Below are 50,458 nucleotides of genomic sequence, written 5' to 3'. Positions count from 1 at the left end.
TCACTGCCACCAGCATTGTCGTTAGCACCATTGCTGTCTCCAAGAAATACAGCTTATCTGCTAGCTACGGTTCATCTAGTTCTGCTGCCGGCTAAATATGCCTTAGTACTATAGTGTACTACAGTGCATTTTAGGTAGAAAAATTGCTGAAAGTTTTTGATAACTTTCAGCAATACATTTGTTTTTCAAAGAGAGCTTTTTTATGGAACGATTAAGAATTTCCGATCTCAGTTTTTGTGAAGATAAAGTTCCCGAGCTTAGTCAAGTACAAGGGGGAGTTGCATCTGCTTACGCACTTAGTTATTCTGGTGCTAACAAGAGCAGTTATAAAGTAGGCAACGGTACTATTAAAGGTACTATTGAAGGTGCTCTTGCTGGTGCTCTTGCTGGCGTTATTACTGATGGTAATAAGGCTATTGCATCTGCCAATACATCGGCAACAGTTTCCTAAAGCTGGCATAACCAAATTGTAGGAAGCTTTTATGGGCAATGTCCATAAAAGCTTATTAGGAATATTTCTATACCTCTATTTTATACCACATATAGTAGTATAAGACAGCAGGTAAAAACGATACTTCAACGTCGCTCGCTGACCATGCTAGCTAACTTTTGTTTTGCTAATGAACTTAACTCAATGGCAAGACTTACCGTGGAAAACAAGCATGGTCTTCTATCTCTCGGTTTTATAACAACTATAAAAAGGGTACTCTGGGTTTAAAACTATATCCACAGTATCTTGGTATCAGTTCCGTACTTGAGTTGAATATTTTGGGAAAATTTTTCTAAGTTATGGTTGCGTTAAACCCATAACATACAAGCCAGAAATGCTCATAGTTGCAGTGAAATTGTCAAGATTACACTATCCACTAGAATACACGTTTGTAAGTGTGTTTGTGTAATTAATAAAGGCGAAAACGCAGCTAGAAAGTGCGATTCATTCAGTCGAAACCAAATAATCGGGGGATGACTGGTTTCTACAGGGTAATCGATGAGGATTAAGTTCGCACTTTAATCCTTTGGAGATGACAAATTCATTGTTATAGCTTCTTTAATGCTTCCCTATCAGGGTGCAAAATCACAAAATCATTTGTATACCTAATGACTTGGGGTTTCCATAAATGCCATTTCCCTTTAATTTTTATTTTCAGGGAAGACTTTTTTATAGCAGTTCTCGTTTATGTGAGTTACACCCGTAGTGGTATGGCAAGCCATACCCCTACACTTGTGATATAAAGTTGTGTAACGCATCTGGATGGGAACCGCTATATTATGGTTTCTAGACTGTGCAGAGCGACATTAACCAAAAATACAGAGAATAGAATAGTTTTGGTCTGGCTTATCAGTCTCTTTTACCCAGTTCACTTTTACGATGGATTAATGTGACTTTGCTTTCGCTATCCATCACCTGAACTTTCCTCAGTGCAAACATACTAAACAGACCTTAAATCCTTATTAACCAACAACGCAGCCTAAGAAGCTCTTTTACGCTTACGCATCGAGGCAGCAGCAAACATAGTGCAACTAAACAGCGAACCTAGAATTGTTGAGGGTTCTGGGACAGTATAGACACTCACCTGATTACTCTTAGATTCTATTAAAGTTAAACGAGTTGACTTATCGAAAGTACGGGAATATTTACCCTTAAAGCTAGTCGAAGCATATTCCTGTGTTCCGCCAAAAGATTTATTAATAGAAGTCTGACTTGAATCAAGAGTTATGCTACTACTCGGTTCAAATACAAAAGCATCATTGTTACCTATAGTTGATAAATTTCCAGAAATCTTGAAAGAGTCCAAAAGATTACCAGTATCGCTGTCGTATAACTCATATAAGAACTCTCCACGAGCATTTGCACGTTCAGTCAGTGCATCATCAATGGATGTTTTAAGGTTAAATAAGCCACTGAAATCAAAAGAAAACTCTTTGTCTATTATAAAATCATAACCGATAATCGCAGCCAAGCTTTCTGCCGACCCTGTATAGCCATCACCCTGACCTTGAGCTTGGCTGAAGGACAAATTAGAGGCAGAGTTGTTTGCATCGATATTAAACTTAGCCTCAGCGTTAGCATCAGCAGTTACTTGACCACCTGTGCTAATTGCTGTAGTCACAGTATTAGTCAAAGTTCTAACATCTAAAGGGTTGCTACTAAAGTTGTTGATGTTGAATTTTGACTCAGAATATGCAATGGTAGCAGCTTGGCTCGGTAAGGTAGCCAATATCGAAGTAGCGATCGCTGGAGTAGCTAGTGTCAAAAAACGCTTTACAACTTTGATGTATTCTTTCATACAATTACTCTTTTTTACTTTTATCATGTTAGGATTGTAAATTTTTCATGCTTACTGACTCCTTGCTAATGAGCAGGAGTAAAATATAGGCAAGCATGATGGACAACTTGGAAAATTCTCAAGCCGTTTTTGTCTTATGCAGAAGAAATCTTCTATTTTAAGAACAAATTTTATTTACCATTTATGCACCGTCAATTCAGTAATAACCACATCAGTGATTTAGTTGTAAATCAGGTGCACTCGGTAATTCGTTACATACTTATACTAACCGTGATCGATTTGTTTCTTGTAAAGTTTGAGTGAAACGGAGAGTTTTTTTATTGGTATTTACGTAAGGATTCAGGTAGGGAGGAGTTGACATAAGTGATGTTGTTGCCAAAGCATCCTTTGATGAGCAAGGAAGTCACTGTAAAATCAAGCGATGATCGTCTGTACCAATTGTCGAAGTCAAAATTAGTAGCAATACGGTTCGGTTAAAGTGCATAGTCTAAAGATCACCTTTAGTGCCTCTTAAAAAGCTACGGTGTACGCACAAGTCCTAAAAACCTAGCTTGATAAGACTTTTCTCGTTCCCAGTCCGAAACTAGATACCGAGTTGCGTTCAAAAATATTAGTTTTGGCGGGCAGGGGGAGTAGGGGAAGCAGGGGAGGCAGGGGGAGAAATACTACATATGATTGCAAATTGGTATGAGAATGCATTTATTGAGTCTATGACTTAATATTTGACTGGAGGCACAAGGTATTCATTGGTGTCAACTTAAGCTAAAACCCTTTTCAAACCTCGTTTCCAGCCTTTGGCTGGAAATGCACTTGATTGCGGCTCTGCCGCAAGTCTGAGGCGGAGCCTCTAGGACGGCATTCCCAGTCGGAAACTGGGAACGAGACAACGAGACAATATCTAAAATCTGGTTCTAGGCTAGCTTTCACGTTAAGTTGACACCAATGCAAGGTCTTGCCGAACTACGTTCGCGGAGCATCCAGCAGGGATAGGATATTTTTTTACTGGAAGCCCTTTAGGGGTTGGGTTAGGTCTGGTTAGGTCTATATTAAATTTCCAGAGAAGTAAAAAAGGTGATTTAATGCCTAATTCAGAGGGTTATAGTCTGAGAGTAGATGATCTAAAAGCTTACGTTCGTAAGGATTTAAATATGAGGCCGATGTTCCGAATTCCTGTAGTTTATGGTAGATAAAATCACGTTCAAATGTTTCGATACGTTCTTCTAAGTCTCCATAGAGTTCCTGAAAGGTGAACTCAGTTGCTAAAGCTAAGGCAATTTGTTCTCGGTCTTTACCAATTGACCGACCCTTGAATTGATAATCACTTTGAGAATGTTGGGATAGTAGCCCAAGAGCGATCGCTAACAGCAGAGTTTGATAAGCTAGTTTTAATTCTCTACCAGAACCAATTTCCTCTGGAATTAAATCAAAAACGTTTTCGTCTGACTCGATTTGTTCGCTTTGAGTCCGTTCATAGCAATCTCGATAATACTCAATTTGACTGAGAAAATAAGCCGGAAAGCCCAACGAACGAGTCAAAATACACAACCGCTGCTCATCTTCAGCTACCAAGGCGGTTAAACTACGACTAAAGCGACTGTAAAACGCAAAAACTTGTTCTTTATCTTTTGCTCCCACCCAGAGGGTAATCTCCCGTTGAGAAGTTGGGTTTAAGTTAGTGTCGATATCTTGAATTCGCAGCAACAGATTAGCGCTATCATAAAGCTGATTCAAACGCAGAGTAGCTGTATTGGTGGCAATTAAATCTGATTGCTTTAAAACTTCACCAATAGACAAATTACTCAATTGCTCGAACTGCTGGCGAGCAAAGGGCATAAGTTGATTCTGAAATTCTTCAGCAGAAATTTTCCACGACTGAGAACGGCTAACCTGCTCCTGAGTAAACTTCTCTGTTGGTAGTGTGGAAAGAAAACTTTGGTAATAAGCATCAATATCCGCATCAGTCAGAACTGTGAGCCGAATTTCGGAGAACTTCGTGGTAGCTTGATCGCGTTGAGCAACTAAATTATTGTATATCTCAGAGAAATCGGCCAAAGTTTGACGTAAGGTTTCAGTTCTTTGTTTAGCTGTTTTAATCAAATAATTTAACGCCTCGACACGGAGATTTTGGGCGTATAAATCGTACTCTAACTTTAATTGTTCATTATAACTGCGGCGTAATTCGACGGCGGTTGCTTTAATAGTGCTTTCTAGGCGTTTAATTTGTTTCTGAACCTTCTGAATGCGATCGCGAATATTAGCACTGTACTTGAGCCAAACAACCCCTAAGTAAGTCAAAATTATTACCGCAGTCCAAAGCAGATAACTAACTAAATTAGCCCAAAACTTTTGCAATAGTAGCCATAGTGTTGATTGACTGAAAATTCCGGTCAGAATCAGCAAGGCTAATAAAGCACCAGTAACCAAGGTAGGATAAACGATTAGATACTGTGAGCGAAAACGGTTTTCTTCTGTTAGTAGTTCATCTAATTTATCTGTAGCTGTTTCAATTTGATTTTCAATGGCCGTCAAGTGGTTCTGAGCTACAATGATCGCGGCTTCGGCTTGTTCACGAGCGCGAGCGATCGCCGTAAAGCGAATTTGTCGAGCTTGTTCGATTTCGGCATTTAACGCTTGGCGATACTCAGCGATTGCCGTTTCTAACTGTTTCTGAGTTGTTTGTAGCTCTTGCAGTTGTTCTTCAGACTTTCTTTCAGCTAAAGTATCTTGTAATTGTTGCTGCCGCAATTTTAAGGACACAATTTGGTTGAGTAGCTTTTGAGTAGCTTCTTTATCAATTGTTACCTGCAATCTTGAGTCGAGAAATGCTTCAGCCGCACGCAGTTCTGTAACAAGATTCTGGGATTGATCGCCTATGGCATCCGTTTGCAGTTCCAAATACAAAAAGGTCAATATGTTTAATAGCCTAGTTGCTTCATGCAAGCCTCTAGGTGTAGCATCAGCATAGCGATTAATGGTGCGGTCTAAGAAGGCGGTTAGTGTTGCCTGTAATTGTTTGCAACAATTTTCTAGCGTGCGCTTATAGGAAAGTAGCTCTTTATTTTCAAATTGCCGATAAGCACGCTGCAATTCCATCCTATATTCCTGAGCCTGTCCAGCACGCATCTCAAGGCGCGGATTAAAATCTTGCCAAACTGGTTTGCCGTTATCTCGTTCTAATCCGAGAAAAGCATTACTGAAATCATCGCTGAGTATAAATCCTTTGGCATCTAACAGGCATTTGCGAATTGCCTCTGGAGTAAATTCTGCCTTCGGTAAAAACTGCTCCATGAGCATATCGGCAGCAAAGGCAGCACTCAAACGGTTAATAGTTGTTTCTCCTGCGAAAAACAATTCTCCATAACCAAATGAACTGTAAGCGGGTATTTTCCCCCGTACTTTTTGGGCGCCAATCAATAAGCCATTGGTTTCCGGTTCTACGGTGAGAAAACCTGCCAAAGCATCAGCATAGCTAGGCAAATTATCCCTTAGTCCGCCAATTCGCTCGTCCATTAGCCAGCAATTATCAAAAGGTGGTACTTTTTGAGTACCTGTAATTACAACGCCATTGGTCATTTTGTAATCTAACTCTTTTAGGAGCGTGTAAGCAGCGCCGTAATCAGCAGTTGTGGCTTGGGTAAATAACCCTGGCAGTAGCAATAAAGCTTCTAAGCCGTGAGGAACATCTATAAAGTACTTAGAAAATAGCCAACGAATTAAGCGTACTATGTCAAAAACTACTGCCCTAGCAAATTGATTGCTAACTGATAGCATGAGATATATTCGATGATTGCTGCTGATTTTTACTCCTTGGCGTTTCGCAGCGATCGCTTCTTTTGATTGACTAGCCGTTTTCAATAATTCAATCAGTGCAGTTTGTAGTTCGCCAGTCGCTTCGCTGAACTGGGTACGAATTTTGGAGACATAAGCTTGTTTACTATGAGTTTGAGCGAGATCAAAACTCGTGTCAGCAAACTGATCTAACTCGCTACTAAAACTAAAAGTTTGACCATCCCAAGTTAAGGTATAAGTTTGAATTAAACAGCTTTCGGCGGCTGGAAATTCTTGCAGTTGCCGTTTAATGGCTGCACAAAAAGCGGCACTGTGAGGATCGAGTGCAAGTAAAATAGTTGGTTTTGGCATGGGGACACTCTCAGAGTGCAAACTATGGGGCTAAATAATCACATCTAAATCTTCCAGGTAAGCTTCAATTTCCTGGATTTCCATTTCTACCTGTTCTTGAATTTGGGAATCAACCTTGCCTCCCTTTAAAACCTGATTGAGGTGATTGATGTAGTTTTGCAAAGTAAATTTGGCTTTGTCTTGGTCGTCGTGGGTAATACGCTCAACTTTGTGAGCAATTTCCTTGACTAAAGGTAAATTACTTTTGAAAGCTTTAAATGCTGACTTGCGATCGCCTCCCAAAGGCAAAACTCCGCCTTCTAATCTTTTCGCTTGTTCTGTAGAAACGAAATATTTCTTACTCTGATTGATAATTAATTTATATGGATCGGGTGCCAAGGCTAAAGCAAACCAACGCAACGCCCCACCGTCGTCTTCTGGTGGAATTAAATTTGCTAAGTTTGTCCAATTGCGATGTAAGTGCTTAAAGACTTTATTCGGATCTAGGTAAGCTAACTCCATATCCCTCATTCCGTTGAAGGCAAATAAGGGGACGCCGACTTCCACTCGAAACAGCATCACCTTATGTGGTTCGCCTGTCGGTACAAAAGAAGGATTATTATTTCCTCTAGGCAAGCGACTAGAAAGAGGCGGATTGCTAAAAACTGTGTTGTTACTCTCTACTCCGTAGTAATAAAATTCTGTGATTAGGTGCTGCTGTTGAATGGGAATTTCCGATACTTCATACTGCCACAGAGGAACTGCAAGTTTGCCAAGTTGTTGCAAATCTTGCCCTGCATCTTCGGGATTGCTATCTGTTAAAACCTCCTCAACAGTCATACTGGTGAGCGGATAGTAAGCTTCATCGACAAATTTCAGAATTTCGTTCTTGACATCTTCAGCTTTTTTATCAGACCAATTCGTTAAAGTTTGAGACTGTTCTCGATACCAACGGATAAAATCTTCGCCAGTGACTTTGGGGCGTTTCGATTGGAGATTGATGCGCTGAATAGTATGAATAAAAGGATTATCGTTACTTCCTTGACGGTTGACCTCGTGATAACTCTGTTCTAAATCTCGATAAACTTTATCTAAGTTGCTATGTAAACGTTGGCATTTTTCCTGGATTTCTTCTACCTTAGTCCGCAATACACCATAGAGTTCAGCCGCTTTATCACACCGTTTCCAATGTAAATAAGTCTTCCACTTTTGGTCAGCCCGTTCTTTGTATCTCTGGCAAGCAGCTTGAATAGTGTTTTTATTTGGGAACCAAGTTTCTGCGGCTTCTTTAATTTTTTCTTCTTGTGGTTCTAATTTCAAAGCATTGAAACTGGATTGCGCCTCTTGTGACTTGCGCTGCACGTTTTGCTGTAATTCGTCTAATTGTTGAGAAAGTTTGCTTAAAAAGTCCAAAACATAAGCTAGTCCATTGGGACGGTTAAGACCGCGTTCCCAGAAAGTTGCGATCACAGCAGTTGTAGTCTGTTGTAAGCGATGAAAATTCAATCCTAATTCTTGAGCCGTCCGTTGTTCAAATTGATCTAACTGCCGTTTATAGAGTTCTTTGATGGTTGGTAAAGCTGTGCGATCGTGACGGATTTCGCCAATTCTAAATTCGGGTTTCATTTGTCCGCCGCGATCGCTTTCAGTCAACGCATTTATGACAGTAGTCGCTTCTGCTAACTTGCAATCTTCTAAAAACCGGGTGATGTCGCTTTCTAAATCGAGTGTTCGGGTAGATGCCATCAACTCATTCTTCAGCAAGCTTTGAGCATCCTCTAATTTCATTCGCTCGTATTGCTGTACTGGCAGAGTCAAAGTAGCAAAGCCAAAACTACAGTAATTTATATTGCGTCCTCGAACTTTTTCACCAGTTGCCAGATAAGCGCGAATGTTATCAGCAACGTTCGCAGCGTCTAGACCAATTTGAGAACCAATCTGGATGTACAAGCCATCTGCAACTAAATTTTGTAAATCGTCTGGACGACCGACTACAGTTCCATTTTTGTTAACGCCGTCAATTAAAAATACAGCATCAAAGGGAGGGCGATCGGCTTTGACTTTTGTGATCCCATAATCAATCTCAATGGTATTAGATGGTGATAATCCCCAAAAGTGTTCGATTTCTTTGAGAGCGCCATAGGCATTAGACTTTACCAAGTGAGTTTGGGGAATATTGGCAAACACTCTGGGTAAAACAAATACCCCTGTAATATTAGAAAAATTATTGAGATGTCCTCGTGTTAAAAAAGCCGTATCTAAGAATGTGCCACTGCCCGTCCCACCAGCCAAACTGCCAACAATAAAAACTTCCACACCATCTCGATTTGAAACTTGAAAGTTATCTGTAAATGTTTGTTTGCTAGTGCGAATTTCGCGGACAGCATTAATTGCTTGAGCAATTAAAGCGTCAATATCACCTACTTTCGCAAATAAAGCGAGCCGTCCCCTGGCCCGAATCTGTCCGGCACCACTGATCAGGCTGGCTGCTGAAATGTCTCTAGGCCACCATTCAGCAATGTGGTCATTACGTGTTAGCGGTAGGGGATTTGCAACAGAGATTGCATAAAGTTCATTAGGTTCTAAGAAAACCTTAGTGCCATCAGGTGATTTTTCTCGTTCTTGAATATTTTCGGTAGTATCAATTGAAATAAAACGAATAACTTCTGGTACTGAGCCGTAAACATCTATGAATCGCTTTTTAAGTTTGAGTACGACTTCATAACCCGTTCCTCCTAGCCCGATAACAACAGTAGGACGAAAAACAACCGTGGGACGCACAACCGTGGGACTTAACATTCACTTTCCTATGATTTTATTCAAAAGTTTGTCTGCCCACTGCTTGGCTCAGAGGGTCTTTGGTGTTCAATCCAGTTAAATTGCAATTTAACGTTGTCAATTTCAATGATGTCCTCATCGTAGAGTTCATCTGTATTTATCTTTTTAGTATTGACAAAAATTACACCTTTCAAACATCGCAAATCTATATTTTTTTTGCCTGCTCGCCAAACTGTGACTAACTCGGCATCAGAATTTGTTACAGCAATAGCTGGTATCAAATCACTCAGGCATACTCTGCCTTTTTGTAGGTGAGTGAGACTAATCTCTTCGTCTTGCGATGATTGTGGCAGTGGTTCCAGCACTACCAATGCTCCTTCTAAGCGGTTACGGTTGCGGAAATCTTCGACTAATTCCAAGGGCGTTTTGCGTTGAATCAGACAAATTACTATCAGAGCAATTAACAACACCAGCAGCCCCAAAAGCAACCAAATAACTATCTTTCGTCCCAATGGCATCAAAATATGCAGATGAACTTTCGCACTGACAGGGCTAGCAATTGAGTTATCTGGGGTCAGGACTAGGGTGAAAGTGCGATCGCCTTCAAAATTGCTATCAGCAACCTGCAACTGCACAGGAATACTAGTTTCTTTTGGTTGTAAGGATATAGCTGCTGAAGGTTCTGCTACAGAAATCTCTCTGGAATTGCCTTGCAACTGTAAGCTGGCTGTTCCAGATATATTGGTGCGAACTATAAAAATTTGGGTTTGAGTGGTTTTGCCTGCTTCTATTGAGCCAAAATCTATCTTTGTAGGTTCTATTTGCAGTTGTGACTTAATGGTTACAGGTAGGTCAATTTTAATTGGTGCGATCGCTTGGTCTGCGCTCGTTAACACCAAGCGCAAGTTATTAGCGCCCCCCTTTGCCTCTGCTGGTATCTGTAAACGTACAGGAATCACTGTTGCTTGATTCGCAACTAAAAGGATTAAATATTGTTCTAATAATTAACCAGTAATTAAATACTGAACAATTACTAAAATTTTTTATTTTGTTAATATTTGCAAATATAATTAATAGAAAACTTTGGTAAAATTTGCCCAGTTAATTATTTTTATTCAGAATTACAATTAATAATAGTGCTAATCAGTGTTTTATCAAGTTATATGTTAACTACTATTTAAAAAAATGTCACGTATTTTTCAGATATTCAAGTTATCAAAAGCTACTTGTTTAATTCTTTATGGACTCAGTAAATATATACAAAATAGTTGAGATAATTGCCAATATAATTTTATATTTACGTTTAATTAGCCTTGACAGTGGCAAAGATAAATTGTTAAAGCTTGTAGTTATAGCAGTTCTCGTACAAGCAAGGTAATACCAATTCAAAATTCAAAATTCATGCATTAAGAAAGCCAGACATAATAAAGGTATGTCCGTATGTATCTGTCGCATTTTTTTAATTAGTATAATTATTTACAGTACATCTGCACTAACTTTCTCTGTGGGAATGCGAAGTGCATCTGCTTTTAAATTTCAATCCTAAATTCACCACGATTTTACGCAAAGCTGTGCTAGGAATCATGAACAGCTAACGGCAACAACAAGCGACTGACTACCCGATTATCTGGTAACTGATAGAAATTCAACTCTCCTCTTAGTTCTTGCATGAGGTTTTGGCAGATCGCCAGATGTAAAGCTGGTGGTTGGTCAAGATTGGAAGGAGCAAGCACATCTTTAGGTGTATTATCATGTAGTTCTGTTAATAACTGTGGTTCGATCGCACCGTTATATGTGATTGATAATTCTAGCGATGTCTGATGTTCAGCTCCTCCACTTGTAGAAGAATGCTTTGTATCTGAGGGTTTTGACGCATCTAAACGGCGACACCAAATATCAATTCTGCTGCCGATTTGAGAACGGTTACAGGCAGTAATTAATAATTCATGGATAACTAATTCAATTTTGACAATATCACCAGCGATCGCCATTGCAGATTGAGCGCTGGAGGTAGGAACGCCTCTAACTAATAAAGAATTTTTGGGCGCTTCTTGCTCGTCAATTGATTGTCCCAAACCATGTACACCAATCCACAGCTTTTGTTGTTTGAGTAAATTTTCAATCCGTTCGAGCGATCGCTTCAGTAAACTGGCTATGGGCATAGTTTCCCAACTGATATGTAGCTGCCAGTTCTCAAGTTTTAGCATTCCACTCATAGAGGTGGCCGTATAATCTAACTGCCGCAGCAATAGCTGGTAGCGCATTTGAGTCAGTTCATTTGCAGGAATGCCCAAATCATGTATTTGTTTAAGGGAGTGCGCCGTTATTCTTTGAATTTCCTCTAGGCGACGATGTTTGTACCAGTTAAGTTGTCGTAATTCTTGTGTTGTGGATTCCAAAAGTCGGATAATTTGCTTTTCACGACGCCACCAGGCTAATTGAGAAATCAGAGTTGCTGTTGCACTGAGGTTTTGTTCTGACCAACGACGCTGTTGATAGTCTACTAGCAACACTACACCAGTGGTTTCATAATCAGCAGTTGTACGTAATGCCATTACCAAAATTTGACTTTTGTCTGGAACATTCAACCATTTCCGGGTTTCTGGAGGTAAATTATCTACCTTCAAAGTCAGGTAAGTCTCTGTAGCAAGTGCCCACTGAATTAAGGCTTCAGCCTGGATAGAAATAGATGTATCAGAAAAAATCCCAAATTGACTATTGTCAATCACTCCAGGAATAATTTCTGCCCAAGTTTCACCAGGTACCCAGGATAGCATTAGCGCTAAGGGACAACCCAAAATTGATGCTATTTGTTCGAGAGATGCAGCTTCTAAATACTTTTTTTCGACCTCAATGCTGTTCTGGGATTGTGTCAAGATGCGTAAGCATTGCTCAAACGCCTGGGAAGTTTTTTGCTGCTGGGTGGTGTGATGATGTAATTGCCACTGACGAACAATTACACCAATCTGTTGACTGACCGCCCACAGCAATTCCTTTTCTAGAGTTGTCCAAGAACGATGGCTTTCATGAGTAATCACCAAAAGTGCTGCTGGTATATGTTCGTGAGTGCATTTACAAACAAGTAGCGATCGCACATTATTCTCTAATAACGAGGGTCGCCAGTTAAAAAAGCGTAAATCTTCATCTAAGTTCTCAATTTCCACCGCTTGAGTTGAACTTTCCAAAAGCTGCCCATCTAATTCTTTGAGAGTATGCAGGGTAAATGTCAACGGGCGACGATTATGGGGCTGACTTTGGTAAGTAAATTGATAATTCTTCTGCTCAGAGTCATACTGTAACAGTAAAAAGCGCGTAGCACCTAATCGAGCTAAAACTCTTTTAGCACAACTGTGTAAAGTTACCTGAAGGTCATGTTCGCTATAGATACCTTGGGCAACTTGGCTAGTCAGTTGGGCATCCTCTTGAATCTGTTTAATAGTGCTTTCCATGCTTTCGGTAGGTGTAACTAGGGAGATTAAACCAGCAACACCCTGGACAAAATTTTTGTCTGTGTCCGTCCAGATGCGAGGTTCATTGCTTTCCACCGCCAGAAAACCGACTAAGTTCTTTTGCCAGATAATCGGAGCTGCTAGGAGCGATCGCACCTTCAAGCGTTGCAGCAATTTTGCCGTAAAATGGCTTTTTAAAGAACTGCGGGCATCACCAATCGAGACTATTTGGTTAACTGCTAAAGCATAATAAAAATCGCTCAAGTCCTGTACAGTCATTCCCGCTGCTTGTTGACTGCTAGAATTGCGATCCATTTTGACTAGCTGATTACTCATTCGACACCAAAAGTAGCGCCCTTCCCGCTCAAACCAGTAAACATTTGTCCGGTTGGGGGAGACAAATTTATGAGTTGCTTGCACCGCTACTTCAAGTCTTTGATTCAGGTTACTGAGGGTGCGTAAATTTTCTAGCAATTCTAATAATGGCTCGTCGGTTCGCCTGGTTTGCTTTTGGTGCTTATACATTTCATTTTGATAAAGCACTGCCCCTAGTTCACCTAAAACCATCATCAAACGTGCTTTTGTTTCTCCTGTCAGTAGGTAGCCCCAGCGTTCTGAACCCAGTAATACCAAACCCAAGCAACGGTCTTTGTAGCGAATTGGTAAAATAATCGTTCCTTGGATGTGGAATTTTTCGGCAATTTTTCGCCATTCGGCGGCACGGATTTCAGTTTGCAAATCAGCTACGCCTAAAGGACGATGTTCAATTACTACTTGTTCTAATAAATCCCCAGGACTAAGAACAACTCTTTGGCGTAAAAAGCTCATGTCACGATCGGGTGTGATACCTCCTTTGCCAAATAATATGTGATTCAGGCAATCGTAAAGAGCAATCCAAATCAGTTTGTAGTCAAACTCTTCTTTGAGATAAGAAATAGTAGTTTCAATCAGAACGTCAACATCATCTTCTTCTCTAAGGCTCTGGAGGACGCGCCCCAAAGAGAGGATTTGCTGTTCGGCGGCTATAGGTTTTTGCGGCTGCCCCATCTGATTTCTTGGTTAACATAACTTGTAATATATAAGATGCCCAGAAAAGCACCCTGAGTAATATTGCCACAGGTGTTTGCTAAAAGTTGTAGGTAACAGGTTCGTTAAAGTTAGATTATAGAGTGCTAGGAAAATGGGCGAAACTACATCTGATGCTCAAGAGGAGCAAAGACAAGTCTCAGAGGAAAAGCGAGAGTCTGCTGAAAATACCAGGCTCTCACAAGAGGAGCAGCGACAGATTGCTGAAGATACCAGGCTCTCGCAAGAGGAGCAGCGACAGATTGCTGAAGAAATGAGAGATTCTGCCGAAGAAATACGGCAGATTGCTGAAGAAATGAGAAATTCTGCTGAAGAAACTCGGCAGATTGCTGAAAAAGTGCGGGTAGATAAAGAAGAACTCCGACAAGCTAAAGAAGAACTCCGACAAGCTAAAGAGGAAGCGCGGCACTCTAGCGAATTCGCGTAGTGTTAAGGATTGAAATGGATATTTATCAACTTGCTATTCGTCCGCTTTTGTTCAATGTAGTAAAAACTGATTCAGAGTGGTTACACCAGCAGACGATTCGCAGTTTGAATTGGCTATCGCAAACTCCTGCTAGTTGGGTAAACCAACGCTTAAAGCAGTCCTTATGTCTGTACGATTCCCGCCTAGAACAAAATTTGTTTGGGCTAAACTTTCCGAATCCTGTAGGGTTAGCAGCTGGCTTCGATAAGGATGGAGTAGCTGCTGGCATTTGGTCTAACCTGGGTTTTGGCTTTGCAGAAGTAGGAACTGTAACTTTTCATGCACAGCCAGGAAATCCCCGTCCCCGTTTGTTTCGCCTACCGTTGGATAAAGCTGCTCTCAATCGGATGGGCTTTAATAATAGTGGTGCAGTAGCAATGGCGGCACGTTTAGCACAAGAAAAGCATGAGTTAACCCGATCAATACCCATAGGGATAAATTTGGGTAAATCTAAGGTAACTCCCCTAGAAGCAGCCGCAAAAGATTATCTCGATAGTTTTCGTTTACTCAAAGATTTGGGAGACTATTTTGTTGTTAATGTCTCTTCTCCCAATACACCAGGGTTGCGATCGCTCCAAGATGCTTCTATGCTCAGTGCCATCTTGAATTTATTACAACAAGAAAATAATACACAAAAACCAATTTTTGTCAAGATAGCACCAGATTTATCATGGTCAGCGATCGCTGACATCATAACTCTTGCTAAAACCTACCAACTGGCGGGAATTATCGCCACTAACACCACTATCCGCCGTGATGGACTGAAAACCCAAGTGATTGACCAAACTGGGAAATCACCCCAGGATGAAGCTGGCGGAATTAGTGGTGAACCATTACGCGATCGCTCCACTGAGGTAATTCGTTTTATTTGGCAGCAAACTCAAGGACAAATCCCGATTATTGGTGTGGGTGGAATTTTTTCTGGTGAAGATGCTTGGGAAAAAATTACTGCTGGTGCTAGCTTAATCCAAGTTTATACAGGCTGGATTTACGAAGGGCCGCTGATGGTACGCCGAATTTTAGCAGGTTTACTTTCCCAGCTAGAACAAAGCGGATTAAATTCCATCAACGAAGCTGTAGGTTTAGAATTCAAAAACCAACGAAGGCAGGAGGCAGAGGGCAGGAGGCAGGAGTAATACCAATTCTCTAAAATAAGGCAACAGATGTAAGCAGGGATTGCCTTGCTGCATCTAAATTTTTCAATTGCGAATTGCGTTAGCGCAGCGTAAAGCCTTCTCCTAAAGGAGACGCTAACGCGAACGGCATGGCTTCTCTACGAGACGCTACGCGAACGCTTAGAGCGAGTCTGTGTTCGCTTTTAGCGTCTCGTAGAGAGCGTCATTGCGAATTGGTATAAGACTGCCCGTACTTTATAATTGCTGCGATCAGAGGAAGCAAGGGTTTAAGACAACAACACTGAACTTTCGTTCAGGGCTACCAAATCATTCTAGGTCGAATCAAGCGATGATTTTCCCCTCCTGCCTCCTTCAACCTTCTTCTTCCAGTGGGAAAAACTCTTTAGCTTTTTCCGAGTATGACCAGGCAATTCCATCAGGGTCTCTGCTGCGACTCCACTCAGGAAACTCTGGATCGTTGCGCCGTTTATAAACCGTGCTGGAATAGACATTGAGCCGTTTCGCAAGTTCAGATTGAATCAGAGAGCCAAAAACTAATTGTTTTTCCAGCGATAGTTTAGCTTCCTCATGTGTTTGCTGTGGGAGTGATTCGGTTTCTGGTTCTTCCTCCTGTGTAGTTGGTGGTGCTAATAGCGAACGCGCTGTTTTAGTAACTGGTTGAGCCGGAAGTTCTTTAACTGGCTCACTACTATCAAGAATATTGCCAAGAATGCTGGCAGTTATAAAGTAATAAGACTGCCCTGCCTCTTCAGAGTTAACTATACTGGCACCAAATTCCGAGGCTTTAGTATCCAAGTAGCGTTTTGCTGTTGTTCCAGGAAAATTGCCCCTGATTGCCAAGTCCATTGGCGTAAGTCTGCCCTGATTTTCACGAACCAATTGATGAAAAATTGGGTTAACTCGATGAGTCCACTGTTGCCATTGATATTCCTGCCAAAGCTTGAAGGCAATTACCAGCAAAATTACCGCCAGTAAAATTCTCCAAGTGGCAACTAGGAAAATAATCAAAAACGAGATGGGCAAAAGTAAAACGAGAAAAGCCTTACCGTTATCTTCTATGGGTTTCTCACTCATGCCGATTTTTGCCAAGTGAATTTTGGGAAATAATATTATTATATTGGCAAAAATTGGGACACTTTTTTGTATCTTTTGGCAAAGTTGCGGCAAATTTGTCGGCAAAATCTTTACTCAGTAGGTGTTATAGGTTTATTAACCTTCTGCTTATCTAACATTGGTTTGCGATCGCGCAAAAGTTTTTTACCAGAGAAAATAAGGGGGTTGTGATGAGAGCGATGGCAATACATCTCAGATAATATCCCTCGAAATTCTAAGCGGCGGCTTACTTATACCGCTCAGACTTTTCTTTGCAAAGCAATAATTCTAAATTAGCTTGCCAGACCCTTGACAAAATATAATACATGCACTACATTAATAATACAAGTCAACTTTCACTAGAAAGTTAGCTTTCACCAGTAGCGAATAGCTCAAATGGCAGAGCGCCCACTTTGCCCGAAAGGGCCGACATATCGAGGGTTATCGCATATAACTAAAACACCCCCGATCAAACTTCTGGAGGTGTAGGTAAAAATCCTACTTCGTTACAGCAAATTTAATGCTGAGTTTTGAATTTATATGTGGTGGGTAGCTCAGTGGATAGAGCGCCTAAATATCCTTATTCACACCTTGCCTGAAAAGGCCGATGAATTGAGGGTTATCGCCTGTCAAGCGGGAGGTCGCGGGTTCAATTCCCGCTCCACTACACCAATTAATTTTAGATTTTGGATTGAATTTAAATTCAAAATTTTCATGTGGCGGGTAGCTCAGTTTGGTAGAGCGCTAAACATCCTTGTTCACCCCTTGCTTGTAAAGGCCGACGAATTAGGGTTATCGATTAGGGTTCGAGAGGTCGCGGGTTCAAATCCCGCTCCGCCACCTTTCATTTTTGCCCGCAAGGGCCGGGAGATGAAGCGATGAATTACAATTTTTTCACTAAAAAGAAAACTACAACACCACAAAATCAGCCTATCCCCGGCCGAGAAGCTGAGATGATCAAAGGACGTTCCGGTGGCTGGATGTTTGATGCTGGCATTTGGAAAATGCTGCGTCGCTGTCTGTTGGTTGGCACAGCAAAAAGCACTTACTATGCTGAAAAACAGGAATTAACTGAGGATTTTGTGACAGTTGTCAGACAAGCTGTTGCCGAAAATCCTGGCCGGGTAGCAGAAGAAATTCTTTATGCTAGCGATGGACGCGCCATCAACAACAGTGCGCCTATCTTGGCTTTAGTATTGCTATCAATGGGTGAAGCATCAGAAGCAAAACAGGCGTTTGGTGAAATTTTCCCGCAAGTTGTCCGCACTGGTAGCCACTTCTACGAATGGCTGAACTACACCAAATCTCTGCGGGGATTTGGCAAAGTTGTACGGGAAGCTGGTAAAACTTGGCTCTCAAGGGAAGATGTCAAAGGTTTAGCTTATCAGTTGTTGAAATATCAACAGCGTCAAGGTTTCTCCCACCGAGATGCGTTGCGGTTATTCCATGTTAAACCGCCTACAGAAAATCACCGTCAACTATTTGAGTGGGTAGTTAGAGGCTGGGAAGAATTGCCAGCAGATATCCCCTCAGAAGCATTGGCGCAGATTTGGTGGTACGAGTGGCTGAAACGGAATCCAACCCAAACCCATGAAGCTATTTCTCAAGGACGTTTAACTCACGAAATGGCTGCACCAGTGGGCAAAATGGATAAGCTTGCTTGGCAGCTACTATTTCAGGAAATGCCAATAGCTGCAATGTTGCGTAACTTGGGTTCTTTAACTGAACTGGGTGTGTTGCGAACAGATGAAAGTGTCAACTTGCTGCGAGTAGAAGCAGTTCTTAACAACAAAGAACATCTGCGTAAAGGTCGCATCCATCCAATTGATGTTTTGAAAGCACTCAAAACTTATCAATCTGGTGGCAGATTAGGACGCAGTAAGAAAACTTGGAACCCAGTTCCTCGGATTGTAGACATTTTAGAAAAGGCGGTTGAACTGTCTTTTGATGTTGTGCAACCCACAGGTAAAGTATTCATGCACGCCGTAGACGTTTCTGGTTCTATGGGTAGTATGGTTGCAGATATGGGACTGACTTGCTGTGAAATTGCCACGACAATGGCACTGGTGACAGCAAAAGCAGAGAAAAACTACATGATTCGTGGTTTTGCTACCGAATTCCGAGAATTGGGTATCACTGCCAAAGATAGTTTTAGTTCTGCGGTTCGCAAAGCTAGCAATCAAAACTTCGGTGGAACGGATGCGTCTGTAGCTTATGACTGGATGATTAAGAATAAGTTCAAAGCAGATGTAGTCTGCTTTTGGACTGACTCGGAAAGCTGGGCTGGGTATAAGCATCCAAGTCAAGCACTGAAGGAGTACCGCAAAAAGGTAAATCCCAATGTCAAGGCGGTGTATGTCACCTTAACACCTTACCAAATTACTTTGGTAGATCCTGAAGATTCGCTGTCTTGGGATTTGGCAGGGTTCGACCCAGGTACACCTCGGATCATCCAGATGCTGGCTACGGGTGAATTGTAGATATTGCTGAAGGGTAAAGGATGAAAAACTTTATCCTTCATACTTCATGGCGGGTTATCCTTGTTCGCAACTTGCCTTTCGGGGCCGAAGAATTTAGGATTATCGGTTACGTCTCCACCATTGTGGGGATTAGCGGGTTCAATCCCCGCACCCGCCTTTGTTTTTGATTTTTACCTCACGCAAAGAAGAAAGCGATTTAATTTTTGAATGGTCGTTTTTCTATTTCAGCGATGGGTAAGAGTAGGGTGTCTTCGATATGCGTAGGCGCAGCCCGTCGTAGACATCGGACTTGATTCAGAAGCACAATGTATTATTCTGACTCAGGAATTGCTGAATTCTTCATCAAGTTTTACTTGGAAAAAATCAATAATCTTTTGGATGAGCAACTTTCGTAACTGTGATTAGCGAAGCTTCTTCCTGTATTTGATAAACAATACGATATTTATCAAAAATAACTAAATACAAATTTCCTTCAGATTCGAGATTTTTTACTCCTTGTGGAAGTGGATTTAATGCCAATTCTTCTAACTTCGCGATCGCTTGCTGCTGCACTTGCGAATTCAGTTGTTTGATTTGCTGCACAGCTGTATTTACAATTTCTACTCTATAACTCACTCTCCCATCTCCCTTTTGAGATTTTCAAGAGATATTGTACCGATTTGTGATGCTTTTTCTAATGCTACGTGAGCATCTCTGACATCGGCTTTGTCGCGTTTTGCTTCAATTAATTGATGCAACTGTTCCATTGAGGTAATTTCAATTCCTGGTTCTTCTTTAAGCTTATCGACTAATGTAGAAAAAGCCTCCTGTTCGTCTCGGTGTTCCAGCACATAAGCTCTTAATTCTTGCTTAGTCATCGCTTGAAAATTCGGCTTGTTCATAAGTATCTCACTTTCCCATTTGGAAATATTTCTAGTTGAGTGTCTTCTCCCGCAAGTATGTAAATACGGTTAGTTGTTTCATTTATTCTCACTATGTGAATTGAGCAATACATATTGGTCAATTGGTAGCAAACCCTAAAAAGCTCTTTTGCTTGCTCTACCGTCGGCTCTTACATAATTTATTTAGTGCTACCACTCCCGTTCTGTAAAAAAATAAACAAGAAATCAATTCGCTTTAAAATAGCTAGCCGCCGAATTGGTGAGAAATGGAACTATTGTCTTCGCTCTTACCATACAAATGTACTATATATTGCTCTATAGGTGCTAAATTTGGCAGAATTAACGTAATTCATCCTCCTGTTGGGTAAACCTGATGCTAATAGGCGAAATTCTCCGAAATCGCTACAAAATTATCAACCTCTTAGGAAGCGGAGGGTTTGGTGACACATACCTGGCATAAGACTTAGACTTACCTAACCATCCCAAGTGTGTAGTCAAACACCTCAAACCCAACTCCGACCCAACAATATTACAAATCTTTAGAAAATTATTTGATAGCGAAGCCCAAGTTTTATACTGCTTAGGAAATGATAGCGACCAGATACCGCGATTATTTGCCCACTTTGAAGAACAGGGTGAATTTTATTTAGTCCAATGACACCACAACAACCGCAACGACCACAACCACCGTCACCGCCTGCACCGAAACCCCAACCCCCAGCAGACCTGTCACGTCGTCGGGTGATTCAAAATGTGGGGTGGACAGTTGCGGGGTTCAGTTTGGCAATTGTAGGAGAGCGTCTATTTTCTTCTTTACAAAGAATAAATTTACAAACCTTTCCATTTGAAACAGTGGCGGTGAATGCACAAGGAAAAATCACCAACCGCAGCAACCGAGAAGCGAAATATTTTGTTGAAGACTTGGGGAATGGTGTCACCTTGGAAATGGTGCAGATACTACAGGGAACCTTTACGATGGGTTCACCAGAAGGAGAAGCCGAACGAGAATCAAATGAAAGTCCACAGCATCAAGTAAAAGTACCTGGGTTTTTCATGGGTAAATATGAAGTCACTCAAGCACAGTATCAAGCAATTATGGGAACGAATCCTTCCTATTTCAAAGGTGAGAAACGACCTGTAGAAAGGGTGAGTTGGGATGATGCAGTAGAATTTTGTAAAAGGTTGAGCCAGAAGACAGGAAAAACCTACAGATTGCCCAGCGAAGCCGAATGGGAATATGCTTGTCGCGTTGGGACGACTACCCCGTTTTATTTTGGCGAAACAATTACCACAGATTTAGTCAACTATAACGGTAACTTTCCCTATGGCTCTGCACGCAAAGGTGAATATCGTAGAGAAACAACAGATGTCGGAAAATTTCGGGCGAACTCTTTCGGTTTATATGATATGTATGGTAATGTATGGGAATGGTGTCAAGATGTATACAACAATAATTACTTAGACGCACCGAGAGATGGGAGTGCGTGGATAAATGATAAAAATAATATCATAAAGTTGCTCCGTGGCGGTTCGTTCACTTCCTATGCTCGGAACTCTCGGTCTGCCAGACGTGACTCCGGCTCGCGCGATTTTCGCAGCTTTGACTTTCGCGGCTCCGTCCTTAGTGGCTATGAGGGTTATGAGGTAGTTGCAGATGTGGGTTTTCGGTTGGTTGCGGTAGCTGTGGCATGAGTACTCCTCAAAGTCAGAGTCGGTAAATGGGAATTTATAGAGCGTACATTAAGGAGTCCAGACCTGAACCAGCGAGGAAGGTGACGACCTCCGAATATCAAACCGAGTTAGATAGCTTGGTAGGTTGCAAAACCAAAGACTTATCCAACTCAATTAGATAATAATTTATAACATTTCCTGTTCTAGCGAGGTACGAGGTAGGGGCGCAAAGCTTTGCGCCCCTACAAATTTCTGTACTTCATTTGATTGGGAACCGCTATAGTAAGTAGTAGGACACAATTAATTACACAATGTCATTGCGAATCGAGCGAAGCAAAATGAAGTAATCGCAAGGGCTGAGATTGCTTTGCTTCGCTCGCAATGACTGTAAATATTTTTGTCCATCTACTGAGTACATATAGTAGATGTATGTTGGGTTTCACTTCATTCAACCCAACCTACAAAATCCTGATTAAAAAAGCTAACAAGTTTCTATTCGCTAACTCTAGAACTCACCATGACTCAAAAAACCCATCAACTCCCCTTAACCTTCGAGCAAATTATTAATCTTGTCCTACAACTTCCCGCACAAGAACAAGAACAACTTATTCAATAAATAAAGAAAACCTCTCCAAAAAATCTGGTTGTGAATAAACCAAAAGGGATTTTGACATTAGAAGTGGTGGAAGCAGATTAGTATTAATTCGTAGCTACGAACTCAATTATCAACCTTCTTCCTCCCAGTTTTTCTATAATTATTTTAGTCTTAGGTGAGATTGTAACTGAAGATTAGGCTGTTATTTATATGCTTTGGATCAGAAGTGCGATCGCCTACGCTCGGCTGGAAGCGATCGCAATTTTTTACAAGTACAACGCAAAAATTTGAATGCTGATCAATTATGCAACTACCGAATGGTTAATTAAAGAATTTCCCGAAGGAATTGATAATTGGTTTCCAAAAGATACCAGTTAACACATAAGGAGCGTATTGTAAAAGTGGTAGGTTTAGCTGCTTCGATGGCTTCAGGGGTAAACACTCTAAGAGAAAAGGCACTATACAAGTAAGCCCATAAGCAGTTGCTAAGGCTGTTTTCCATTCAGGATCATTGCCTGCAATTGGGCTAAAATAAATACCCAGCATAATGAAAGAGATCATAAAAAACTGCTCCCATAAAAACCAGGATTTGGGTGGTAGAAAATAAACTAACTGGAGAAAGCTGTTGTTGTCTATTTTTTGTCGCATTCCCAAAAGTACAGCCCAAGTTGCAGCCCCAACAATACCATCATCTTTCAGCCCATAAGTTCTTTGAAAGCGTTTAACGCCTCTTTCAATTTCACGACTAAAATACCCGTCAGGTTCTTTTTTCAAAAATCCTTCTTCATTGAGAATAGTTTGCAGTTCCTTAACTGCATCCTGTAATTTTGGAGACATACTTTTTTGATTGCGGTAAAGCCTTGGGTAGAAAAGGCAAGCCCAACTCAGTGGCCCAAATATTCCATCTACCTGAAGATTATTGGCTTTCTGAAATTTGATTACAGCCTCTTCTGTTTCTATGTCAAATTTACCACTAATAGTTGAGAGAAAACCCTGAGATTGAAGTTGCTCTTGCAGTTCATTGATTGATTCCTGTACAGAGTTTGGCGAAAACCCTTGGTATAATATGGGACGTTTATTGAATACACAGACTTGTTTTTCTTCTGGAAAATAACGCCGGGATTGTTTTAGTCCAAACAAGAGGTTTAAAAAGCTAAGCGTTTTATTTTTCATAGTTTTGTTGAGTAATTTGTGAAAAAATTATCTGGTAAAGTTTTAGAGGTTAGAAGTCGGTATGGTCGGCAGTCTCCTCTATTTACTAAAGGCAAAGATGGATTTATAAATCAGCTTATCGGTTAAATTTAAGACGTGAATTAACATTGTTTAAAAAATGTTAGTAATTTGTCAAACTTTTATTCGTTAAAATGTTGCTAATGCCACACTAATGATAAATTTATCGGGTGATATTTATGTCAAATCAGTCAGAAGATTGGAATTTACCTAAAAGTTGGAATCGCAAGATTTTGCGGGACTGGGAGATAGACCGACTACTGACTAACTTGGAGATTACGGTTCAAAAACGTTACAGACAAAGTACTAAGAAAGACCTGTTACTTGGGTTACTCTGTGGGTACAGCTTAAAAAAGATTAGTAAAGATTTGGAAAAAAAAACGAAACTGTCAGAGCAGAGTTAAGCCATATCTATCGGGATATTGAGACTTTGACAGGAGAAGCAAATAAAAGTGTCAAATCCAGTAATCTTGTCTATGTTCTGGAAAAACATGGTTATCGTAGAGGTTCTGTTATATCTGCTATCCAACGCCGTGACATCCCTCACAATTTGCCAGCACCGACATACACGCAATTTATTGGTCGCGAGGCAGATATGAATAACCTACTAAAACGCCTTTCGCCGGATCATGGTGTTCACATAATCACGGTGCATGGTATTGGTGGTGTAGGTAAAACGGCGCTAGTGTTAGCAGCTGCTTACCTGTGCTTAAAAGCCACTAACGAAAACTCTTCTGACGCCCCCAAATTTGATGCGATTATTTTTACTTCAGCCAAACAACAAGAACTTATTCCTACCAATAGTATATTGTGGCGGCAACAGGGACAGCGTAACCTGCGCGATATCTTTCGGGAAATTGCCAATGCTTTACAGGAGCCGACAATTCTTCAATCTCCTCCTAATGACCAATTTGATCGTGTACGCCAAAGTCTCTCAAAACGGAGAACACTATTGATTGTGGATAATATGGAGACTATAGAGGACAGAGATGAGGTTATTGAGTTTTTATATAATCTACCCATTTGCGTAAAAGTAGTAATTACTAGCCGCAAGCAAATGGACTGGCTGCCGATCCGTCTGCTAAATTTACCTCTTGATGATGGTTTGCAGTTGATTGGACAACAAGCCGAAGAAAAAGGTATAAGCATCAACGATGAGGACTCTAAGCAGCTATACGATTGCACTGGCGGAATCCCTCTGGCGATTGTATATGCGATCGGTCAAGTATCGAGTGGCTATTCCTTAAACTCAGTATTGGCTCGATTAACCTTGGCTACAGGTGATGTAGCTCGTTTTTGTTTTGAGGAATCAGTGCAAGGAGTGCAGGGAATTAAAGAACAACCACCCCACAAGTTACTCATGTCACTGGCGATTTTTCCTGACTCTGCCATACTCACTGCTGTGGCTGAGGTTGCTGGACTAACAGCCGCTCCTGATGCTGTAAATAATGGCTTGGCACATTTGCAGCAACTTTCTTTAGTGAATCTCAATCCAGAGACTAAGCGGTTTGAGATGCTCTCTCTAACTCGTGAGTACGCCTTAGCAGAATTAGCTGCTTACCCAGATTTTGAGAGGGAAGCACGGAGGCGCTGGGTGACATGGTATCTAGATTTTGCCCACGATTATGCCGGAGAAGATTGGGAAAAGTGGATACACTACAATAAGTTAAAACCAGAGGAAGGAAATCTCCGAGCAGTACTTTATTGGTGTAAAGACCAAGACCGCTATGAGGCAGTTAGAGATTTATGGTTGCTCTTGAACCACTACGCCAATCTTTATGCTTATTGGAATGATCGCCTCTATTGGTTGCAATGGCTTATAGAACAATCAGAACTACGCGGTGAATGGTCATCTTTAGTCAAATTCATGATCCGCAAAACCTGGCTGCTAATTCGGGAGTGTTCGCCTGAAGGTCTGAAAAAAGCAGACGAAATCTTACAACAGGCGTGGGTTTTACGCGACCATGCAGATTCATGCGTTCAGGCTGACTTAGCCGAAAGTATAGCTAGGCTGCAAATCAGACAGAATGATTATCAAGATGCACACTACTGGCTAAATGTAGAAGAAAAATTGGTGATCGAGGCGAAGTTAGAGGAGCGAAAGCACATCCGCTATTTTATTCCCGTTCTTTACCATCGGGCTGAAATTTTTTATTTAGAAGGTGAATGTGTTTTAGCCAAACAACTATTTCAAGAGGTGATGACAAGTGCAGAACAAATTAGTTGGCATCGGGTGATTAATTCTGCTCAAAATTGGCTAGCTGATATTGCAATAATAGAACAACGCGATGGCGATGAAGCTCAAAAGCTATTAATTCAAGGCTTAAAAGTTGCTAAAAGCACTAATAATAAACGGCGTTTGGCTCGCTATCAACGTTCTCTTGCTCGTTGGGAGAGAAAGTGGGGAAGTGCAGAGAAAACCCGCCAATTATCAATTCAGGCTATTAATAGTTTTATGCAGTTGGGAATGACACGGGATGCACAGGAGATGCAAATTTTCTTTGATTCACTGTAATCATTTGCAAACAACGTATTTCCAGTTGTTTTCTAGTATGGCTGCTGCCAAAATTAAACAATGGGTTACACCTTGTCGCCAGCGATCGCACTTTTAAATATGGCAGTCGAAGTATAGGCTAAGACTATGTTGGTTGCTGAAACCTTTGATAATACTGAGTTTCTACTCAGCACTTAGCACGGGCTAAACGCCCCGCTTCCGCTAACAGCACTTTGCTATACTGCGTAGACAAGATGCGTTATTTGTCAAAAAAATGTAATATAAGTTAGTAACAATTGGGCGATCGCTGTTCCTTTTCAATCTAATACTATTAATGCAGCAATATCCTACATATCAGCCTGGTTTCATCCCAAATTGTCCACCCAAAGACAGTAGATGAAGTTTTGTCTGACTAACTATAAGGGATGAAATAGCTCTGCTTTCCAAACAGTAAAAAAGGAACAGATTTTTATGACATTTGATTACGACCTGTTTGTCATTGGTGCTGGACCTGGGGGATTGGCAGCAGCTAAAAAAGCAGCTAGTTATGGTGTACGTGTTGCTGTTGCCGAAGAAGAAGCCATTGGTGGAACCTGTGTAAATCGCGGCTGCGTTCCAAAAAAGCTGATTGTCTACGCTGCTGACTTCGCCCTGCAAAATCAAATAGCACACAGTTATGGGTGGAGTGACTGTCAAACATACTTTGACTGGACATTATTTATTAAGTCAGTACATCAGCATATTGACAGCGTTAACCAATCCTATTTTCAGCAATTGCAAAAAGCTGGAATTGAATTAATATCTCAACGTGCCACTTTCATTGATGCCCATACTATCAATATTGATGGACGCAAAGTTACAGCCGATAAAATTTTAATTGCTGTGGGAGGGCAACCCCTTAAGCCCAAAATCCCAGGTATAGAATACGCCATCACATCCCGCGAGATGTTTCAGCTACCCTATCTGCCAAAACGTTTAGCAATTATTGGCGGCGGCTACATTGGCGTAGAATTTGCCAGCATGATGCACGCTTTTGGCTGTAAGGTGACGGTAATTGAAAAAGATGAGATGATTTTATCGGGGTTTGATGATGACATTCGCTCTGCTGTACAACAGGGGTTGATTAAACGCAAAATTAAGTTTTTCACGAACAGCACTGTTCAAGAAATCAAATACTCAGATGAGAGTTTGTTGCTAACTATTACTGGTAAGAAGCGAGAAATAATTACAGCAGATACTATCTTAGTTGCCATAGGCTACGCTCCAAATACCAAGAATCTTGGTTTAGAAAATGCCCATGTTGAACTAGGCGAAGATGGTGCAATCAAAGTAGATGAATACAGCCGCACCAGCCAAAACAATATTTTTGCTGTGGGTGACTGCACCAGCCGCGTGCAATTGACTCCAGTGGCTAAGGCAGAAGGTATTGCCTTTGCCAATACAGTTTTTGGGAACAAGCCGCAAAAACTAAATTATGATTATGTGCCTACTGCTGTTTTTTGTCGTCCAGAAGCGGCTAGTGTGGGGATGACGGAGGCGAAAGCACGAGAAAAATTTGGTGAATTTGTAGAATGCTACCGTACCCAATTCCAACCACTTTTGTATCAGATGATCGAACAAAATGAGTCAACCACTATGAAGTTAGTGCTTAATGCTGATTCTGGACAAGTTTTGGGCGCTCATATGGTGGGTGAACACGCAGCAGATATCATTCAAAGCCTTGGCGTGGCAATTCGCAAAGGCATTACCAAGCAAGATTTCGATCAAACCATAGCCATTCATCCCACAACAGGAGAAGAATTTCTGTCGTTATAGTTATAGCAGGAGGCAGAGGGCAGGAGGCAGGAGGTAAAACTATTGCTAACTCTAGCATTCACCCCATCCTTATGTCCTAACCTGTGTGACTACGGCTATAAATTAAAATCATGTGCAGGGCTGAGTGAAAAAGCCACAAACAGAGAAGGGGGAAATCCTTCTTCTCATCTCCCTATTTTCGTGCCTAATTATACTTTGGTATAGCAATCGAAGTATAGGTTAGGACGTTAAACGAATAGCTGTATCAACTCTCTCCCGAAAGTCTTCGATAGTGCCTTCTGATTTTCTAACTCGATTTTTTATGGGAAACCAATAATGCTCAATATCGTTAAAATCAGGAGAGTAGGGTGGCAAATACTCAATTTCACAGCCAGATGATTCAATTAATTCACGAATTCTCTGAGATTTGTGGAAACTGGCATTATCTAAAATAACTGTCTGTCCTGATTGAAGTTCAGGTAATAGTTTTTCTTCGAGCCATTTCTCAAAAATTAACCGATTACAAGAACCTTCAAACGTCAATGGGGCAACTAGCTTTCCTTGACATAAACCACTCATAATACTAACTCTAATGTTTCTTTTTCCTGATTTTAAATCGTGAAATCTTTTGCCTTTGGGATTCCATCCATAACCATAATCTTCTCGATTATCCATTCCTGATTCATCAACGTAGACTAGCTCTGTTGCTTGTTTTTGGCTGATTTTGGCTTGAAATTCCCGCATGAATGTCTTCATCCCTTTCTCGATACCCGTAAGTTTTTTTTTCGGGTATAACCAATTTTTTTTAAGGCTTTTCCTATAGTGCGTTAGCAAAGCTCGCCGCAGGCATCGCTAATATCTTCTGGCCAAGCTTCTGCCATTTCTTGTTGAGTTTTGCTACCATTTAACTCAACGAATTGCTGAAATTCCCCTAAATCGGTAATTTTGGAGTTGTATCCTTGTTGATATCCTATTTTTGCCTGATAATCTCCTGAATATTTTCTTTTCTTTAACCACGTGTCTATTGTATTCCGACTAATTTGAAAGATGCGACTCGCTTGAGTTTTTCCCATTCCTCCATCAATCGCATTAATCACTTTAGTTCTTAAATCGTAACTATAAGAGGCTGGCATTTGCTTTTTCAGCTTATTTATTTCTATTATGTCCTAAGCTATGCTTCGACTGCTATAACTCCAAAAATTAAATTATCCAAATTATTGTATTCAGGTTTAAATCCCCAACTCAAAATGTCTTGAATTTTGAATTTTGAATTTTGAATCGTTAATTGGAAGTCTCTTGTCCTTCTGAGCAAGATTTTGTGGTAATGCTTAAATCGTCTAAAGTATTCATTAATAAGTCATCTTGTGGGAGATAATGTCTGTGTTGGAAATTTACCAAATCGTCAACAGCTTTAAGAGCTTCAAGATCCTTAAGAGCCTCTGATGCAGACTGATATCGCTGTTTGAAGTCATCCAGCACCATTTTACTAAGAATCTTAGCTAGGGAGTAACTTACCTGAGTGCGATCGCTCCATTTGATCTCCCCGTTAGCATCTCTATCTAGCTCACGGGGTGCTATACCAGTTAAGGCTTTAATCCCAACCATGCCAACTGCATAGATATCACTACTGTAATGTGGACGCCCAAAACATTGTTCGCTTGGTGCGTAACCCTGAGTACCAATTCCAATGGTGAAAGGAGTTGACTCTGGACGATCAAGCTGTTTGATACCGACTTCTTTGACGGCTCCAAAGTCAATCAACACCAGTTTTCCGTCTGAGTGTCGCCGGATGATATTACTGGGTTTAATATCCCGATGAATCACGTGGTTTTCATGGACAAATGTTAATGTTTGCAATAAGTCCCTGATAATTTTGATCGCGGCAATTTCTTCAATTGCTCTACCTGCTAAAAATTCTTGATTTAAAGGATGACCGATTATCTCTTCTTGCACTAAATAAAATTCTTCATCTTCTTCAAAATAGGCCAAAAGTTGAGGAATTTGAGGGTGCCTTCCCAATTTTTCTAGTGTTTGTGCCTCTGAGTTAAATAAACGTCTGGCAAGTTGCAATCCTTCTGGTTTGGTGTTGGCTGGTTTTAGTTGTTTGACAACACATCGCGGATTTCCAGGACGTTGGGTATCTTCGGCAATGTAGGTTTCACTAAATCCACCGCAACCGAGAACTTTGACAATTTTGTAGCGTCCAGCCAAAACTTTCCCTGATAAGGCTAAATCTCGTTGCTGGATTAGGTGTTGGAAGTCATCTTGTTGGCTGATAATCTCTTGGACAATGGGGGAAGTTTTATACTTTTGAAAAATGTCTACTAATTGGCGTTTTCTGATGCTTTCCCTGATGACTGAGGTTGCCAAATAGCAAATTCCGGTCATGGCGATCGCCATCATTGGTACACTAGTGGGAAAAATTAACTGACCATAGACAAATAACCCATAACTAATTCCTCCCCAAGTGCCAGACAAGGCCAGGCTATAGAAAAATCTATCGATACTACGCTTGCGTCTGCTAATCATCAAGGCTGAACTGCCCACTAGCATTAGCACAAACAAACCCTGCAATAGTGGACTCTTAATTCCTGAGGCGAGCGCTTTGCCTGACATCAAAGTTGCGATCGCATTGGCGTGAATTTCCACGCCCGACATCGGTTCAGTGCTATTACTACCAGCGACTGGATAATAATCATTATCTAACTGATCTGTTGCACCAATCAGCACGATCTTGTCTTTGAACACCTTTCCCTGCTGCAAATAGCTGTTCCAGTTTTGCGGGTCGAGTACGTGCAAAAAAGGCTTTTGCTCAAATGTACCCGCAGGTCCCCAAAAATAAATGCGATCGCCTTTTGGTTGAGGATAATTTACTTGTGCTGCCCTCAGCGCTGCTTCATCAAAAGAGAGTTGCTTTTTGGTAAATAAATTATCTTCACCTAATAATTTGGGATACTCACTCGCTAATCGATGAATTTTTCCATCTACTTCTAAAGGAAAATTAACTGAGCCAATGGATACTGACCCCGTACGAAACATTTGTTGTGGGTCTGTTAGTTGCGTAAAAGAGCCTTGGTGCGTCTGGGAATTTTCGTAGACGGCTGCTAAGGTAACTTTTTTGCCATATTTTTGCAATGCTGCCTGAAATTGGCGATCGTCCGTAGCTCCATAACTACTTGGTGTGTCAAAAACTACATCTAATGCTACAGAGCGGGCACCTGCTTCGATTAATTTTGTGATTACCTGGGAGTATGCAGCACGTTTATAAGGATAAGATTTCAGTGTTTCTAAGTAGGCATACTGTTTCGGATCTGTTTTATAGTACTGTTCGGGAACGGATATTGACTGATCGTCTATTGCTAAAATTACAATGTCTTCTGGAGGCACAATCGGCCCGCGCAGTTGAAAAAACCCAGAAAGCATCTGATTTTCCATCAATTGAACCAATTCCCCACCAGAAGCACTCAATAGTGCGCCTCCAATTATCCAAGTGCCAGCCAGTAGATGACCTAAGCGAACCATCCACCTAGAGTGCCGAGCAGATGCTGTCGAAGTCACTTTTGTTGGTTTACTTGACAGTCTATTGGCAGTAGAGACATAGTTTTTAGTTAAGGTAGATGTAGGTTCTTCTGCCATATCGTGTTACTGATTGATTTAAGTCCAACACTTTTATTTATTCAGACCACGTTTTAGTGTAAGCACATTGAAACAAGACTTAAATGACAATCTTATATATTTGTAAAGTATCTTCTATTCATAAACAAACTTTTATTGGCAGAGCTAGCCTCCCAGAAAATTTTACTCAACCACTACTTAATTTATTCTTTTTATGTTGAATAAGTTACAAGTAGTGATTGTCTCACAGATTGGAGCCGGATATACTCCACCTGTGCATTTGGTTGTGGCAAGATTTTACTCTAACCTAACCAACAAGTACGTTACTAACTGGGTGCTATACCAAAAGCAGTCCCAAGGCTGTCTTTTGTTTCTGGTGCAATGTTGGTAATATCCAGAAAGCGTGTCCTGATACTGACAGCTTTACAAAAGATAGGCATTAATCTATATCTTACCTTAAGCCTATATTATACCTCTTTAGGAGTAAACTTTAGTGTTATGCAGTGATGAATGCTGTCACTGGATCAATTTTATGGGTAGATTTTGATCGCTGGGTGGCTCTTGCTGTGCTGGGTGAATCAGGTTAACACCCTGGATCTCAACTTTAATATTGCAGGCGTTTTTATGTCTTGAAAGAGGTAGGATAAAAGCTATAGATAAAGAACTACGTTATAGATATTAGCAAACAAGGCATTTGAAAATTGCTATAATCTATTGTTCCATCTAAATTCATATATATTATTAGGTGTAAATTTGTATGGGTTCTCCAATGAATCGTCTGTCTATTTTTGTAGATGGAAACAATATGTTCTATGCTCAACAAAAAAATGGCTGGTTTTTTGACCCGCGACGAGTCTTAGAATACTTCAAACATGAGCAATCAGAAACAACATTAATTAATGCCTTCTGGTACACTGGCTTAAAAGATCCACAAGACCAGCGAGGTTTCAGAGACGCTCTAATTAGTCTAGGATATACAGTACGAACTAAAATTCTCAAAGAATATTATGATGATACGTCAGGTCGTTACTCGCAAAAAGCGAATTTAGATATTGAAATTGTTGTAGATATGTTTAATACAGTAGACCAGTATGACCGAGTAGTATTATTCAGTGGTGATGGAGATTTTGAAAGAGCAATCGAATTATTACGCTCAAAAAATACACATATTACGGTAGTATCAACAGAAGGAATGATTGCTAGAGAACTACGCAATGCTACTGATAGATATATAGATTTAAATGATATCAGAGATCAAATAGAGAAAACTGAAGGTTAATAGCTTTAACAATTATTTACAAAAATCAAAACTAGAGTTGAAGATATATTAAGCTACAAATAAACACTAAACACTAAATAACAAACGGCAAATGACAAACAAAACAGATCGAATCATTATTTTTGATACAACATTGCGAGATGGAGAGCAGTGTCCGGGAGCGACTTTGAATATAGACGAAAAGCTAGTTATTGCCAAGCAATTAGCGCGTCTAGGTGTAGATGTAATTGAAGCAGGCTTTGCCTTTGCAAGTCCGGGAGATTTTGAAGCAGTCAAGAAGATTGCTCAAATTGTCGGGACAGAAAATGGCCCGGTAGTTTGTAGTTTGGCAAGAGCGATTAAAGCAGATATTGAAGCGGCTGCTGAAGCATTAAAACCAGCAGTTAATGCCAGAATTCACACATTCATTTCGACTTCTGATATTCATTTAGAGTATCAATTGCGAAAGTCACGGGCAGAAGTGTTAGCGATCGCCGAAGAAATGGTAGCTTATGCCAAGTCCTTCATGACAGATGTGGAATTTTCGCCGATGGATGCGGCTCGTTCCGATCCAGAATTTCTGTACCAAGTCTTAGAGCGAACAATCGCAGCTGGTGCAACAACAGTTAACATTCCCGATACTGTAGGTTACACAACTCCTAGCGAATTTGGGGCCATAATTAAAGGCATTATCGAGAATGTCCCCAACATCAACCAAGCGATTATTTCTGTACATGGTCACAATGATTTAGGCTTGGCAGTTGCTAACTTTTTAGAAGCCGTGAAAAATGGCGCACGGCAACTAGAATGTACGATAAATGGCATTGGCGAACGCGCCGGCAATGCATCACTAGAAGAATTGGTAATGGCCTTGCACGTGCGGCGGCAATATTTTAATCCTTATCTCGGCAGACCAGAAAATTCTCAAGAATCCCTGACAAATATCGACACCCGACAAATTTACAAAACCTCACGCTTAGTTTCCAATTTGACGGGAATGTTGGTACAACCAAATAAAGCGATCGTCGGTGCAAATGCCTTTGCTCATGAGTCTGGAATTCACCAAGATGGTGTATTAAAGAATAAGTTAACTTACGAAATTATGGATGCCCAATTGATTGGCTTAACAGACAATCAAATAGTTTTGGGCAAGCATTCAGGTAGAAATGCTTTTCGTAGTCGGTTGAAAGAATTAGGCTTTGAACTGTCAGATACTGAATTAAACAAAGCCTTCGTCAGATTCAAAGAAGTAGCAGATAAAAAGAAAGAAATATCTGATTGGGATTTGGAAGCGATCGTTAATGATGAAATCCAACAAGCACCCGATTTGTTCCGGGTAGAGTTGGTGCAAGTTTCCTGTGGTAGCAACGCCCGTCCTACTGCTACAGTTACCCTGCGTACCCCAGAAGGTGAAGAATTAACTGATGCTGCGATCGGTACTGGGCCAGTGGATGCAGTTTACAAAGCCATCAACCGTGTGGTGAATGTACCTAATCAGTTAATTGAGTTTTCTGTGCAGTCAGTAACAGCCGGTATTGATGCCATTGGCGAAGTAACGATTCGTTTACGTTATGAATCTAAAGTCTTTTCTGGTCATGCAGCGAATACAGATATCATCGTGGCATCCGCGCAAGCTTATGTAAATGCATTGAATAGGTTGTATGCATCTTTGCAAACTCAAGAAAAGCCAAAGGAAGTAACTGCACAGAAAGTCTGAGATCGGATCTGTCAAACTGTCTATTTTTAGCTGATGTTAACAAACTCCTTTCCAACTTTGGGGAGGAGTTAATTTATGAGTTCCAAAAATTTATTGGTAATTATGCTGACAGAAAAACATATAACTATCAGAGAAACCACTATTAAAGAAGATTTACTGATTGCAAAACACTTTTACCAAATGTGGCTAGATATTGGTGTTGATGAGAGTAATATTCTTCTGGAGTGGCAGAATATTACCCTCCAATTTATAGAAGAGGCACATCGAGATTTGTTTTATAAGGCTTTTGTTGCAGAGGTTGATAATACAGTTGTGGGTTCTGTAAGTTGTCAACTGTTTGCAGGCTTATACCCGAATGTTTTTAAAGATAAATACTGCAAATTTGGATATATTTGGGGCGTTTAAGTTGAACAATATTATTTCAGACAAGGCATTGCTAAATCTCTAACTAGTAGAGCAATTGAATATTTAAAAGCGCTTGGTTGCACGCGAGTAGTTCTTAACGCCTCGCCATTAGGTAAACCAGTTTACTCCAGTCTCGGTTTTTCTGAAGGTAATGCAATTAGATTTAATTTAACAAAACAGAATTCAGAAATTAATTCTGTGTAACTAGCAGATGAATAAACCTAAATCTGATAGGATAAATTTCTAACTCAAGGAACATCCTTGTTTGCTTATATTCGAATTTATACAACCCATATTTTGCACCCTAAGAGACTTCCAAAAAATAAAGGTGTTGCTGAATTATGGAATGATTTAGCTTAGTTTTGAACGAGTCCTATGTGGAGTCATGTCAAAGCCAAGTTTTGTTATCTCTGCGGTACACCAATTCGCGCTAATTGCGGTAAATCTGTGTTGTCTTTGATACTAAATTGCAAAAGTTAGTATTGTTTGGAATTTAAGGTCTGCTGAACTAGCTTTGAAGCAAACGATACTATGTATCAGAACTTGGTATGAGATACGATTTTGTCCAATTTGTGGCTTTGCTTATAAAACGCCCGTTAAAACGCAATGAACACTTATTTTTATCAAACCCATATTTCACAATACTTTCAGCCTATCTTGTCCTTGGTGACAGCTTCGCTATATCTACACCAACTCACTCGAATTCTTCAATTTATATAAATGACATAGAAGTTACATAATATTGACATACATTTTATTTAATATCCAAATAAGGTAAGAGTCTGAAATCAAATTCCCATTAATCTCTCTCATTCAATTGAGGAGAGCAATTTAGTGATGTTTATTCCAAGAAATATTCAGACATTTCTGGTAATAAATTACTGGAATTTTCAATTATATCTATTTGGTGCTATGAAAATAGAATATCTTTTTCACCGCTTCAAGTTAGGTCTGCATAATAAGTGGTGGTTGTTGAATTACAAATTTCGAGAAATACTGATTAAACTACAGTTTTACTGGCTTTTGTATCAAGGTAGTCAGCTACTAAATATTAATTATAAATCGGTCATTGTATTTTCTCCTCACCAAGATGATGAAGCACTAGGTTGTGGGGGTATGATTGCACTCAAGCGAAAACAAGGGATACCAATTAAAGTTATTTTTGTGACAGATGGGGGAGGTTCTCATCACGGTAATACTAAGATTACACGTTCAAAAATTGTTCAGATTCGTAAAGAAGAAGCGTTAGCAGCTTTAAAAATTTTAGGGGTGGAATCAATAGATATTCACTTTCTTGATAAATGTGATGGTGCATTATCCAAAATGACAGAAGCTGAACAACAGCAAACAATTGAAGAAATGGCCCAATTATTAAGTAGTTTTCAACCACAAGAGGTGTACGTTACTCATAAACAAGATCGCAGTCCAGATCATGAAATTACTTATCAATTGGTTAAAGCTGCTATTGATAAAGCAGAAGTAAAAGTAGAGCTATGGCAATATGCTATTTGGTTGCTTTGGAAGTCTTTATTGTTTAGCAACCTGAAGTTTGATGAATTGGTAGGCGCTCATCGAGTTGCAATTCATCAAGTGCGATCTCAAAAAAAGCAGGCTATTGAAACCTACCGTTCTCAATATTTACCTATAGATGCTGAATCGAGTGCCGTACTTCCCCCTGGTTTCCTCTGGCGGTTTTTCTTGCCTTATGAGGTTTTTTTCAAATCAGACTCTGGTCAGGAATAAAAAAGGCTTTTTATCTAGCTTTTAGGCTAAAATCCTGTACTTCACTCAATACTTCTCACTCAGTTAAGGTGAAAATAAAAAGCGTTTCAATTCACCTTTCCCCTTGCTTATAATTTTCTTTAAAATTAGATTTTTGTCACTTAACTAGAATTGTTAATTTATCCAAAAAGTATTAATAACTTAATAATAGGAAATCTGTTGTATTAACTAAATTTAGTCATTTTACATTTTCAAGACTTACTCTCAAATACTCCAAATATGATTCAACAACAATTCTGTTTTTGTACTTTAGCATTAGGTAAAATATATCGAGCGCTAGCTGGTCTATTAGCAAAAGACCTCGAACTATATTCACCTAACACTGCTTTTATAATTCTCACTGATTATCCTCAAGAATTTAGCAAATATCCTCAAACCTTAGCCTTTTATCATCAGCAACAGGGTGTTAAATGTTATCACGACAAAAGATTTGCAATTGCTAAGGCATTATTTCTATTTAATTCATGTATATTCATTGATTCAGATATGCGGATCTTAGCACCAGTACCAGAAGATATAGAATGGCTTTTAGAGCCAGGGATAAGTGCTAGGGCTTGTATGGATATGCCAAAAAAATTTGCCAAAGCTTTGGGAACAACTAACAAAAATTTTTCTACAGAGATTGAAGTAATTAAAAAAGCAGCACAATTTTTAGATTTAGAGCCAAAATGGGAAAATGTTACCTTTGTCCATGAATATTTATTTTCTGTCACTAAGTCAACAGGAAAAGAAATTGAATTTTTAGAAACGTGGGAAATCCTTGCCAAATATTTTGAGCTAAATGGAGTTTATGAAAGCGAGGGTAATGCTATAGGTCTAGCTGCCTATAAAGCAGGGTTGCCAGTGAGATGGAGCGAGATGTCAGGTATTTCGTTTTTTAATAATAAAACTGAATTAATTAAAATTAAAAAGGGACAGTCAAATATGGATGAAATGTTGACTTATTTTGAAGAACACGAAAAAATTGTATATCCTAAACGCTCTATCCTGAAGAAAATTGTCCTTAAACTTAGCAAAGCGATAATGCATTTTTATAGAGCAATCAAGTACAGAGTTGAATGGCACGAAGAAAAGCTTTAAACTATGAAGAATAAGTAAACGGCAGAATTGAAAGTGTGACATTTATTCACTTTCGTATAAAAAGTAGCTTTAATTGTATATGAAAATCCGAAAAAACCGATTGTGACAGTAGGGATGTGGAATATCGGATATAAGCTAAATTTATTGAGTTGATTATGAATATTTTTTACTTTTTGAGATTTTTCGATTTACTTGTATGCATAAAACTTTATTCTGAGAAACGATGTTTATAGTCAGTCAGCTTGTATGAGTAGCGAAAAAACAACACAATTGCCACTCTGGGTACAAGATAGAGATATAGTCATTGCTCGTGATGAAGAAGTACAGTGGCGAGAAGGAAAACGCCCGGATTATTCATACACCAATGAATTTCTTCATCAAGAGAGTAAATTTCAGCATCCAGAAGGTTCTTTAGAAGCGATCGCTCAAAACTTAGTCCGCACTTTTGAGATGGAAGCTTCTAATAAATCTAATCCTCAACAGTGGCTTTCGATTGTTACTGATAAGTTTAAGATGAGTACCAATGGCGGACAACAATTCACTGCTGAGGATGTTGCAGTTGAGGGTACTTATAACCTGTTTTTGGGTAAAACTGAGCAATATAACTCTGAAACAGAAACCTTTGAATCTTCATTTCAAGTTTTTCATAAAGCCTTTCCTAATGGCTTCCTTTGGGAATTAACAGAAGTCCTTTCGGGGCCGCCTAATGTTACCTTTAAGTGGCGACATTGGGGAACATTTAATGGTTCCTATAAGGACTATGTACCTACAGGTGAAACAATCGAAATCGTCGGAGTTAGTATTGCTCGCGTCACTGATGATTTGAAGATTGAGTCATTAGAGCATTATTTTGATAATAATGTCTTTCTTCAGAAATTAACGGCAGGTGGTTGTCCTTTTCATTCCAAAAATCAGTAGATTTATAAGAATCCGATGTGATTTCTGAAAAAATCTAAGTGTCTGTAGGGGAGCCAGCCGCATAGGCGGGTTTCCCTACTTGAGCGGACTGGCGTTGTGTTACGCTACGCGATAACACGTCAAAAACAATATTAGGGATTAATTACCAAAGCAGATGACTATTACTGTCAACTGTCAACCTGACTTAAGCAACTGCCAAAACATTACGATATTAGTCACCAACATTACGATATTAGTCACCAACATTACGATATTAGTGAGTAATATTACAACATTAGTCATCAAACATTACGACATTAGTCACCAACATTACAATATTAGCCACCAACATTACGATCTTAGTGAGTAATATTACGACATTAGTCATCAAACATTACGACATCAGTCAGCAACATTACAACATCAGTCACTAACATTACGACATTAGTCATTAACATGAAAGCGATCGCTAATAAACTGAAGCTTGTATGAAGTTCAAATATATTATCTCTATCAAAATCAGCATCTAGTCCTAGATTTCAGCAAAACTACTGGAATTACCTACAAATATTATTAGAAAAAATATAATGATTTGCGAGTTTTTCTGATACAGAATATAGCTTAATTGAGGCAAGCTAGTTCTATAAATATCTTCAAGGAGTACATTTATGCCTCGTACAAAGCGGACATCGCGGATTCTAGAAAAAGCTGAATTGAGAACGTCTGGATTCAAAGCAATTGATTCAAACATGGATTTTGGTAATAGTTGCGATTTGGAAAATCTGGCTCAATCAATTGAGGAGTTTCGCACTATGCTTGATACTTATAACAACGCTTTAGCTGTGGTTGACTCTACTAAAACTAAAATCGATCAAATGGAAAAAAAGTTGAGTAAACTTTCAGATAAGATGATGAAGGGAGTTGGTTTCAAGTATGGCACAGACAGCAGCGAATATGAAATAGCAGGTGGCGTTCGTGACAGCGTACGTGTACGCAAAAGCAGGTTGACTCGCTTAAAAGGTAGTGCAGGGCAAGCATCAGATGAAAATAAGAAATCTGTCTAGTTCTCGCATGGGTAAGTTCAGAAAAAAATATTTAACTACAGACGAACATACAGCAGATTGCAACTTGGTGAGGTACAGATAAGCGTAGGGGCACAACATGTTGTGCCCCTACCCGTGTACTTAATTTACCTAAAATACGCTGCACCCGCATTTCTCACAAGCGGTGCATAGCTTGCCGCCGTAGGCATCGCCATAAAAAATTATTAAATTAAGTAATTATCCTGAGTTTCACCCCTTATTATTTAGGTGTTAAGACAGAATTAGAGTAAGCAAATAGATATAGTAACTTTAACTACTTTCTTGACTCCTTTTTTACCGTACTTACTCAAAGCCGGAGAGAAAGCAACTGAAGAAGCTGGTAAGAAATTTGGTGAAGGGTTTGGCGCTAACGCCTGGGAAAAAGCCAAGGCTTTGTGGACTAAGCTGCAACCAAAGGTAGATGCAAAGCCAATGGCAAAAGGTGCAGCAGAAGAATTGGCTAATTCTCCCAATGATGAAGATGCCAAAGAAACACTCCAGAAGCAACTCAAGAAATTTCTGGATGAAGATAAAAATTTATATGCTGAGATTGCCCGTTTAATGCAAGAAGATTCCGAAGCAATTTCTCAGGTTGTTAATACTTTTAATCAAACAATATCTGGTAATGACAACGTAGTGCAAAATATTGCGGGTGATGGGAATAAGGCGATTGGTAGAGTGGGAGGTGATGCAACTATCAATTAGTCATAAAACTAGAATAATAGGAAGTTAAAACTGTGCACAAAAGAAACCTGAGAAGGTTATGGAAGCAGATAATACTTTTTTTATCTAAGTTAGCTGGCTTTTTGAGAGGGAATCGTCGGAGATTAAAACGTAGGCGACATCTATTACTTAAAGATGAAGTTGCTCAAACCCGTTTAGATAGGCATATTCAGTCTCAGGTTGAACAACCAGTTTTAGGTAACGCAGAAAATGATGAAGCTTCTGTAACCAGTTTAGAACCCCATATTCAGTCTCAGGTTGAACAAACAATTTCAGGTAACGAAAATGTTTTTCAAGACAGCAAGGGGGACAAAAACATTAATGTAGGTCGGGTAGAAGGTAGCCTGACTATTAATTATTCTCGCCCAATTGGCATTCCATTTCAAGCACCAAGTTTACCTGCCAATTTTGTCCATCGCCCACAAGTTACTATAGAAATCAAAGCTCGTTTATTGGCAAATACATCTAATGCTGGTGCTTTGCTCATCAGTGCAATTCACGGTTTAGGAGGTATTGGCAAGACAACTTTAGTTACTGCCCTTGCCCATGATGAAGATATCCAAAAATGTTTCTCTGGTGGTGTGCTTTGGGCAACTTTGGGACAGGAACCAGATATTCTGGCGCTGCTGAGTAGCTGGGTGCAAGCCTTGGGAGACTACGAATTTCTTGCTATTAATATAGAAGCAACTTCAGCCTATTTGCGAAGTTTACTACATGATAAGGCAGTCTTACTAGTAGTTGATGATGCTTGGGAACCAGATAAAGTTAAACCCTTTCTAGTAGCAAGTTCCCAATCCCGATTATTAATCACTTCTCGGCGTGCTGATGTGGCTGGTGCCGTGGGTGCTGATTTGCAACAATTGAATTTGATGACGCCAGCAGAATCTCTGAAATTATTTTCTAAGTCTTTAGGACGAGAAATAAAACCAGAAGAGAAACAAGAGGCTTTGAGAGTAGCCGAGACTCTGGGATACCTACCCATTGCGCTGAATTTAGTAGCAGCAAGAGTTAAATGGGGAATTACATGGGTGAAGCTGGAAACGGCTTTGAAACAAGAGGTTGCAAACTTAAAAGTTTTATACGGGGCGCGTCAAGAAAACTCTTTAGAAGCAACCTTTAATTTAAGCCTGAAAGCTTTGCAGGACTATGACGAACAAGCTTGGAAAAATTTTATCTGGTTGGGAGTTTTACCAGAGGATGTCACAATCGCCGCACCAATGGCAGTTACATTATGGGATATGGAATCGCAGGATGAAGCTGATGAGCGTTTAGAGCTACTTTGGAGTGATGCCTTACTTCTGCCTGATTCACCTATATTTGTCGGGGGTGTTGAGTGGAAAGGCTACAGGATACATGACTTATTGCATGATGTCGCTCGTGACCGATTAATTAATCCAGCTACAGGAATGAGTTTGAATTTACTCGATGCTCACAGCCGACTGCTAGAACGGTATCGGCAAAAGACTCAAAAAAACCTTTGGCATACCCTGCCTAATGATGATTACATTCATCAAAATTTAGTTTGGCATTTAGAAAAAGCTCAACGGATAGAAGAAATTCACTCCTTATTGAGGGAAGAGTCGCAGACAGGAAGCAATGGCTGGTTTGAAGCGCGAGAAAAATTAGGACAAGCTGGGGGTTACATCACAGATATTTCTCGTGCTTGGGAATTAGCACAAGCAAATTGGACTGAATCAACTTTGCCCCAAGTTGTAGGTTTGCAGTGTCGCTATGCTTTGATTAGTGCATCCTTGAATAGTTTGGCAGCTAATATACCAGTAAATTTATTGCTTGCCTTGGTCAAAAACAACAAGTTGACTCCCGAACAAGGACTAGCTTACGCCCTGCAAAACCCAAAGCCACAAGAGAAAATCAACTCGCTGACACAACTAGTCAACTATTTGCCACCAAATCTTCAAGAATTAGCACTGCAAAAAGCCCTTGCTGCTGCCACGGCGATTCAGGATGAGTGGAGTCGTGCCTATGCCTTGAGTGCCTTAGCTTTTGGTTTTTCACAAATGCCAGCTGCCGAACTTTTTCCCCCTTGGCAAGATACACTTCATAAGCTATCTCTTCACACCCGCTCTGACTTGCTGCAAGATATCAAAGCATTGTTTCCAGTTATCTTTGCATTAGGTGGTGAAACAGCAACGGCAGAAATTGCCCGTGCAATTGTGGATGTAGCGCGATGGTGGAAGTAATTTAACAGGGATTTACAATGCCTCTACCTAGTACCCATTCAAATGAGAATTGCTCTAAAGAATAAACAATAAATTTCAGTTGAATGTACATCACTACCCAAAAAGAGGAATTTAGGGCGTTGCTGAATCATGGGATGATTTCGCCCAATTTAAAACGAATTTTCAATGGTTTCAACCGCTAATTCATCCCGCATTTATGCAACGCCGAATTTAGCTATGCTTACATCAATGCGATCGCTCATGGTATTACTGTTTGCACAGTACTAACTGCTGTGACTGAAGATGTAAACCCAGCCAGTTTACCCAACTTCTGGGGTACAAAGTCCGTTTCTTTGCTACCTTGAACCTCAGATAAGTAGCAATCTCGCACTGCTAACAACAAACCTTTGATGGCATCTGGTGCGCCTGTTTTAACTAAATCGTCTGCCTTTTTAAAAAAATGCGATCGCCATTTGCCATCGTTATTGCCATACAATTCTATTAAATACCAACCTGCAAGATACTCAGCTAAAGGGTCAAGACAAAAACGGATTCTATCTTTAGCAGAACCGATAGTTTGAATCAGGTGTAGGCGTTTTTCCAAATAATTGAGGTGTGCTTCGGGGTCATCAATACCCAAATTTGCTAATGCAGCTACTGCATCTACACGCTTAGCGGTTCCTGGTTGATAACTTTGCTGCAAGCATTCCCAGGCGATGGTTTTGGCAATTTGATGAACAGTGCGGTCATCAAATTGTTCGTCTGTAACATCACGATTGAGTTCATTAATATAACCCAGCATCAAATTAGGAATATTCTCTGGCAACGCAGAAATATTAGATGTAACGTCTTTACTGGCGATTAACTGTTCAGCATAGAGTTTAGCCAGCAAAACAGTGATATTATTTTGACCGACCATCAGAGAAAGACGGTTACAAGCATCAAAAAATTCCTGGTCAGTAAAGCGATCGCGTTTACCTCGCTGCATGAGATAAGCTTCCATAAAGGACGATAGTTTATTAGCCTCAATCCGCAAAGGTTTAATTATTGTCTTATTAACCCGCCCCAGCTTTTCCTCAATTCGGGAAGTAATTACCAATGCATTCACCGGAAACTCTGGCGACTCCGGCTCAATTGCTTCTCGTGTAGTAGCATTCATTTCTGAGAACCGATCTACAATTACCAAAATGCGTTTCTTTCTTAACAAACGTAACAGTAATTCTTGACAAATCGGCTCTGGCTCATCAATTAAAGCTTGCAACTGTCCTCTGATGGCTTCTAAAAGCGGCGACTTACCTTCAGTTACCCGAAATTCTTCTTCTAACAGCACAGGTAACATCAAATGTTTGCAGAGTCGTTGGTCTTCAGTCTCAGCCATTGCCCACCCAGCTATTCGACACGCTAAACTGGTTTTACCTACACCCCCTTCCCCACCAATTACTAGGCAGCTACGTTGTTTCTCGAAAGTTGAGCGCAAATTTTCATTCATCAGTTGGGGAACTGTTGTACCATCCAGAACAACGGGAATGGGAATATAACAAGCGCGACTGCTAACTGTATCCTTTTTGGGAAATTGTTCGCGGGCTGCTTTGATATATTTAGCTACCCACGCATCTAATATTCTGGGATGGTAATGAAACCACCCAACAAATAGCACATATCGCAGAGGTACATTAACACTGATAAATGGGAGAGAAAAATCTGTGTAGGGTTTGAGGGCGTTGTTAATTTTCAACAACCATAAAGGGGCTACCCGCAAAAGAATTAACCAAATAGAAGGCAATAAGATAACGTAGGCGGCAATTCCCAAAAGTAATTTATGCTTAAATAGCGATTCTAGAACTCTATCAAAAAGGCGAGTTTCTTTTTCTGCTTTCAAGGCATTGAGAGGGCGACGTATCAGCTTAATGTCCGTCTCTGTGAATTTATCTTTATATTTTTGTATAGTTGTCAATACCTGCTCAAAGTCTGAGATGACTTTCTGCAACTTGGAGCTAGGTAAAGCATTTGCTTTATCCTGAAAGCCTGCCGCTATTCCTCCTAAACCTTTGATGGCACCCAAACGCACGTAAAACTGGTTATCATTCAACAGGGCAATTAAATTAGGCACAGCCGATACTGCATCTGTACCCATTGCACCCAGAGCGTAGGCAGAATTGTAACGTACAGTGGGGTTATGATCTTTTAAGGCAGCAGTTAATACTGGGATAGCTACTTTCGCTTCGACACCAATTTTTCTGAGTGCAGAAGGAACATAAATGCGAACAAATTGCTCCTTGTCTTGTAATGCCGCCATCAAGGATGGAACTGCTGCTTTGGCTGCTGTACCAATATTTCCTAAAGCTAAGGTGGCGTACAAACGGACTTGTCCATCCTCATCCTGCAATGCGGCACTTAAAGCTGGAACTGCTGGTGCTGCTTCTGCACCCAAATCTCCTAAAACCGAAGCAGCGTGCCAGCGAAGATTACTATCTTGATTTTTCAAAGCTTCAATCAGAGACGGTACTGCTGGGGAACCGATATTAACTAATGCATCTGCTGCAATGCCACTGATGTGGGCATCGTTATCTATCAGCTTCTCAATTAGAGGAGAAATTTTGCTGTCAGTAGTGATTTGCGCCCAACTATTGCTTGTGCATAGTAGGAACAGTGTCAGGCATAAGACAACCACCTTGAGCACACTAAGTAATACTTGTCTGGTATGCTTTGTCATTGAATCGGATTGAATCACCCGATGAACAACTCCAGTCAGAGAAACTATACCTAGATTGTAATCTAACTGTCAATGCGGGTTAGCGATGTCTACGACGGGCTACGCCTACGCACTGGTTTACCTCCGCTTTGCTCAAGCTTGATTAGCATTGGCATTTAAACGCATCATAATTTTTTCCGGTTCTGTCAAATTTTTAAACCCATAACGTCGATAAAGTCCATGAGCATCTTTTGTGCCTAATAACCACCTTTGAACGTCTTGCAATTCTGGATATTCCAAAATATATTCTACAAACCATTTTCCTAAACCCTGTCCTCGATAAGGCTCCAAAATAAAAACATCTTTTAACAACGCAGAAGTTGCATAATCAGTGATGACTCTGGCAAAGCCAACTTGTTGACTATCTTCATAAAGTCCAAAACATAAAGAATTGTTTATTGACTTTTCTACAGTGGCTAATAGGATATTTTCAGCCCAATAAGAAGTTTGTAAAAAATCATGAACCATTTGAATATCTAATTTAGATTTATCGGTGTTGATGTAAAATCGATGTTTTAATTCTTCATTCATCTCGCTACATTTTTTATTTAATAGGTTGAAAAATTATAATTCATTCTTGGGGTCAGTGGTTTGTAGTGTCAAATGATGAAATTACTGAACCATTAGCTGGATAACAGAGGCTATATTCAGCATTTAAGAATATGGGTGCATCTATCATTGATTATGAATCAGCCTACAACAGAATCTTGGCAAGAAGTCCGCGCTGCTTTCAAACAAATCTGGGGTTATGAAGATTTCCGTCCACCACAAGGAGAAATTGTTAGCAGTTTATTGGCACAAAAAGATGCGCTGATTATTATGCCCACAGGTGGCGGGAAGTCGATTTGTTTTCAACTTCCTGCACTGCTACAAACAGGATTAACTTTGGTAGTTTCGCCTTTGGTGGCGTTAATGGAAAATCAAGTTCAGGAACTACGAGAAAGCCACCAAAAAGCAGCACTTTTGCATAGTGAATTATCTTCATCTCAACGCCGTGCAACTCTGCAAGCTTTAGAACGCCAACAGCTAAAATTACTTTATTTATCACCTGAAACTTTGCTCAGTGCACCAGTTTGGGAAAAATTATCTCAGCCGCAATTGCAAATTAATGGCTTAATTTTGGATGAAGCTCATTGTTTAGTGCAGTGGGGTGATACTTTTCGCCCAGCTTATCGCAGATTAGGGGCGGTGCGTCCGGCATTGCTCAAATCAAAACCACCAGGAACAAAAATCAGCATCGCCGCTTTTACTGCTACTGCTGACCCTTCAGCCCAAAAAATTATTCAAACAGTTTTACAATTACAGCAACCAGAGATTTTCCGCTTGAATCCCTACCGTCCGAACTTGCATCCCAGCATTCGCATCGCTTGGACACCACGAGGTAGGAAACAACAATTATTAAAGTTTATTCAAAACAGACCGCAACAATCGGGATTAGTTTACGTTCGCACTCGCAGAGATAGTGAAGATTTAGCCCAATGGTTAGCAGAGATGGGTTATGCTACAGCTAGTTATCATGCGGGATTGAGTGCAACCGAACGCCGTGAAGTAGAAGCAAACTGGTTAAGTGGTAAAATACCTTTTGTGATTTGTACCTGTGCGTTTGGCATGGGGATTAATAAATCAGATGTTCGCTGGGTTGCCCATTTTCATGCACCACATTTGTTATCTGAATATGTGCAAGAAATTGGTCGCGCTGGAAGGGATGGGAAACCAGCAGAGGCGTTAACATTGGTGAGTGAACCTACGGGGTGGTTAGATTCAGGGGATAAGCAAAGACAGGAGTTTTTTCAAGAACAAATGCGATCGCAACAACAAATAGCGCAGCAACTTGTGAAAAAATTACCAAAACAGGGAGAAGTGAATGCCGTAACCCGACAATTTCCCGAAGGTGCGATCGCCTTAGCTTTACTCCACAGTAACGGTCAGTTAAACTGGCTTGACCCTTTCCATTACACCATTGGGCAAAAAGCCGGAAATCAGCCACCAACTCAATTACACGCTGCTAAACAAATGCATCAATATCTGACTACCAAGCAGTGTCGTTGGCAGTTTTTATTAAATGCCTTTGGTTTTGATAAAGAAGCAGCTAACTTGCGTTGCGGACATTGCGATAATTGTCGTCAATAGTCACGCCAAGGACTAGTCCCCAATCCGCTTGGGTTAACGATTGTTTGTACTTGGCGCTGTCTTAAGTAGGGATTTTTAAAATGGTGAGATAGGTTCAACAACCGCAAAATTGTTATTGGTTAATGACAATCCTGCTGATAGTTGTGCAATTTTTACCTGAGTAAACCCAGATGCACTACCATCTTGGTCAAAGAACAATCCACCTGTAGCGCTGTTGTAGATAAATCGCTCTTCGCTAGTGGTTGCAGATGTTCCGATTGTAAACTGACTTGCTGAAAGTGAACCTATTGATAACTCACTACCGCCAAAACCATAAGGCACTATCTGAATCAACTCACTAGTGTTGAAGTCATAAAGACTATCAACACCTCCGTTGTAACCATCTAAAACAAAGGTATCAGTACCAGCCCCTCCATAAAGGGTATCATTGCCATTGCTAACTCTGAGGATATCATTGCCATTGCTCCCCACAATCTTGTCATTGTAGGCTGTACCTGAGATATCTAATCCTTCTATATCCTTGTAATTAACCTGATATGTACCTGCGGTAATTGAGCCAGTGTTACTAGTAGCATTGAATGTTGAAGTGATACCTTCTGTAACCAAGCTGTAATTGACTCTCAACAAATCGTTACCTTTACCCCCATCTACGGTTTGAGTCACTAAATTAGAGGGGGCAGTATCTAGGGGTGGGGGATTTAGATAGAAGGAATCATTGCCATCGCCCCCAAAAAGGAAATCATTACCTGTTGAAATCTCAGCATACAATTTATCGTTACCAGCGCCTCCGTTGAGTGTATTATCGCCTGAGGTGGGTATATAATCATCGTAGGGGACTTCATGGCCACGGCTGGACAGAGTATCATTGCCATCACCACCAGAGAGTAGGTTATTGCCTGATGAAAAGTCAGCATACAATTTATCGTCACCAGTGCCACCATTGAGAGTGTTATTGCCTGAGGAGCTAAAACCATATAATCTATATACATCAGAGCCAGAGGTGGTAAGAAAATCGTTGCCATCGCCCCCAGAGAGTAAGTTATTGCCTTCTGAACCCTGAGCATTCAAGGTATCTTCACCAGTGCCACCGTTAAGGGTGTTATCGCCTGAAGAGTTAAAAAACCTGTATCCGGTGTTATCAGTAATGTCAGAGGCGTAAAGAGAATCATTCCCATCGCCCCCAAAAAGTAAGTTGTCGCCTTTTGAAGCTCCAGCATTCAAGGTATCGTCACCAGTGCCACCGTTGAGGATGTTATTGCCTGTTGAAAATTCAACTTTGCCCGTAGAATTTTCAACAATATTCAAGTAATCGTTACCAATACCACCAACCAGGGAGTTATTGCCCATATCACCCTCGAGGGTGTCATTCCCCGCACCACCAAGGAGAGTATCATTTCCCGCACCACCTCTCAAAATGTCGTTGCCACTCAAGCCGTCAATGATGTCATCGCCCCCCTGAGCATTGATAACATCATTTGAGTTGTCAAAGCCGTTAACATTATTGTTCAGGTCGTTAAGGAAGGTAACTGTGTTCTTATTGAAGATAGTGCTTTGAGTGGAGTTGGCATTGAAAACATCAAAGCTGTCCGTGATGCTAGTCTGCCCATCAAACAGGAAATTGCCCAAGTTTACAGTGGCTCCTGTAGATTGACTGAGGTTATCCAGCTTTTCCAGCGCAAAGTTTTGCAGGATGACTAAGGGACCAGCAAATACTCCATAAGAATAATCGATCACCCCTTCAAAGTTGATTTCCAGATTGTTGCCATTCTGGGTCAGCAGCAAATTTTGGGCAGTGAAGCCAGCACCTTGGAATTTTAGGGTATCCACTTCGGCAATGACTTGTGTCGAGGGATTTATGCCTTTACCTATGCCACCAAAATCGGTGATGATACAATTGCCGTCGTACAAGCTGTAAAAAAATTCATCCTTGCCGCCTCCACCAGTCAAAGTGTCGTTTCCATAGGAATCTCTGATGATATCGTCACCAGCTTTACCGTTAATCGTATCGTCAAAGTCACTGCCTATTAGGGTATCATTACCGTTGGTTCCAATGATATTTGCCATAATTTTTACCTACGTAAATTATTTTTTTCAATAACTTTCAGTTCTCAAACTGCTGTTTGTGCTGTTTTCGGGCACAAAAAACTCACCGAAATTTGACGTTTTCGGCATACTTTATCCGTCACTCTTAAAGAGCAGAATATTTCTTGAAGATTCACCCTTTGAATAGCTTTGATGTAACACTTTTCTAATCATCTCAAACTATCTAAGCCTTAAGCGCTGTACAAATTAATGATGATGTGAATTAACGATAATCGGTTATTTCAGGCTAAATTAATCATCTTTGTTCAGTATAAATCAGTGTACAAGCATCAAAAAATCTGACAATTGAATGCCTAAAACTTACACTTGATATTTATTTTCTTGCCAGCGTCTAAGTCCTGCTAGAAGAGAAAATAATCAACTGTTGATTGGCAAAGAGATTTTTATACTCTCTTGGGGGCAATTCTGCATAGATGTCTAGCTTTAAAATAGAGAATGTTTTAATAACCCAACACTGACCATATACTACCGTATTTACTTAGATATTTTTGCTTCAAGATACATTTTTGTATATTCTTCATATTATTTACCAATAAATTTACGTAAAAACATTTTGTTTGTGTACTATTAATGTTTGAGTTGTCTTTCTTCCCGAAAGCTATTACAGATTGGTATAACGTTTGTAAACCAAGAAACCCGCGATCGCCTACGGTGGGCGGTTACGCCATCGCAGACATTACTGCTTTTGGCTCCAAAGCGCAAAGCAATCAAACCTGAATTTCTCACAACCTCTAAAAAAGGAGAGCTAAACTGCTAAAAAAATATATATAGTAAGCATTTAAGCGATTATAAAAGACTCACTCACGAGTTTTACTTATCGCTGATTTTAATACCAATTCTCTAAATTAAAGCAACAAATTCTCGTGTTTTACTTCTTCAACTCCCGCAGATTAAGAACAGCCTGCCTCAACAGATAAACTTCCTGAATTCAACTGTATTGCCCTATCCTCTATTTTCCAGCTAGGTTCATCCCATAGGATGAATTGTCATTTTCACTAGCGGGACTTAAACAAAAAAGAAAGCCAAAAGAAGGTATGATAATTTAGCAGTATAGCTTTTACGTTAAAGCCACACCAGATTAAAGAGACAACCCCCGCAGCCATGCCACCGTGTTTTGAGAAATGGTGTCAACGGTTTGATGAAGTGTTTACTCATAAAGCCCAAAAAAGAGGGTT

The 50,458-nt window shown here is 40.3% G+C and carries 32 protein-coding genes, 2 tRNA genes and 3 pseudogenes; 21 read left to right on the top strand and 16 right to left on the bottom strand.

Annotated elements, in window-relative coordinates:
* Nucleotides 1-202: 202 nt before the first annotated feature.
* The gene (locus V7K56_RS19635; protein ID WP_334912693.1) at nt 203-451 is read left to right on the top strand and encodes a hypothetical protein; all 249 of its coding nucleotides are present in this window, start codon (nt 203-205) and stop codon (nt 449-451) included.
* Between the two features lie 1,018 nt (nt 452-1,469).
* On the opposite strand, the gene V7K56_RS19630 is transcribed toward V7K56_RS19635, so the two are convergent.
* From V7K56_RS19630 to V7K56_RS19610, 5 genes are all read right to left on the bottom strand, one after another.
* Nucleotides 1,470-2,288 (bottom strand): PEP-CTERM sorting domain-containing protein, encoded by an 819-nt coding sequence (locus tag V7K56_RS19630; protein ID WP_334912691.1) that lies wholly within the window; start codon nt 2,286-2,288, stop codon nt 1,470-1,472.
* A gap of 1,083 nt (nt 2,289-3,371) precedes the next feature.
* Complete coding sequence (locus V7K56_RS19625) at nt 3,372-6,428, bottom strand: hypothetical protein (RefSeq protein ID WP_334912689.1); 3,057 nt, start codon at nt 6,426-6,428, stop codon at nt 3,372-3,374.
* A gap of 30 nt (nt 6,429-6,458) precedes the next feature.
* A complete protein-coding gene (locus V7K56_RS19620) occupies nt 6,459-9,206 on the bottom strand; it encodes a tubulin-like doman-containing protein (RefSeq protein WP_334912687.1) in 2,748 nt (915 codons plus the stop codon).
* 20 nt (nt 9,207-9,226) lie between these two features.
* Entirely contained in the window at nt 9,227-10,144 is a 918-nt protein-coding gene (locus V7K56_RS19615; protein WP_334912685.1) for a hypothetical protein, read from the bottom strand.
* A 615-nt stretch (nt 10,145-10,759) separates the two neighbouring features.
* Complete coding sequence (locus V7K56_RS19610; protein ID WP_334912683.1) at nt 10,760-13,681, bottom strand: GAF domain-containing protein; 2,922 nt, start codon at nt 13,679-13,681, stop codon at nt 10,760-10,762.
* Between the two features lie 133 nt (nt 13,682-13,814).
* Here V7K56_RS19610 and V7K56_RS19605 point away from each other — a divergent pair, with 133 nt between their 5' ends.
* Nucleotides 13,815-14,147, top strand: a complete 333-nt coding sequence (locus V7K56_RS19605) for a hypothetical protein (RefSeq protein ID WP_334912681.1) — start codon at nt 13,815-13,817, stop codon at nt 14,145-14,147.
* Nucleotides 14,148-14,161: 14 nt separating this feature from the next.
* A complete protein-coding gene (locus tag V7K56_RS19600; RefSeq protein ID WP_334912697.1) occupies nt 14,162-15,322 on the top strand; it encodes a quinone-dependent dihydroorotate dehydrogenase in 1,161 nt (386 codons plus the stop codon).
* A 351-nt stretch (nt 15,323-15,673) separates the two neighbouring features.
* On the opposite strand, the gene V7K56_RS19595 is transcribed toward V7K56_RS19600, so the two are convergent.
* Nucleotides 15,674-16,396 carry a hypothetical protein gene (locus tag V7K56_RS19595; protein WP_334912679.1) on the bottom strand — a complete coding sequence of 241 codons (723 nt, stop codon included), beginning with the start codon at nt 16,394-16,396 and terminating at the stop codon, nt 15,674-15,676.
* A gap of 560 nt (nt 16,397-16,956) precedes the next feature.
* On the opposite strand from V7K56_RS19595, the gene V7K56_RS19590 reads away from it, so the two are divergent.
* The 3 genes from V7K56_RS19590 (at nt 16,957) to V7K56_RS19580 (ending at nt 18,894) form a co-directional block, all read left to right on the top strand.
* Nucleotides 16,957-17,086, top strand: a tRNA-OTHER gene (locus tag V7K56_RS19590).
* Between the two features lie 45 nt (nt 17,087-17,131).
* A tRNA-OTHER gene (locus V7K56_RS19585) sits at nt 17,132-17,255 on the top strand.
* A gap of 37 nt (nt 17,256-17,292) precedes the next feature.
* Nucleotides 17,293-18,894: a TROVE domain-containing protein gene (locus V7K56_RS19580; RefSeq protein ID WP_334912677.1), complete on the top strand. Its 1,602-nt coding sequence runs from the start codon at nt 17,293-17,295 to the stop codon at nt 18,892-18,894.
* A 363-nt stretch (nt 18,895-19,257) separates the two neighbouring features.
* Here V7K56_RS19580 and V7K56_RS19575 read toward each other — a convergent pair whose 3' ends face one another.
* The 3 genes and pseudogenes from V7K56_RS19575 to V7K56_RS37165 form a co-directional block, all read right to left on the bottom strand.
* Nucleotides 19,258-19,509, bottom strand: coding sequence for a type II toxin-antitoxin system RelE family toxin (locus V7K56_RS19575; protein WP_334912675.1), 252 nt, complete (start codon nt 19,507-19,509; stop codon nt 19,258-19,260).
* Entirely contained in the window at nt 19,506-19,775 is a 270-nt protein-coding gene (locus V7K56_RS19570) for a DUF6887 family protein (protein WP_334912673.1), read from the bottom strand. The genes V7K56_RS19575 and V7K56_RS19570 overlap by 4 nt, the downstream gene beginning before the upstream one ends.
* Nucleotides 19,772-19,933 (bottom strand): annotated as a pseudogene (locus V7K56_RS37165) (DUF6888 family protein); the annotation flags it as partial. The pseudogene V7K56_RS37165 and the gene V7K56_RS19570, both read right to left, overlap by 4 nt.
* Nucleotides 19,934-20,148: 215 nt before the next feature.
* Here V7K56_RS37165 and V7K56_RS19560 point away from each other — a divergent pair.
* A pseudogene (locus tag V7K56_RS19560) lies at nt 20,149-21,467 on the top strand (SUMF1/EgtB/PvdO family nonheme iron enzyme).
* A gap of 895 nt (nt 21,468-22,362) precedes the next feature.
* Here V7K56_RS19560 and V7K56_RS19555 read toward each other — a convergent pair.
* The gene (locus tag V7K56_RS19555) at nt 22,363-23,214 is read right to left on the bottom strand and encodes a peptidoglycan-binding domain-containing protein (RefSeq protein ID WP_334912669.1); all 852 of its coding nucleotides are present in this window, start codon (nt 23,212-23,214) and stop codon (nt 22,363-22,365) included.
* A gap of 487 nt (nt 23,215-23,701) precedes the next feature.
* Here V7K56_RS19555 and V7K56_RS19550 point away from each other — a divergent pair, with 487 nt between their 5' ends.
* Nucleotides 23,702-25,786, top strand: a complete 2,085-nt coding sequence (locus V7K56_RS19550) for an NB-ARC domain-containing protein (protein WP_334912667.1) — start codon at nt 23,702-23,704, stop codon at nt 25,784-25,786.
* Between the two features lie 450 nt (nt 25,787-26,236).
* Complete coding sequence (gene gorA / locus V7K56_RS19545; protein ID WP_334912665.1) at nt 26,237-27,580, top strand: glutathione-disulfide reductase; 1,344 nt, start codon at nt 26,237-26,239, stop codon at nt 27,578-27,580.
* A gap of 219 nt (nt 27,581-27,799) precedes the next feature.
* Here the strand turns inward: gorA and V7K56_RS19540 are convergent, their stop codons facing one another.
* From V7K56_RS19540 to V7K56_RS19530, 3 genes are all read right to left on the bottom strand, one after another.
* Nucleotides 27,800-28,393 carry an IS630 family transposase gene (locus tag V7K56_RS19540; protein WP_334912663.1) on the bottom strand — a complete coding sequence of 198 codons (594 nt, stop codon included), beginning with the start codon at nt 28,391-28,393 and terminating at the stop codon, nt 27,800-27,802.
* A complete protein-coding gene (locus V7K56_RS19535; RefSeq protein ID WP_334909665.1) occupies nt 28,387-28,692 on the bottom strand; it encodes an IS630 transposase-related protein in 306 nt (101 codons plus the stop codon). Before V7K56_RS19535 ends, V7K56_RS19540 begins: the two co-directional genes overlap by 7 nt.
* A 148-nt stretch (nt 28,693-28,840) precedes the next feature.
* Complete coding sequence (locus V7K56_RS19530) at nt 28,841-31,195, bottom strand: CHASE2 domain-containing serine/threonine-protein kinase (RefSeq protein WP_334912661.1); 2,355 nt, start codon at nt 31,193-31,195, stop codon at nt 28,841-28,843.
* A 736-nt stretch (nt 31,196-31,931) separates the two neighbouring features.
* Between V7K56_RS19530 and V7K56_RS19525 the strand changes: the two genes are divergently transcribed.
* From V7K56_RS19525 to V7K56_RS19480, 10 genes and pseudogenes are all read left to right on the top strand, one after another.
* Complete coding sequence (locus tag V7K56_RS19525; RefSeq protein WP_041565194.1) at nt 31,932-32,453, top strand: LabA-like NYN domain-containing protein; 522 nt, start codon at nt 31,932-31,934, stop codon at nt 32,451-32,453.
* Nucleotides 32,454-32,544: 91 nt separating this feature from the next.
* The gene (locus tag V7K56_RS19520) at nt 32,545-34,149 is read left to right on the top strand and encodes a 2-isopropylmalate synthase (RefSeq protein WP_334912659.1); all 1,605 of its coding nucleotides are present in this window, start codon (nt 32,545-32,547) and stop codon (nt 34,147-34,149) included.
* Nucleotides 34,150-34,224: 75 nt separating this feature from the next.
* Nucleotides 34,225-34,554 (top strand): hypothetical protein, encoded by a 330-nt coding sequence (locus V7K56_RS19515; RefSeq protein ID WP_334912657.1) that lies wholly within the window; start codon nt 34,225-34,227, stop codon nt 34,552-34,554.
* Between the two features lie 15 nt (nt 34,555-34,569).
* Nucleotides 34,570-34,758, top strand: a pseudogene (locus V7K56_RS19510) (GNAT family N-acetyltransferase); the annotation flags it as partial.
* Nucleotides 34,759-35,391: 633 nt separating this feature from the next.
* Nucleotides 35,392-36,297, top strand: coding sequence for a PIG-L deacetylase family protein (locus V7K56_RS19505; RefSeq protein WP_334912695.1), 906 nt, complete (start codon nt 35,392-35,394; stop codon nt 36,295-36,297).
* Nucleotides 36,298-36,555: 258 nt separating this feature from the next.
* Nucleotides 36,556-37,416, top strand: coding sequence for a hypothetical protein (locus tag V7K56_RS19500; RefSeq protein WP_334912655.1), 861 nt, complete (start codon nt 36,556-36,558; stop codon nt 37,414-37,416).
* Between the two features lie 246 nt (nt 37,417-37,662).
* Nucleotides 37,663-38,334, top strand: a complete 672-nt coding sequence (locus V7K56_RS19495) for a SnoaL-like polyketide cyclase (RefSeq protein ID WP_334912653.1) — start codon at nt 37,663-37,665, stop codon at nt 38,332-38,334.
* 647 nt (nt 38,335-38,981) lie between these two features.
* Nucleotides 38,982-39,377 carry a hypothetical protein gene (locus V7K56_RS19490; RefSeq protein WP_334912651.1) on the top strand — a complete coding sequence of 132 codons (396 nt, stop codon included), beginning with the start codon at nt 38,982-38,984 and terminating at the stop codon, nt 39,375-39,377.
* Nucleotides 39,378-39,677: 300 nt separating this feature from the next.
* Complete coding sequence (locus V7K56_RS19485; RefSeq protein WP_334912650.1) at nt 39,678-40,100, top strand: hypothetical protein; 423 nt, start codon at nt 39,678-39,680, stop codon at nt 40,098-40,100.
* 32 nt (nt 40,101-40,132) lie between these two features.
* The gene (locus V7K56_RS19480; protein ID WP_334912648.1) at nt 40,133-42,319 is read left to right on the top strand and encodes an NB-ARC domain-containing protein; all 2,187 of its coding nucleotides are present in this window, start codon (nt 40,133-40,135) and stop codon (nt 42,317-42,319) included.
* Between the two features lie 238 nt (nt 42,320-42,557).
* Here the strand turns inward: V7K56_RS19480 and V7K56_RS19475 are convergent, their stop codons facing one another.
* Together V7K56_RS19475 and V7K56_RS19470 are read right to left on the bottom strand one after the other, a co-directional pair.
* A complete protein-coding gene (locus V7K56_RS19475; RefSeq protein ID WP_334912646.1) occupies nt 42,558-45,011 on the bottom strand; it encodes a HEAT repeat domain-containing protein in 2,454 nt (817 codons plus the stop codon).
* A 132-nt stretch (nt 45,012-45,143) separates the two neighbouring features.
* The gene (locus tag V7K56_RS19470; protein WP_334912644.1) at nt 45,144-45,581 is read right to left on the bottom strand and encodes a GNAT family N-acetyltransferase; all 438 of its coding nucleotides are present in this window, start codon (nt 45,579-45,581) and stop codon (nt 45,144-45,146) included.
* A gap of 153 nt (nt 45,582-45,734) precedes the next feature.
* Here V7K56_RS19470 and V7K56_RS19465 point away from each other — a divergent pair, with 153 nt between their 5' ends.
* Nucleotides 45,735-47,180: a RecQ family ATP-dependent DNA helicase gene (locus V7K56_RS19465; protein WP_334912642.1), complete on the top strand. Its 1,446-nt coding sequence runs from the start codon at nt 45,735-45,737 to the stop codon at nt 47,178-47,180.
* Nucleotides 47,181-47,255: 75 nt separating this feature from the next.
* Here the strand turns inward: V7K56_RS19465 and V7K56_RS19460 are convergent, their stop codons facing one another.
* A complete protein-coding gene (locus V7K56_RS19460; protein WP_334912640.1) occupies nt 47,256-49,244 on the bottom strand; it encodes a beta strand repeat-containing protein in 1,989 nt (662 codons plus the stop codon).
* A 609-nt stretch (nt 49,245-49,853) separates the two neighbouring features.
* On the opposite strand from V7K56_RS19460, the gene V7K56_RS19455 reads away from it, so the two are divergent.
* A complete protein-coding gene (locus V7K56_RS19455) occupies nt 49,854-50,000 on the top strand; it encodes a hypothetical protein (protein WP_334912638.1) in 147 nt (48 codons plus the stop codon).
* Nucleotides 50,001-50,458: the final 458 nt, after the last annotated feature.

Origin of the sequence: Nostoc sp. (assembly GCF_036917535.1) — a bacterium.
Lineage (GTDB): Bacteria > Cyanobacteriota > Cyanobacteriia > Cyanobacteriales > Nostocaceae > Nostoc.
The sequence above is the reverse complement of the archived record's forward strand: the minus strand, read 5'-3'. Positions and strand labels throughout refer to the sequence as shown.

Bases quoted from the DNA above. Each gene is read 5' to 3' on its own strand.
- V7K56_RS19500 (WP_334912655.1), top strand. From the start codon at position 36,556: ATGATTCAACAACAATTCTGTTTTTGTACTTTAGCATTAGGTAAAATA.
- V7K56_RS19620 (WP_334912687.1), bottom strand. From the start codon at position 9,206: ATGTTAAGTCCCACGGTTGTGCGTCCCACGGTTGTTTTTCGTCCTACT.
- V7K56_RS19455 (WP_334912638.1), top strand. From the start codon at position 49,854: ATGTTTGAGTTGTCTTTCTTCCCGAAAGCTATTACAGATTGGTATAAC.
- V7K56_RS19580 (WP_334912677.1), top strand. From the start codon at position 17,293: ATGAATTACAATTTTTTCACTAAAAAGAAAACTACAACACCACAAAAT.
- V7K56_RS19595 (WP_334912679.1), bottom strand. From the start codon at position 16,396: ATGAGTGAGAAACCCATAGAAGATAACGGTAAGGCTTTTCTCGTTTTA.
- V7K56_RS19625 (WP_334912689.1), bottom strand. From the start codon at position 6,428: ATGCCAAAACCAACTATTTTACTTGCACTCGATCCTCACAGTGCCGCT.
- V7K56_RS19600 (WP_334912697.1), top strand. From the start codon at position 14,162: ATGGATATTTATCAACTTGCTATTCGTCCGCTTTTGTTCAATGTAGTA.
- V7K56_RS19520 (WP_334912659.1), top strand. From the start codon at position 32,545: ATGACAAACAAAACAGATCGAATCATTATTTTTGATACAACATTGCGA.
- V7K56_RS19570 (WP_334912673.1), bottom strand. From the start codon at position 19,775: ATGAACAAGCCGAATTTTCAAGCGATGACTAAGCAAGAATTAAGAGCT.
- gorA (WP_334912665.1), top strand. From the start codon at position 26,237: ATGACATTTGATTACGACCTGTTTGTCATTGGTGCTGGACCTGGGGGA.
- V7K56_RS19515 (WP_334912657.1), top strand. From the start codon at position 34,225: ATGAGTTCCAAAAATTTATTGGTAATTATGCTGACAGAAAAACATATA.
- V7K56_RS19475 (WP_334912646.1), bottom strand. From the start codon at position 45,011: ATGACAAAGCATACCAGACAAGTATTACTTAGTGTGCTCAAGGTGGTT.
- V7K56_RS19460 (WP_334912640.1), bottom strand. From the start codon at position 49,244: ATGGCAAATATCATTGGAACCAACGGTAATGATACCCTAATAGGCAGT.
- V7K56_RS19635 (WP_334912693.1), top strand. From the start codon at position 203: ATGGAACGATTAAGAATTTCCGATCTCAGTTTTTGTGAAGATAAAGTT.
- V7K56_RS19535 (WP_334909665.1), bottom strand. From the start codon at position 28,692: ATGCCAGCCTCTTATAGTTACGATTTAAGAACTAAAGTGATTAATGCG.
- V7K56_RS19505 (WP_334912695.1), top strand. From the start codon at position 35,392: ATGTTTATTCCAAGAAATATTCAGACATTTCTGGTAATAAATTACTGG.
- V7K56_RS19470 (WP_334912644.1), bottom strand. From the start codon at position 45,581: ATGAATGAAGAATTAAAACATCGATTTTACATCAACACCGATAAATCT.
- V7K56_RS19605 (WP_334912681.1), top strand. From the start codon at position 13,815: ATGGGCGAAACTACATCTGATGCTCAAGAGGAGCAAAGACAAGTCTCA.
- V7K56_RS19630 (WP_334912691.1), bottom strand. From the start codon at position 2,288: ATGAAAGAATACATCAAAGTTGTAAAGCGTTTTTTGACACTAGCTACT.
- V7K56_RS19610 (WP_334912683.1), bottom strand. From the start codon at position 13,681: ATGGGGCAGCCGCAAAAACCTATAGCCGCCGAACAGCAAATCCTCTCT.
- V7K56_RS19465 (WP_334912642.1), top strand. From the start codon at position 45,735: ATGAATCAGCCTACAACAGAATCTTGGCAAGAAGTCCGCGCTGCTTTC.
- V7K56_RS19555 (WP_334912669.1), bottom strand. From the start codon at position 23,214: ATGAAAAATAAAACGCTTAGCTTTTTAAACCTCTTGTTTGGACTAAAA.
- V7K56_RS19495 (WP_334912653.1), top strand. From the start codon at position 37,663: ATGAGTAGCGAAAAAACAACACAATTGCCACTCTGGGTACAAGATAGA.
- V7K56_RS19525 (WP_041565194.1), top strand. From the start codon at position 31,932: ATGGGTTCTCCAATGAATCGTCTGTCTATTTTTGTAGATGGAAACAAT.
- V7K56_RS19530 (WP_334912661.1), bottom strand. From the start codon at position 31,195: ATGGCAGAAGAACCTACATCTACCTTAACTAAAAACTATGTCTCTACT.
- V7K56_RS19490 (WP_334912651.1), top strand. From the start codon at position 38,982: ATGCCTCGTACAAAGCGGACATCGCGGATTCTAGAAAAAGCTGAATTG.